The organism is Klenkia terrae (assembly GCF_037083865.1).
GTDB lineage: Bacteria > Actinomycetota > Actinomycetes > Mycobacteriales > Geodermatophilaceae > Klenkia > Klenkia terrae.
In genome coordinates this window covers 113288-169706 of the sequence record NZ_JBAPLV010000005.1, presented here as the reverse complement: position 1 = coordinate 169706, position 56419 = coordinate 113288, and the positions used below count along the sequence as shown (strand labels likewise).

58 protein-coding genes and 1 tRNA gene (2 of these 59 cut by a window edge) are annotated in these 56419 nt (G+C 75.1%); 39 read left to right on the top strand and 20 right to left on the bottom strand.

The window, feature by feature from the left end; translation table 11 throughout:
• Window positions 1-1105 carry the 5' portion of an arginine--tRNA ligase gene (gene argS, locus UXQ13_RS07285; RefSeq protein ID WP_336392094.1) on the bottom strand. It extends 569 nt beyond the left edge of the window, so 1105 of the gene's 1674 nt are visible here — the first part of the coding sequence; it begins with the start codon at window positions 1103-1105; the stop codon falls past the left edge of the window.
• A gap of 182 nt (window positions 1106-1287) precedes the next feature.
• Between argS and UXQ13_RS07280 the strand changes: the two genes are divergently transcribed.
• From UXQ13_RS07280 to UXQ13_RS07255, 6 genes are all read left to right on the top strand, one after another.
• Window positions 1288-2160: a DUF3105 domain-containing protein gene (locus UXQ13_RS07280; RefSeq protein WP_336392093.1), complete on the top strand. Its 873-nt coding sequence runs from the start codon at window positions 1288-1290 to the stop codon at window positions 2158-2160.
• A 58-nt stretch (window positions 2161-2218) separates the two neighbouring features.
• Complete coding sequence (locus UXQ13_RS07275) at window positions 2219-2872, top strand: DUF305 domain-containing protein (protein ID WP_336392092.1); 654 nt, start codon at window positions 2219-2221, stop codon at window positions 2870-2872.
• Window positions 2873-2914: 42 nt separating this feature from the next.
• Window positions 2915-2989: transfer RNA gene (locus tag UXQ13_RS07270), tRNA-Arg, on the top strand.
• 64 nt (window positions 2990-3053) lie between these two features.
• A complete protein-coding gene (locus tag UXQ13_RS07265) occupies window positions 3054-3569 on the top strand; it encodes an SRPBCC family protein (RefSeq protein ID WP_336392091.1) in 516 nt (171 codons plus the stop codon).
• Window positions 3566-4762, top strand: a complete 1197-nt coding sequence (locus UXQ13_RS07260; protein WP_336392090.1) for an MFS transporter — start codon at window positions 3566-3568, stop codon at window positions 4760-4762. Before UXQ13_RS07265 ends, UXQ13_RS07260 begins: the two co-directional genes overlap by 4 nt.
• A gap of 77 nt (window positions 4763-4839) precedes the next feature.
• Window positions 4840-5628, top strand: coding sequence for a lysophospholipid acyltransferase family protein (locus tag UXQ13_RS07255; RefSeq protein WP_336392089.1), 789 nt, complete (start codon window positions 4840-4842; stop codon window positions 5626-5628).
• Here UXQ13_RS07255 and UXQ13_RS07250 read toward each other — a convergent pair.
• The 3 genes from UXQ13_RS07250 to UXQ13_RS07240 all read right to left on the bottom strand — a co-directional run bounded on the left by UXQ13_RS07250 (window position 5600) and on the right by UXQ13_RS07240 (window position 8953).
• Window positions 5600-7231 carry an ABC-F family ATP-binding cassette domain-containing protein gene (locus UXQ13_RS07250; RefSeq protein WP_336392088.1) on the bottom strand — a complete coding sequence of 544 codons (1632 nt, stop codon included), beginning with the start codon at window positions 7229-7231 and terminating at the stop codon, window positions 5600-5602. The genes UXQ13_RS07255 and UXQ13_RS07250 overlap by 29 nt on opposite strands.
• A 159-nt stretch (window positions 7232-7390) precedes the next feature.
• Complete coding sequence (locus UXQ13_RS07245) at window positions 7391-8437, bottom strand: adenylate/guanylate cyclase domain-containing protein (RefSeq protein ID WP_336392087.1); 1047 nt, start codon at window positions 8435-8437, stop codon at window positions 7391-7393.
• A 57-nt stretch (window positions 8438-8494) separates the two neighbouring features.
• Window positions 8495-8953, bottom strand: a complete 459-nt coding sequence (locus UXQ13_RS07240) for a universal stress protein (protein WP_225234792.1) — start codon at window positions 8951-8953, stop codon at window positions 8495-8497.
• An 85-nt stretch (window positions 8954-9038) separates the two neighbouring features.
• Between UXQ13_RS07240 and UXQ13_RS07235 the strand changes: the two genes are divergently transcribed.
• The 9 genes from UXQ13_RS07235 (at window position 9039) to UXQ13_RS07195 (ending at window position 20584) form a co-directional block, all read left to right on the top strand.
• A complete protein-coding gene (locus UXQ13_RS07235; RefSeq protein ID WP_336392086.1) occupies window positions 9039-10052 on the top strand; it encodes an ABC transporter ATP-binding protein in 1014 nt (337 codons plus the stop codon).
• Window positions 10049-10798: an ABC transporter permease gene (locus UXQ13_RS07230; protein ID WP_225234790.1), complete on the top strand. Its 750-nt coding sequence runs from the start codon at window positions 10049-10051 to the stop codon at window positions 10796-10798. Before UXQ13_RS07235 ends, UXQ13_RS07230 begins: the two co-directional genes overlap by 4 nt.
• Before the next feature lie 63 nt (window positions 10799-10861).
• Entirely contained in the window at window positions 10862-11713 is an 852-nt protein-coding gene (locus UXQ13_RS07225) for an ankyrin repeat domain-containing protein (RefSeq protein ID WP_225234789.1), read from the top strand.
• A gap of 130 nt (window positions 11714-11843) precedes the next feature.
• Window positions 11844-15665, top strand: coding sequence for a multifunctional oxoglutarate decarboxylase/oxoglutarate dehydrogenase thiamine pyrophosphate-binding subunit/dihydrolipoyllysine-residue succinyltransferase subunit (locus tag UXQ13_RS07220; RefSeq protein WP_419146485.1), 3822 nt, complete (start codon window positions 11844-11846; stop codon window positions 15663-15665).
• 5 nt (window positions 15666-15670) lie between these two features.
• A complete protein-coding gene (locus UXQ13_RS07215; protein WP_225234787.1) occupies window positions 15671-15856 on the top strand; it encodes a DUF6104 family protein in 186 nt (61 codons plus the stop codon).
• Between the two features lie 22 nt (window positions 15857-15878).
• Window positions 15879-17054: a multidrug effflux MFS transporter gene (locus tag UXQ13_RS07210; RefSeq protein WP_336392084.1), complete on the top strand. Its 1176-nt coding sequence runs from the start codon at window positions 15879-15881 to the stop codon at window positions 17052-17054.
• Window positions 17055-17065: 11 nt separating this feature from the next.
• Complete coding sequence (locus tag UXQ13_RS07205) at window positions 17066-18397, top strand: MFS transporter (protein WP_336392083.1); 1332 nt, start codon at window positions 17066-17068, stop codon at window positions 18395-18397.
• A complete protein-coding gene (locus tag UXQ13_RS07200) occupies window positions 18394-19833 on the top strand; it encodes a pyridoxal phosphate-dependent decarboxylase family protein (protein ID WP_336392082.1) in 1440 nt (479 codons plus the stop codon). The genes UXQ13_RS07205 and UXQ13_RS07200 overlap by 4 nt, the downstream gene beginning before the upstream one ends.
• A gap of 46 nt (window positions 19834-19879) precedes the next feature.
• On the top strand, window positions 19880-20584 hold the full coding sequence (locus UXQ13_RS07195; protein ID WP_336392081.1) for a metal-dependent hydrolase: 705 nt from the start codon (window positions 19880-19882) through the stop codon (window positions 20582-20584).
• Window position 20585: 1 nt separating this feature from the next.
• On the opposite strand, the gene UXQ13_RS07190 is transcribed toward UXQ13_RS07195, so the two are convergent.
• Both UXQ13_RS07190 and UXQ13_RS07185 read right to left on the bottom strand, forming a co-directional pair.
• Window positions 20586-21761 carry an NAD(P)-dependent malic enzyme gene (locus UXQ13_RS07190; protein WP_336392080.1) on the bottom strand — a complete coding sequence of 392 codons (1176 nt, stop codon included), beginning with the start codon at window positions 21759-21761 and terminating at the stop codon, window positions 20586-20588.
• Between the two features lie 62 nt (window positions 21762-21823).
• The gene (locus UXQ13_RS07185) at window positions 21824-22156 is read right to left on the bottom strand and encodes a S26 family signal peptidase (protein ID WP_336392079.1); all 333 of its coding nucleotides are present in this window, start codon (window positions 22154-22156) and stop codon (window positions 21824-21826) included.
• A gap of 86 nt (window positions 22157-22242) precedes the next feature.
• Here UXQ13_RS07185 and sodN point away from each other — a divergent pair, with 86 nt between their 5' ends.
• The 6 genes from sodN (at window position 22243) to UXQ13_RS07155 (ending at window position 26755) form a co-directional block, all read left to right on the top strand.
• Complete coding sequence (sodN, locus tag UXQ13_RS07180; RefSeq protein ID WP_091242375.1) at window positions 22243-22647, top strand: superoxide dismutase, Ni; 405 nt, start codon at window positions 22243-22245, stop codon at window positions 22645-22647.
• A 77-nt stretch (window positions 22648-22724) separates the two neighbouring features.
• Window positions 22725-23957, top strand: a complete 1233-nt coding sequence (locus UXQ13_RS07175) for a PP2C family protein-serine/threonine phosphatase (protein ID WP_336392078.1) — start codon at window positions 22725-22727, stop codon at window positions 23955-23957.
• 41 nt (window positions 23958-23998) lie between these two features.
• Window positions 23999-24691 carry a phosphatidylserine decarboxylase gene (locus UXQ13_RS07170; RefSeq protein WP_225234779.1) on the top strand — a complete coding sequence of 231 codons (693 nt, stop codon included), beginning with the start codon at window positions 23999-24001 and terminating at the stop codon, window positions 24689-24691.
• The gene (pssA, locus tag UXQ13_RS07165) at window positions 24688-25494 is read left to right on the top strand and encodes a CDP-diacylglycerol--serine O-phosphatidyltransferase (protein WP_336392077.1); all 807 of its coding nucleotides are present in this window, start codon (window positions 24688-24690) and stop codon (window positions 25492-25494) included. The genes UXQ13_RS07170 and pssA overlap by 4 nt, the downstream gene beginning before the upstream one ends.
• Window positions 25491-25979, top strand: a complete 489-nt coding sequence (locus UXQ13_RS07160) for a GNAT family N-acetyltransferase (RefSeq protein ID WP_336392076.1) — start codon at window positions 25491-25493, stop codon at window positions 25977-25979. Before pssA ends, UXQ13_RS07160 begins: the two co-directional genes overlap by 4 nt.
• Window positions 25976-26755 carry an HAD-IIA family hydrolase gene (locus UXQ13_RS07155; protein WP_225234776.1) on the top strand — a complete coding sequence of 260 codons (780 nt, stop codon included), beginning with the start codon at window positions 25976-25978 and terminating at the stop codon, window positions 26753-26755. Before UXQ13_RS07160 ends, UXQ13_RS07155 begins: the two co-directional genes overlap by 4 nt.
• A 10-nt stretch (window positions 26756-26765) precedes the next feature.
• On the opposite strand, the gene UXQ13_RS07150 is transcribed toward UXQ13_RS07155, so the two are convergent.
• Window positions 26766-27245, bottom strand: a complete 480-nt coding sequence (locus UXQ13_RS07150; protein WP_336392075.1) for a hypothetical protein — start codon at window positions 27243-27245, stop codon at window positions 26766-26768.
• Window positions 27246-27294: 49 nt separating this feature from the next.
• Between UXQ13_RS07150 and UXQ13_RS07145 the strand changes: the two genes are divergently transcribed.
• Window positions 27295-28269 (top strand): diacylglycerol/lipid kinase family protein, encoded by a 975-nt coding sequence (locus UXQ13_RS07145; RefSeq protein ID WP_336392074.1) that lies wholly within the window; start codon window positions 27295-27297, stop codon window positions 28267-28269.
• Window positions 28270-28465: 196 nt separating this feature from the next.
• On the top strand, window positions 28466-28816 hold the full coding sequence (locus UXQ13_RS07140) for a WhiB family transcriptional regulator (protein ID WP_455428559.1): 351 nt from the start codon (window positions 28466-28468) through the stop codon (window positions 28814-28816).
• Window positions 28817-28924: 108 nt separating this feature from the next.
• Here the strand turns inward: UXQ13_RS07140 and UXQ13_RS07135 are convergent, their stop codons facing one another.
• The 3 genes from UXQ13_RS07135 to UXQ13_RS07125 are packed head-to-tail and all read right to left on the bottom strand — an operon-like array spanning window position 28925 to window position 31735.
• A complete protein-coding gene (locus UXQ13_RS07135; protein ID WP_336392073.1) occupies window positions 28925-30415 on the bottom strand; it encodes a sensor histidine kinase in 1491 nt (496 codons plus the stop codon).
• A 14-nt stretch (window positions 30416-30429) separates the two neighbouring features.
• Window positions 30430-30651 carry a biotin/lipoyl-binding carrier protein gene (locus UXQ13_RS07130; RefSeq protein ID WP_091242349.1) on the bottom strand — a complete coding sequence of 74 codons (222 nt, stop codon included), beginning with the start codon at window positions 30649-30651 and terminating at the stop codon, window positions 30430-30432.
• A 52-nt stretch (window positions 30652-30703) separates the two neighbouring features.
• Window positions 30704-31735, bottom strand: coding sequence for a biotin carboxylase N-terminal domain-containing protein (locus UXQ13_RS07125; RefSeq protein WP_336392072.1), 1032 nt, complete (start codon window positions 31733-31735; stop codon window positions 30704-30706).
• A 215-nt stretch (window positions 31736-31950) separates the two neighbouring features.
• Here UXQ13_RS07125 and UXQ13_RS23615 point away from each other — a divergent pair, with 215 nt between their 5' ends.
• Complete coding sequence (locus UXQ13_RS23615; protein ID WP_014742531.1) at window positions 31951-32025, top strand: 50S ribosomal protein bL37; 75 nt, start codon at window positions 31951-31953, stop codon at window positions 32023-32025.
• A 68-nt stretch (window positions 32026-32093) separates the two neighbouring features.
• Here UXQ13_RS23615 and rsrA read toward each other — a convergent pair whose 3' ends face one another.
• Window positions 32094-32402, bottom strand: coding sequence for a mycothiol system anti-sigma-R factor (gene rsrA, locus UXQ13_RS07120; RefSeq protein WP_225234771.1), 309 nt, complete (start codon window positions 32400-32402; stop codon window positions 32094-32096).
• Window positions 32399-33097: a sigma-70 family RNA polymerase sigma factor gene (locus tag UXQ13_RS07115; protein WP_336392071.1), complete on the bottom strand. Its 699-nt coding sequence runs from the start codon at window positions 33095-33097 to the stop codon at window positions 32399-32401. Before UXQ13_RS07115 ends, rsrA begins: the two co-directional genes overlap by 4 nt.
• Before the next feature lie 209 nt (window positions 33098-33306).
• Between UXQ13_RS07115 and ybaK the strand changes: the two genes are divergently transcribed.
• Window positions 33307-33783: a Cys-tRNA(Pro) deacylase gene (gene ybaK, locus UXQ13_RS07110; protein ID WP_336392070.1), complete on the top strand. Its 477-nt coding sequence runs from the start codon at window positions 33307-33309 to the stop codon at window positions 33781-33783.
• A gap of 19 nt (window positions 33784-33802) precedes the next feature.
• Here ybaK and UXQ13_RS07105 read toward each other — a convergent pair whose 3' ends face one another.
• Entirely contained in the window at window positions 33803-35341 is a 1539-nt protein-coding gene (locus UXQ13_RS07105; protein WP_336392069.1) for a fused MFS/spermidine synthase, read from the bottom strand.
• Window position 35342: 1 nt separating this feature from the next.
• Entirely contained in the window at window positions 35343-36089 is a 747-nt protein-coding gene (locus UXQ13_RS07100) for an SOS response-associated peptidase (protein WP_336392068.1), read from the bottom strand.
• A gap of 173 nt (window positions 36090-36262) precedes the next feature.
• On the opposite strand from UXQ13_RS07100, the gene UXQ13_RS07095 reads away from it, so the two are divergent.
• The 8 genes from UXQ13_RS07095 (at window position 36263) to UXQ13_RS07060 (ending at window position 47027) form a co-directional block, all read left to right on the top strand.
• Window positions 36263-37717, top strand: a complete 1455-nt coding sequence (locus UXQ13_RS07095) for an NAD-dependent succinate-semialdehyde dehydrogenase (RefSeq protein ID WP_225234767.1) — start codon at window positions 36263-36265, stop codon at window positions 37715-37717.
• A gap of 61 nt (window positions 37718-37778) precedes the next feature.
• Window positions 37779-39056 carry a 3-phosphoshikimate 1-carboxyvinyltransferase gene (gene aroA / locus UXQ13_RS07090; protein WP_225234766.1) on the top strand — a complete coding sequence of 426 codons (1278 nt, stop codon included), beginning with the start codon at window positions 37779-37781 and terminating at the stop codon, window positions 39054-39056.
• Between the two features lie 4 nt (window positions 39057-39060).
• Entirely contained in the window at window positions 39061-40077 is a 1017-nt protein-coding gene (gene rsgA, locus UXQ13_RS07085; protein WP_225234765.1) for a ribosome small subunit-dependent GTPase A, read from the top strand.
• A gap of 126 nt (window positions 40078-40203) precedes the next feature.
• Window positions 40204-41958: a putative bifunctional diguanylate cyclase/phosphodiesterase gene (locus tag UXQ13_RS07080; protein WP_336392067.1), complete on the top strand. Its 1755-nt coding sequence runs from the start codon at window positions 40204-40206 to the stop codon at window positions 41956-41958.
• Between the two features lie 87 nt (window positions 41959-42045).
• Window positions 42046-42747 carry a GntR family transcriptional regulator gene (locus UXQ13_RS07075; protein WP_336392066.1) on the top strand — a complete coding sequence of 234 codons (702 nt, stop codon included), beginning with the start codon at window positions 42046-42048 and terminating at the stop codon, window positions 42745-42747.
• A 94-nt stretch (window positions 42748-42841) separates the two neighbouring features.
• A complete protein-coding gene (gene atzF / locus UXQ13_RS07070; RefSeq protein ID WP_336392065.1) occupies window positions 42842-44632 on the top strand; it encodes an allophanate hydrolase in 1791 nt (596 codons plus the stop codon).
• The gene (locus UXQ13_RS07065) at window positions 44629-45330 is read left to right on the top strand and encodes a cysteine hydrolase family protein (RefSeq protein ID WP_336392064.1); all 702 of its coding nucleotides are present in this window, start codon (window positions 44629-44631) and stop codon (window positions 45328-45330) included. Before atzF ends, UXQ13_RS07065 begins: the two co-directional genes overlap by 4 nt.
• Window positions 45331-45344: 14 nt before the next feature.
• Window positions 45345-47027 carry a hypothetical protein gene (locus UXQ13_RS07060; RefSeq protein WP_336392063.1) on the top strand — a complete coding sequence of 561 codons (1683 nt, stop codon included), beginning with the start codon at window positions 45345-45347 and terminating at the stop codon, window positions 47025-47027.
• Window positions 47028-47033: 6 nt separating this feature from the next.
• Here UXQ13_RS07060 and UXQ13_RS07055 read toward each other — a convergent pair whose 3' ends face one another.
• A complete protein-coding gene (locus tag UXQ13_RS07055) occupies window positions 47034-47582 on the bottom strand; it encodes a DUF2087 domain-containing protein (protein WP_225234763.1) in 549 nt (182 codons plus the stop codon).
• A gap of 24 nt (window positions 47583-47606) precedes the next feature.
• On the opposite strand from UXQ13_RS07055, the gene hisN reads away from it, so the two are divergent.
• Window positions 47607-48401, top strand: a complete 795-nt coding sequence (gene hisN / locus UXQ13_RS07050) for a histidinol-phosphatase (protein ID WP_318250017.1) — start codon at window positions 47607-47609, stop codon at window positions 48399-48401.
• Here the strand turns inward: hisN and UXQ13_RS07045 are convergent, their stop codons facing one another.
• The 4 genes from UXQ13_RS07045 to UXQ13_RS07030 form a co-directional block, all read right to left on the bottom strand.
• Complete coding sequence (locus UXQ13_RS07045; RefSeq protein WP_225234762.1) at window positions 48402-48578, bottom strand: hypothetical protein; 177 nt, start codon at window positions 48576-48578, stop codon at window positions 48402-48404.
• Window positions 48579-48662: 84 nt separating this feature from the next.
• Complete coding sequence (locus UXQ13_RS07040) at window positions 48663-49172, bottom strand: XdhC family protein (protein WP_336392062.1); 510 nt, start codon at window positions 49170-49172, stop codon at window positions 48663-48665.
• The gene (locus UXQ13_RS07035) at window positions 49169-50170 is read right to left on the bottom strand and encodes an aldo/keto reductase (protein WP_336392061.1); all 1002 of its coding nucleotides are present in this window, start codon (window positions 50168-50170) and stop codon (window positions 49169-49171) included. The genes UXQ13_RS07040 and UXQ13_RS07035 overlap by 4 nt, the downstream gene beginning before the upstream one ends.
• 13 nt (window positions 50171-50183) lie before the next feature.
• A complete protein-coding gene (locus UXQ13_RS07030) occupies window positions 50184-50966 on the bottom strand; it encodes an aldo/keto reductase (RefSeq protein ID WP_336392060.1) in 783 nt (260 codons plus the stop codon).
• 100 nt (window positions 50967-51066) lie between these two features.
• Here UXQ13_RS07030 and UXQ13_RS07025 point away from each other — a divergent pair, with 100 nt between their 5' ends.
• From UXQ13_RS07025 to UXQ13_RS07010, 4 genes are all read left to right on the top strand, one after another.
• Window positions 51067-52482, top strand: a complete 1416-nt coding sequence (locus tag UXQ13_RS07025) for a cystathionine beta-synthase (protein ID WP_336392059.1) — start codon at window positions 51067-51069, stop codon at window positions 52480-52482.
• Window positions 52479-53642, top strand: a complete 1164-nt coding sequence (locus tag UXQ13_RS07020) for a cystathionine gamma-synthase (RefSeq protein WP_336392058.1) — start codon at window positions 52479-52481, stop codon at window positions 53640-53642. Before UXQ13_RS07025 ends, UXQ13_RS07020 begins: the two co-directional genes overlap by 4 nt.
• A 43-nt stretch (window positions 53643-53685) precedes the next feature.
• Complete coding sequence (locus tag UXQ13_RS07015; RefSeq protein ID WP_336392057.1) at window positions 53686-54543, top strand: glycosyltransferase family 2 protein; 858 nt, start codon at window positions 53686-53688, stop codon at window positions 54541-54543.
• Window positions 54544-54643: 100 nt separating this feature from the next.
• A complete protein-coding gene (locus UXQ13_RS07010; RefSeq protein WP_336392056.1) occupies window positions 54644-55450 on the top strand; it encodes an IclR family transcriptional regulator domain-containing protein in 807 nt (268 codons plus the stop codon).
• An 18-nt stretch (window positions 55451-55468) separates the two neighbouring features.
• Here UXQ13_RS07010 and UXQ13_RS07005 read toward each other — a convergent pair whose 3' ends face one another.
• Window positions 55469-55915, bottom strand: coding sequence for a MarR family winged helix-turn-helix transcriptional regulator (locus UXQ13_RS07005; protein ID WP_336392055.1), 447 nt, complete (start codon window positions 55913-55915; stop codon window positions 55469-55471).
• A 58-nt stretch (window positions 55916-55973) separates the two neighbouring features.
• On the opposite strand from UXQ13_RS07005, the gene UXQ13_RS07000 reads away from it, so the two are divergent.
• On the top strand, window positions 55974-56419 hold the 5' portion of the coding sequence (locus tag UXQ13_RS07000) for a VOC family protein (RefSeq protein WP_225234753.1). 49 nt of this gene lie beyond the right edge of the window; only the first 446 of its 495 coding nucleotides appear in the window; the start codon lies at window positions 55974-55976; its stop codon lies beyond the right edge, outside the window.

Sequence of the window (56419 nt, the reverse complement as noted above, 5' to 3'; positions counted from 1 at the left end):
CCTTGACCAGGTTGACCAGCTGGCCGAGCAGGATCTCCAGGTTCTGGTCGGGGTCGTCGCCGAGCGCGGCGACCAGCGCCTTGTACCGGCCGACGTAGCCGGCGTGGTCGGCGCCCAGCATGATCACCACCCGGTCGAACCCGCGGGAGCGCTTGTCCTGGTAGTAGGCGCAGTCGGCGGCGAAGTAGGTGTGGTCCCCGTCGCTCTTGACCAGCGGCCGGTCCTTGTCGTCGCCGAAGGTCGTGGTGCGCAGCCAGGTGGCGCCGTCGGCCTCGTAGACGTGGCCCCGCTCGCGCAGCGTGCCGATGGCCTTCTCCAGCGCCCCGCTGGCGTGCAGCGTGGCCTCGGAGAAGTAGGTGTCGAACACGACGCCGAAGTCGGCCAGGGAGGTCTTGATCTCGGCGAACATCAGCTCGACGCCGCGCACCCGGAACCGCTCCTGCTGCTGGTCCTCGGGCAGGTCCAGGACGCCGGGCTCCGCGGCCACGACCTGCGCACCGATGTCGGCGACGTAGTCACCGGCGTAGCCGTCCTCGGGCACCGGGCGGCCCGCCGCGGCGGCCATCAGGCTGCGGGCGAACCGGTCGATCTGGGACCCGGCGTCGTTGAAGTAGTACTCCCGGCTGACCTGAGCCCCGGTCGCGGTGAGCAGCCGGCCCAGCGCGTCGCCGACCGCCGCCCACCGGGTGGACCCCAGGGTCACCGGCCCGGTCGGGTTGGCCGACACGAACTCCAGGTTCACCTTCAACCCGGCGAACGCGTCGGTGCGGCCGTAGGCCTCCCCCGCCGTCACCGCGTCGACGGCGATCTGGCCCAGCGCGCCGGAGGTGAACGTCACGTTGAGGAACCCCGGACCGGCCACGTCGACCCGCTCGACACCGGGCTGCTCGCGCAGGTCGGCGGCCAGCAGCTCGGCCACCTCGCGGGGCGGCCGGCCGGCCTGCTTGGCCAGCTTGAGCGCCACGGTGGTGGCGTAGTCGCCGTGCTCGGGGTTGCGCGGGCGCTCGACCACGACGTCGTCGGGGACGGCGACCGCGAGGGTGCCGCGCTCGACGGCCGCGGCGACGACGGAGCGGACGAGGGAACTGAGCTGCTCGGGCGTCACCGGGTGATCGTAGAAGAGCGGAACCACCGACTTCGCCGCGCCGTTGACCAGCAGGCAGGACCGGTGTGCACCGTCACACGGGGCCGTCCGCACAGCTCCGCCATCTAGACTCCCCCGCCGGGACCGGCCCGCCGCCTCACGGTGCGCCGCGCGGTCCACCCCCGATCGAGACTGGAGAGGCCTTGCCCGAGGACCCGAAGCCCGACACGAACGCCGATCAGCCCGCTGGTGGCGCCTCGGCGGCCAAGCGCACGCCGGGCAAGGGCGCCGGTGGCCGGCAGGCCACCCCGGCCGGGAAGGGCCTGGGCGCCGCGGGCAAGGGCGCCGGCAACCGGCCCGGCGGCAAGGGCGGCCGGACCCGACCGCAGCAGGCCGTGGTCGCCAAGCCCAAGCCGTGGGGCCTGATCGCCGCCGCCGTCGCCGTCGTGGTCTTCGCCGGTGCCGTCATCGGCTACGCCGTCTACGCGGTGAACCGCAGCGAGGCCGACCGGATCACCGCGGCCGACCAGATCGACGGCGTGCAGGTCTTCGACTACGCCGCCGGCCAGCAGCACGTGACCACCCCGGTGGACTACACCGAGTCACCGCCGGTGGGCGGCCCGCACGACGGCGAGTGGGCCGACTGCACCGGCACCGTCTACGACCAGGACATCCGGCACGAGAACGCCGTCCACGGGATGGAGCACGGCGCGGTCTGGATCACCTACGACCCGGACGCGATCAACGACGACGACCTCACCACCTTGACCGACCTGGTCGAGGGCACCTCCGGCCTGTTGTTGTCCCCGTACGCCGGTCTGGGGTCGACGATCAGCCTGCAGTCGTGGAACCACCAGCTGGCCGTGGACTCCGCCACCGACCCGCGCGTCGAGCAGTACGTCGACTTCTTCGTCTTCGGGCAGGACGCCGAGGGCGAGGCCCTCTTCCCCGAGCCGGGGGCCAGCTGCGAGAACCCGGTGTTCATCTCCGACCCGCTGGTGGTCGGCGACGACAGCCGGTCGGCGGCGGCCAGCGTGCCGACCGACGCCGAGACCACCCCCACCGCTGCGGGCTGACCGCGGCGCCCCGGGCCCGTCCGCAGCGGGCCCGGGCACGAACCCTGAGGTGACCGAGATGATGTCCGACTCCGCGACCGGTGGTACCCGCAAGCTGCTCAGCACCGTCCTCGTCGCGGTCATCGCCGTAGGCCTGCTCGTCGCGGGGGGCGGCCTCGCGGTGGCCCTGGGCCTCGGTCGCACCGATCCGCCCGCGGCGGGCAGCGTGGACGTCGGCTTCGCCCAGGACATGAGCCGGCACCACCTGCAGGCGGTCGAGATGGCCAACCTCGCGGGCACCCGCAGCCAGGACCCCGAGGTCCGGCAGCTCGCGTTCGACATCTCCGCCACGCAGACCAACCAGACCGGTCGCATGCAGGGCTGGCTGACCCTCTGGGGCCAGCCGGTGACCAATCGGGACACCATGGCCTGGATGGGCTCCTCCGAGCACGACGCCATGTCCGCCGGCGGCCTCATGCCCGGGATGGCCACCGAGGACGAGCTCACCGAGCTGCGGGCCGCCACCGGCACGGCCTTCGACGTGCTGTTCCTGCAGCTGATGATCCGGCACCACCAGGGCGGCCTGGAGATGGCGCAGCAGGGCGAGGCGCGCGCCGCCGAGGCCGTCGTCCGCGGCCTCGCCCGGTCGATCGCGACGACCCAGAGCGCGGAGAGCACGACGATGGCCGCGATGCTCGTCGCCCGCGGGGGGTCCCCCCTCCCGGCCCCCTGAGCCGTGCGATAACGTTCCCGTCGCTTCCCCAGCACCACACGAGCCCCCGTAGCTCAGGGGATAGAGCACTGCCCTCCGGAGGCAGGGGCGCAGGTTCGAATCCTGCCGGGGGCACCAGCGCACGGGCCGGATCCGCCAGGGTCCGGCCCTTCGTGCGTCTCGACCACCGACGGGGGACGACGTGGCACGCCGGCGCACGGTCAGCGACTCGGTGCTGGTGGCGGCCCCGCCCTCGGCGGTCTACGCGCTGGTCAGCGACCCGACCCGGACCCCGGAGTACAGCCCGGAGAACCGGGGTGCGCGCACCGACCACACCGGCTCCCTGCCGGTCGGGGCGGTGTTCACCGGCAGCAACGAGCGCCGCGGGTTCCGCTGGATCACCGAGTGCGTGGTCACCGCGGCCGACCCCGACCAGCGCTTCGCCTTCCGGGTGCGGGCCATCGGCGGTGCCCGCCGGCGGGTGCGCGCCGGCATCGCCGGGTGGGAGCACCTGCTCGAGCCCGCCGTGCTGCCCGACGGCACCCCGGGCACCCGGGTGACCCAGACGTGGACCGACGAGCGCACGATGCCCGACCCGGTCGCCCGGCTGTTCGACGCCGTCGCCACCCGGGGGCCGTTCGCGGACTTCCAGCGACGCAACCTGGCCACCAGCCTGCAGCGGCTCAGGGCCGTCGTCGAGGCGGACGTCGAGGCGTGAGCGCGCCCGCGCAGCCCCGGCCCCGCGCCTGGGTCCCGGTGGCGCTGGCCATGTTCGCCATCGGGTGGGGCGCCAACCAGTTCGTCAGCCTGCTGGTCGCCTACCGGCGCGACGAGGGGCTGTCGTCGGTCGACGTCTCGGCGCTGGTCGGGGTCTACGCGCTGGGGCTCATCCCGGCCCTGCTGCTGCTCGGCCCGGTGTCCGACGCCCGCGGGCGCGGTCCGGTGCTGCGGGCGGCCGCCGTGGTCTCGGTGCTGGCCACCGCCGTCCTGCTGCTGGACCAGCTCTGGGCGCTGTACGCCGGGCGGTTGCTCGCCGGGGTGGCCAGCGGGGCCGCGTTCGCCGCCGGCAGCGCCTGGGTCCGCGAGCTGTCGGGCCCCGCGTGGGACCCCACCACCGTGCCCGGCACCGGCGCCCGCCGGGCCGCCACCGCGCTGTCGGCCGGCTTCGGGCTGGGCCCGTTGGTCGCCGGGCTGGTCGCCCAGTGGGCCCCGCACCCGCTCACCGTCGCCTACCTGCCGCACCTGCTCCTCGGCCTCGCCGTCCTCGTGCCGCTGTGGCGGTCACCGGAGACCGTGCCGCGCAGCGACACCCGGGTGCCGCTGCGCACGGCGGTGCGGATCGCCTCGGTGCGCCAGCCGCGGTTCCGGCGGTTGGTCACCCCGGTCGCCCCGTGGGTGTTCACCGCGGCGACGGTGTCCCTCGCCGTCCTGCCGGGTCTGCTGGCCGACGGCGGCGGGGTGGCCGCCGAGTACGCCGTGGCGGTCAACGCCGTGGTGGCCGGGCTGACCCTGGGCACCGGCGTCCTGGTGCAGCCGCTGGCCCGCCGGCTGGCCGCCGCCGACACCCGCCCGGCCGCCCGGCTGGGCACCGCCGCCGTCGTCGCCGGGCTGGTGGTCGCCGTGGCCTACGCCGCCGCGCCGACGCCCTGGCTGCTGGTGCCCACCGCGCTGCTGCTGGGGGCCGGCTACGGCTGCTGCCTGGTGGCCGGTCTGCTGGAGACCCAGCGGGTGGCCGCCCCGCACGAGCTGGCCGGCCTGACCGGGGTGTTCTACGCGCTGACCTACCTCGGGTTCGCCGCCCCGCTGGTGCTGGCCGCGCTCACCGCCGTGGCGCCCTACCCGGTCCTGCTCGGCGTGCTGGCCGGTCTGGCCGCGCTGACCCTGGCCTGGACGACGGTCGACCGCACCTGAGGACCTTCCGCGGGTCGACGTGTCGCGGTGGGACGGCGGACACCCGGCGGCCACCTGCGCACCCGACCGTGGTCGCCATGAGCACGCAGCCCTGCTCGACCGCCTGCCTCGCCGACGTCTCACCCACCGCCCCGGCCGGGGTCCGGCGCCGGCGCGCGGCCGCCCTGGCCGCGGCGCTCGCCCGGGCGGCCACCCGCCCGCCGGCCGGCGACGGCCGCCGGCACGCCGTCTGCACCGCCGCCCGCCTGCTCACCGCCGCCGGCGTGCGGGTGGTCGTGGTGCAGCCGGCCACGCCCTGGCCGACCGGCCCGCGCCTGGTCGTGGCCAACCGGGTCTCCTGGGTCGACGACCTCGCTCTGCGCACCGCGGTCGCCGCGCTGCCGGCCGACGACGGCACCATCTGGCCGGGCCTGGCCACCCTGCGCGGCGACCAGGTCGAGACCGAGCTGCTCCGCGGGCGCAGCGTGCTGGTCCGGCCCGAGGCCACCACCACCTGCGGCACCGAGATCGGCCGGTTCGTGCCTGCCCGGTTCGCCCCCGCCCTGGCCGCCGGCGTGCCGGTCTGCCCGGTCGCCGTCCGCGCCCGTCAGGCGGGCCGGCCCACCACCGCCACCGCCCAGCTGGACGGCGAGACCTGGTGGCGCAGCGCGGCCCGGGTCGTCGGCACGACCGAGCTGGTGCTCGAGGTCCACCTGCTGCCGGCCATCGCCCCGCGGCACGGCACCGCCGCCGAGGTCGCGGCGCTGGCGGAGTACGCGGTCGCCCAGGTGCTCGAGGTCGACCCGCCGCGGCCGGTCAGCCACCCACGCCGACCCCGCACGCACGACGGTGCCGGGCTCAGCCCTCGGTCACCCGTCCCCCGCTGACCGCCAGCCGGCGGGTGACCGCGACGGCGTCGAGCATCCGCCGGTCGTGCGTGACCAGCAGCAGCGTGCCGGTGTAGTCGGCCAGCGCCTGCTCCAGCTGCTCGATGGCCGGCAGGTCCAGGTGGTTGGTCGGCTCGTCGAGCACCAGCACGTTCACCCCGCGGGCCTGCAGGAGGGCCAGCGCCGCGCGGGTCCGCTCCCCCGGGCTCAGCGACCCCGCCGGCCGCAGCACGTGGTCGGCCCGCAGCCCGAACTTCGCCAGCAGCGTCCGCACCTCGGCGTCGGGCAGGTCGGGCACCTCGGCACCGAAGGCCGCCGACAGCGGCAGGTCACCCAGGAAGCTGCGCCGGGCCTGGTCCACCTCGCCCAGCCGCACCCCCGAACCCAGCGACGACGAGCCCTCGTCGAGCTCGACCCGGCCCAGCAGCGCCCCCAGCAGCGTGGACTTCCCCGCCCCGTTGCCCCCGGTGATCGCCAGCCGGTCGCCCCAGTCGACCTGCAGGTCCACCGGACCCAGCTGGAACCCGCCCCGCCGGACGACGGCACCCCGCAGCACGGCGACCACCGAGCCCGCCCGCGGCGCGGCGGCGATCTCCATCCGCAGCTCCCACTCCTTGCGGGGCTCCTCCACCACCTCCAGCCGCTCGATCCGCCGCTGGGTCTGCTTGGCCTTCGCCGCCTGCTTCTCCGACGACGCCCGCTGCGCGGCCTTGATGTGCTTGTCGCCGTCCTTGCTCTTCTTGATCGAGTCCCGGACGCCCTTGGCCATCCAGTTCTTCTGCATCCGGGCCCGAGCCTCCAGCCCGGACTTGGTGTCGGCGAACTCCTCGTACTCCTCGCGGGCGTGCCGGCGGTCCACCTCGCGCTCGGTCAGGTACGCCTCGTAGCCCCCGTCGTGCACCCGCACCAGCTGCTGGGCCAGGTCCAGCTCGACCACCCGGGTCACCGTGCGCGACAGGAACTCCCGGTCGTGGCTGACCACCACCACCCCGGTGCGCAGGCCCTGCACGAAAGACTCCAGCTGGTCCAGTCCGGCCAGGTCCAGGTCGTTGGTCGGCTCGTCCAGCAGCAGGACGTCGTAGCGGGACAGCAGCAGCGCGGCCAACCCCACCCGGGCCGCCTGCCCGCCCGACAGCCCGGTCATCAGCGCGTCCTGCGCCACCCCCGGCGCCACCGTCCCCAGCACCTCGCCGGCCCGCTCCTCCAGGTCCGCCCCGCCCAGGGCCAACCAGCGCTCCAGGGCGTCGGCGTACCCGTCGTCCGGCGTGCCCGCGGTCAGCGCCTCCAGGGCGTCGTCCATCTCCTGCTGCGCCGGCGCGACACCGGTCCGCCGGGCCAGCGCCCCGAGCACCGTCTCGCCGTCCCGGCGCTCGTGCTCCTGCGGCAGGTAACCCACCGTGGCCGACGGCGGGGACAGGCTGATCCCGCCGTCCTCCGCCGGCAGCAGCCCGGCCAGCGTGCGCAGCAGCGTCGACTTCCCCGCCCCGTTCACCCCCACCAGCCCCACCACGTCCCCGGGGGCCACCACCAGGTCGAGGTCGGCGAACAGGACCTTGGCGCCGTGCCCGGCGGCCAGGCCACGGGCGACGAGGGTGGCGGACACGGTGCAATTACATCGCGGCCCTCTGGGCCGCACCGCGGCCAGGTGCCGTTCCCCGGTGGGGTGGAGCCCACCCGCCCCTCCTCGGGGAGGCCTCCGGCCCCCCACTCGTCGGGGACTCGAGGGGGCACGTCGTGGAGGCGTCCGCGGGTCGTGGCTGGGTCAGGTGGTCCGGGGGTCGTGCGGGTGGTCCGGGTCTGGGGAACCGAGCACCTCGTCGGTGTAGTCGTCGAGGAAGTCCTCGAAGGGGCCGGTGTCCTCGCCGGGGACCGGGGTGCCGGGGCGGCGGCGGACCAGCCAGGGCTGCAGGTGGTCGTAGCCGCGGACCGAGACCCGGCGCAGCGGGCGCACCCGGTAGGCCCGCACGCCGCGCAGCAGCCGGGCCAGGTCCTGGTCGACGAGCAGGGTGGACGGCCGGGCCAGCGACGTCAGGCGGCTGGCCAGGTTGACCACCGGGGAGTAGACGTCGCCCAACCGGGTCAGCACCGGGCCGAACGCCGCACCCACCCGCAGCGGCGGCCGGTCCGCCGCGGCCCACTCCTCGGGCAGCCGCAGCCCGATCTCCACCGCGTCCACCGCCGTGGTGCAGGTGAACAGCACGCCGTCGCCCACCGTCTTCACCACCCGGCCGTGGTGCCGGGCCACCAGGTCCGCCGTCAGCCCCTCGAAGTCCTCGACCATCGCACCGAGCTCGCGGCCACCCATGCCGCGGCTGCGGGAGGTGTAGCCGACCAGGTCGGCGAACCCGACGGCCAGCTCGCGCCGGTCGGTCGCGTCGTCCGGGCCGGCGGCCAGCAACCGCTCGGCGTTGGCCGACAGGTGCCGACGCCACACGTAGTCCTGCACGTCGCGCATGAGCGGCAGCAGCATCTCCGCCGCCCGCACCGCGTCCACCGGCTCGCCCGGGTGCTCACGCAGCAGCGCGGCCAGCATGTCGGTCTGCCAGTCGGCCAGCCGGGACAGCGACTGCCCCATCGCCCGGGCGATCGACGCCTCGGTGTCCAGGTCGACGAAGCCGGAGTCGATCAGCGCACCCAGCGCCCGCAGCGCCTCGACGTCGGCGTCGGTGAAGACCTCGTCGTCGTCGCCCACGTCGGCGAAGCCCAGGGCCCGCCACAGCCGCTGCGTGCGCGCCGGGTCGACCCCGGACCGCTGCGCGACCTCCAGCCGGGTCCAGCGGCGCGGGCCGCCCAGCAGCAGCCGGTCCATCGCCTCGCGGGCGTCCGGGACGCCGGCGTCGTCCGCGGGCAGGGCTCGACCCTCCGGTCAGTCCGTGGTGTGGACGACGAGCACGTCGACCGCCGAGCGGCGGGTGGCGTCGGCCGGGACCGACCCGAGCAGCCGCCCCTTGATCCCGGCCAGCCCGCGGTTGCCCACCACCAGCAGGTCGGCGGACTCCCGCTTGACCACGTCGAGCAGCGCCTCCACCGGCGACCCGACCACCGCGACGGTGCGGACGTCGCCGGCCCCGGCCGCCGACGCCCGCTCGTGCGCCGTGCGCACCGTCTCCTCGGCGGGCGAGGAGCCCATCACCTGGTAGGCCTCGTCCTTGAGCACGTCCGCGGCGCCGCGGACGTCCCGGTCGTCGGGATCGGTCGGCAGGTAGGCGCAGGCGATCACCAGGGTGGCCCCGCAGGCCCCTGCGAGGGCGCCGGCCCGGGTCACCGCGCGCAGCGAGGACTCCGAGCCGTCGGTGCCGACGACGACGGTCCGATAGGCAGTCACGGAGCGGAACCTAGCGGACCGGACGACGGCCCGCGCGCCAGGTGTGTCCAGTGGTCACAGACGAATCCGTCCGGCCCGGGTGCGGTTGGATGGCAGCACGCCACGGGGGACCACCGAGGAGGCTTCCATCACGAGCAGCCCGCCAGCGGTCGGCAGCACCGTCGACGGACCGGTCGACGGTCGCGTCGAGGTCCGCGACCTGACCAAGACCTTCGGCTCGGTCACCGCCGTGGACTCCCTGAGCTTCACCGTGGAGCCCGGCCAGGTGACCGGTTTCCTGGGCCCGAACGGGGCCGGCAAGACCACCACCCTGCGGATGGCCCTGGGCCTGATCACCCCCGACCGCGGGACGACGACGATCGGCGGCACGCCCTACGCCGCGCTCCCCCAGCCGACCCGCCAGGTCGGCGCCGTGCTGGAGACGGCCTTCCACCCCGGCCGCACCGGCCGCGACCACCTGCGGGTCTACTGCCGCGCCGCCGGTCTGCCGACCTCGCGGGCCGACGAGGTGCTGGCCCAGGTGGGCCTGGCCCCGGCCGGCAAGCGCAAGGCCGGCAACTACTCCCTGGGCATGCGCCAGCGGCTGGGCCTGGCCACGGCCCTGCTGGGCGACCCGCAGGTTCTGGTGCTCGACGAGCCGGCCAACGGGCTGGACCCCGAGGGCATCCAGTGGCTGCGCGGGTTCCTCCGGCACCTGGCCCACGACCAGGGCCGCACCGTGCTGATCTCCTCCCACCTGCTGGCCGAGGTGGAGCAGACCGCCGACCGGGTGGTCATCGTGGGGGCGGGCAAGCTGGTCCGCGAGGGCACGCTGGACGAGCTGCGCGGCGAGTCCGCGGGCACCGTCCTGGTCCGCACCCCCGCCGCCGAGCAGCTGACCGCCGCGCTCGCCGGCACCGGCGCCGTGGTCGAGGCGACCGGCCCGGGGGCGCTCACCGTCACCGGGCTGACCACCGACGAGGTCGGTGCACGGGCATTCACCGCCGGGGTCGAGCTGCACGAGCTGCGGTCGCACACCTCCGGCCTGGAAGAGGTCTACTTCCGGCTCACCGCCGGGGCCGAGCAGTACGCCGCCACGACCCCGGGGAGCGTCGCGTGAACCTCGTCCGCGCCGAGTGGACCAAGCTCCTCAGCACCAGGGTCGGCCTCTGGCTGCTGGTCGTCGCCTGCCTCATGGCCGGCGGCTTCACCGCCCTGTTCACCGGGCTGGCCGGCGCCGAGAACGGCCTGCCCCCGGTCGGCACCACCGAGTTCGCCGACGTCGTCGCGGGCATCCCCGCGCAGGTCGCGGTGATCGCCCTGGTCCTGGGCGTCATCGGGATGACCCAGGAGTACCGGCACCGCACCGCCACCCCGACCTTCCTGGTCAGCCCGCAGCGGGGGCGGGTGGTGGTGGCCAAGCTGCTGGCCTACGCCGTCGCCGGGCTGGTGGTCGCCGTCGCCGTCGTCGCGGTGACCGTCCTGGTCGCCACGGTCTACGGCAGCGCGCGGGGGGGCGCGCCGGACTGGAGCGGGGACGCCCCCGGCGTGCTGCTGCGCTCCGGGCTCGCGCTGGTCGTCTACGCCGTCATCGGGGTCGGGGTGGGCGCCCTGGTGCGCAACCAGGTGGGCGCCGTCGTGGGCGCGCTGGTCTACCTGTTCGTGGTCGAGCCGATCATCGCCAGCGTCCCCGCCACGGCCGACGCCTACGCCTACCTGCCCGGCGGCGCGCTCGCCGCGCTGACCTCCGGCGACGGACCGGGCGACCTGCTGGGGACCTGGCAGGGCGGGCTGCTCCTGCTCGGTTACGGTCTGGTCGCCGCCGTGCTGGGGACCGTCCTGGCCGTCCGCCGCGACGTGGTCTGACCCCTCCCGACGACCCGCCGCGACGACCTGCAGACCCACCGACGAGCGAACGAGGTCCACGCGATGACCGATCGGACACCCTCCGGCCCGAGCACCGGCGAGCTGCGCGCCCTGCGGATGACCGGGCAGCGCCTGGCGGGGCTGGTCGAAGCCGGGGACGCCGCCGCCGTGCGCGCCGCGGTCGAGGCCCAGCCGCGCCTGCTGGGCAGCACCGTCGAGCGCGCCGACCAGGACGGCTGGACGCCGCTGCACGTCGCGGTCGCCGCCGGCCAGGGCGAGGTCGTGGAGCTGCTGCTGGCCGCCGGGGCCGACCTGGAGGCCACCACCGGGCACGGCCGCACCCCGCTGCACGTCGCGCTGGAGTTCGCCCCCGGCCTGGTCGACCAGCTGCTGGCCCGCGGTGCCGAGCCCGACGGCGCGGCCGCGGCCTACCTCGGGGACACCGCGCGGCTGACCGCCCGGCTGGACGCCGGGGAGTCCGCCGTCCACGACGACGCCGACACCTCGCTGCTCGGGTTCGCCGCCCTGGGCGGATCGGTCGAGGCGGTCCGCCTGCTGCTGGACCGCGGCGCCGACCCCGACGACGGCTCGCTGCGGGCGGCCGCCGGCGCCGGGCAGGTCGAGATCGTCTCCCTGCTGCTGGACGCCGGTGCCGTGGTCGACCGCCGGGACGCCGACACCGGGCACACCGCGCTGCACGCCGCGGTCGCCGCCGGGCCCGACGGCGGGCGGCTCGAGGTCGTCCGGGTGCTCCTGGCCGCCGGGGCGGACGTGGAGACCACCACCTCCGACGGCGCCAGCGCCCTGGACATCGCCCGGGTGGCCGCGGCCCGCGACCGCGCCGGCGGCGACGGCTCCCCCACCGGGCAGGACGCCCTGGTCGACCTCCTCGAGGGCGGCGGCACCGCCGGCTGACCCCTCGGCCGGCCCGAGGTGAGCCGCACCACGTCACACGCGTCACCTGGGCACGGCCCACCGCACCCCCGGCCGGTAGCATCGGCAACCGGTCCAACGACGTCCACAGACGAAGAAGGCACTCGACCCCGTGTCAAGCGTGAACTCATCCCAGCCCTCCCCCACCGCGTCCACCGCGGCCGGCGGATTCGGAACCAACGAGTGGCTGGTCGAGGAGATGTACCAGCAGTACCTCGCCGACCCCGGGAGCGTCGACCAGGCCTGGCACGACTTCTTCGACGACTACGCCCCCACCGGCCAGGCCGCCGAGCAGTCCGACGCCCCGGCCGAGCCCGCGGCGCAGCAGCCCGAGCAGCAGCCGGCCGCGAAGCCCGCCCAGGCCGACGCGGAGGCCTCGGCCACCCGGCACAGCACCACCGGCACGCCGGCCGCCGCCCCGGCACCGGCTCCCCGGGCCACCCCGGTCGAGCCGAAGGCCACCGCCCCGGTGGTCGCCCAGGCCGCCGAGAAGGCCGCCGACCAGCGCCCCGCCGCGCCGTCCACGCCGAAGCCGGCCGCCAGGCCCGCGCCGAAGGCCGCTGCCGCCGACGCCACGTCCGGCCCGAAGCAGACCGTGCTGCGCGGTGCCGCCGCCAGCGTCGTGAAGAACATGAACGCCTCGCTGACGGTGCCCACGGCCACCAGCGTGCGGGCGGTGCCGGCCAAGATGCTGGTCGACAACCGCATCGTGATCAACAACCACCTGGCCCGCTCCCGCGGGGGCAAGGTGTCCTTCACCCACCTGATCGGCTACGCGCTGGTCCGGGCGCTGGACGACTTCCCGGAGATGAACGCGGCGTTCGCCGAGATCGACGGCAAGCCGAACCTGGTCCAGCCCGAGCACGTCAACTTCGGCCTGGCCATCGACCTGCCCAAGCCCGACGGCACCCGCTCGCTCGTGGTCGCCAACATCAAGGGCGCCGAGGAGATGGACTTCGCCGCCTTCTGGGGCGCCTACGAGGACGTCATCCGCCGGGCCCGCGGCGGCAAGCTGACGATGGACGACTTCACCGGGACGACGGTCAGCCTGACCAACCCCGGCACCGTCGGCACCAACCACTCCGTGCCCCGCCTGACCACCGGCCAGGGCACGATCGTCGGCGTCGGCGCGATGGACTACCCGGCCGAGTTCCAGGGGATGAGCCCCGAGACGCTCACCGACCTGGCGGTCGCCAAGACCATCACGCTCACCTCGACCTACGACCACCGGATCATCCAGGGCGCCCAGTCCGGGGACTTCCTGCGCCGGCTGCACGGGCTGCTGCTGGGCGAGGACGGGTTCTACGACGGCATCTTCGCCTCGCTGCGGATCCCCTACGAGCCGGTCCGCTGGGTCCCCGACGTCACCGTCCGCCACGAGGGCCAGATCGACAAGGGCGCCCGGGTCGTCGAGCTGATCGAGGCCTACCGGCGCAACGGCCACCTGATGGCCGACACCGACCCGCTCGAGTTCAAGGTCCGCACCCACCCCGACCTGGACATCACCCAGCACGGCCTCACGCTGTGGGACCTCGACCGGCAGTTCCCGGTCGGCGGCTTCGCCGGCGAGAAGGTCATGCCGCTGCGCGACGTCCTGGGCGTGCTCCGCAACTCCTACTGCCGCACGGTCGGCGTCGAGTACATGCACATCACCGACCCCGAGGAGCGCGAGTGGCTCCAGATGCGCATCGAGGTCAAGCACGACGCCCCGAACCGGGACAAGCAGAAGCACGTCCTGGGCCGGCTCAACGCCGCCGAGGCCTTCGAGACCTTCCTGCAGACCAAGTACGTCGGGCAGAAGCGGTTCTCCCTCGAGGGCGGTGAGTCCGTCATCCCGCTGCTGGACGAGGTGCTGCTGGCCTCCACCGAGTACGAGCTCGACGAGGTCGCCATCGGCATGCCGCACCGCGGCCGGCTGAACGTGCTGGCCAACGTGCTGCACAAGCCCTACTCGAAGATCTTCGGGGAGTTCGAGGGCAACATCGACCCGGGCACCGTGCAGGGCTCCGGCGACGTGAAGTACCACCTCGGCGCCACCGGCCACTTCCAGCACCCCTCGCGGGACGCCGGGATCACCGTGTCGCTGACGTCGAACCCCAGCCACCTCGAGGCGGTCAACCCCGTCCTCGAGGGCATCGTGCGGGCCAAGCAGGACATGATCGACAAGGGCGAGCACGGCTTCACCGTCCTGCCGGTGCTGCTGCACGGCGACAGCGCGTTCGCGGGCCAGGGCGTGGTCGCCGAGACCCTCAACCTGTCCCAGCTGCGCGGCTACCGCACCGGCGGCACCGTGCACGTGGTGGTGAACAACCAGGTCGGGTTCACCACGAGCCCGGCCGCGGCCCGCTCCAGCCTCTACTCCACCGACGTCGCGCGGATGATCGGGGCACCGGTCTTCCACGTCAACGGCGACGACCCGGAGGCCTGCGTGCGGGTGGCCCGGCTGGCCGTGGACTACCGCCAGGCCTTCCGCAAGGACGTCGTGGTCGACCTGGTCTGCTACCGCCGCCGGGGCCACAACGAGGGCGACGACCCCTCGATGACCCAGCCGCTGATGTACGACATCATCGACCGCAAGCGCTCGGTCCGGAAGCTGTACACCGAGGCGCTGGTCGGTCGCGGCGACATCACCCTGGCCGAGGCCGAGGAGGCGCTCAAGGACTACCGCGGGCAGCTGGAGCGCGCGTTCTCCGAGACCCACGACGCGCAGGACTCCTCCAAGCAGGTCCGCCCGGTGGACCAGCGGCCCTCGGAGTCGGCCAAGACCGCCATCACCCCCGAGGTGCTCAAGGCCATCGGCGACGTGCACGTCTCGCTGCCGGAGGACTTCACCGTCCACCCGAAGCTGCAGAAGATGCTCGAGCGCCGGGCCGCGATGGTCAGCGAGGGCGGCGTCGACTGGGCGATGGGCGAGCTGCTGGCCTTCGGCTCGCTGCTCATGCAGGGCGTCCCGGTCCGGCTGGCCGGCCAGGACTCCCGCCGCGGCACCTTCGTGCAGCGCCACTCGGTCCTGATCGACCGGGAGGACGCCAAGGAGTACACGCCGATCGCGAACCTGTCGGAGGACCAGGCGAAGTTCTTCGTCTACGACTCGCTGCTCAGCGAGTACGCCGCGCTCGGCTTCGAGTACGGCTACTCGGTGGCCCGCAAGGACGCCCTGGTGCTGTGGGAGGCGCAGTTCGGCGACTTCGTCGACGGCGCGCAGCTGATCATCGACGAGTTCATCTCCTCCGGCGAGGCCAAGTGGGGCCAGCGCTCCGGCGTCGTGCTGCTGCTGCCGCACGGCCTGGAGGGCCAGGGTCCCGACCACTCCAGCGGTCGGCCCGAGCGCTTCCTGCAGATGTGCGCCGAGAACAACATGACCGTCGCCAACTGCTCGACCCCGGCGAACTACTTCCACCTGCTCCGCCGCCAGGCGCTGTCGGACACCCACCGCCCGCTGGTGGTCTTCACCCCCAAGTCGCTGCTGCGCGCCAAGGCCGCGGTCAGCGCGGTGCAGGACTTCACCGAGGAGCGGTTCCGCCCCGTCCTGGCCGACCCCGGTGTCGGCGGGGACCCGCTGGACGGCGGCGCCGTGCGCCGCGTGCTGCTGTGCAGCGGCAAGGTCTCCTACGACCTGCTGGCCGCCCGCGAGGCCCAGGGCATCGACGACGTCGCCGTGCTCCGGGTCGAGCAGCTGTACCCGCTGCCGGCCGGTGAGCTGGTGGAGGCCCTGGACCGCTACCCGAACGCCAGCGAGGTGTTCTGGGTCCAGGAGGAGCCGGCCAACATGGGTGCCTGGCAGTTCATGGCGGTCAACCTGCCCGCCGAGCTGCCGGCCGGGAAGACGCTGTCGGCGGTCAGCCGCAAGGCCTCGGCCAGCCCCGCGGTGGGGTCGGCCAAGATCCACGAGGCCGAGCAGAAGGACCTGGTCACCCGCGCCTTCGCGCAGTAGTCGGCATGTACTTCACCGACCGCGGCATCGAGGAGCTGGTCACCCGCCGGGGCGAGGAGGAGGTCTCCCTCGCCTGGCTGGGTGACCAGCTGCAGGCCTTCGTCGACCAGCACCCCGACTTCGAGGTGCCGGTCGAGCGGCTGGCCACCTGGCTGGCGCGCGGCGGCACGGACGACCCCGACGAGGACTGACCAGCGCCTCACCCGCAGCACGATGGTGCTGCTGGGGGCCCTGTCGGCGTTCGGTCCGCTGTCGATGGACCTCTACCTGCCGGCGCTGCCCTCGCTGGAGGCGGAGTTCGGGGCCGGGCAGGGCGCGGTCCAGCTCACCCTGACGTCGGTCGCGGTCGGCCTGGCGGTCGGACAGCTGGTGGCCGGCCCGCTGTCGGACCGGTTCGGCCGCAAGGTGCCGGTGCTGGTCGGCGTCGGCGCGTACGCCCTGGCCTCGGTGCTGTGCGCGCTGGCGCCCTCGGTGTGGCTGCTGGTGGGCATCCGGCTGCTGCAGGGACTGGCCGGGGCGGCCGGCATCGTGCTGGCCCGGGCCGTCGTCCGGGACCGGACCGAGGGCACCGAGGCGGCCCGGGCCTTCGCCCTGCTGGCCTCCATCGGCGGTGCCGCACCCGTGCTCGCCCCGGTGCTGGGCGGTCAGCTGCTGCGGGTCACCGACTGGCGCGGGGTCTTCGGCGTGCTGGCGCTCATCGGGCTGGTGCTGCTGGTCGCCGCGCGCTGGCTGCCCGAGACCCTGCCGGCGGAGCGCCGGGTCCGCGGTGGCGCCCGCGCGACGGTCCGAGCCACCCGCGAGCTGGTCGGCCGCCGAGCGTTCCGCACCGCCGTGCTCGCCCAGGGCCTGGGGTTCGCGGCGCTGTTCACCTACATCTCCACGTCCTCGTTCGTGCTGCAGACCGGCTACGGGCTCACCCCGGTGCAGTTCAGCCTGGTGTTCGCGGTCAACGGCGCCGGCATCGTCGCGGCCGGCCAGCTGTCCCGGGTCCTGGTCGCCCGGCTCGGCCCGCGCACCCTGCTGGTCGGCGGCCTGGCCGCCCAGGTCGCCGGCGGCGTCGGGCTGGTGGTCACCGCCCTGGCCGACGGCGGCCTGCCGGTGCTGCTCCCGGTGCTCTTCGTCGTGGTCGCCGCCACCGGGCTGGTGTTGCCCAACGCCACGGCGCTGGCCATGGCCGACGCGGCTGGGGCCGCCGGCACCGCCTCGGCGCTGGTCGGGGTGGGCCAGTTCGCCGTCGCCGGGGCGATCGCCCCGCTGGCCGGGCTCGGCGCCGCCGGTGCGCTGCTGCCCATGGCCGCGGTCATGGCCGGGGCATCGGTCCTCGGGCTGGTGGCCGGCCTCCGCGTGCCGCGCGCCGCAGGGACCCCGCCACGACCGCTGCCGGACTAGCGTCCAGCCGCGTGACCGGCCTCCCCCTCACGTCTGCGCCGTCGCTGGGCCGCGGCACCCACCTGGGCTACGCGCTCGGCTCGGTCGGCACCGCCGCCTTCGGCACGGTGCCGGGTCTGCTGCTGCTGTACTACCTCACCGACGTCCTCAGCGTGGGTGCGGGCGTCGCCGGGCTGGTGGTGTTCGCCCCCAAGGCGTGGGACGTCCTGCTCAACCCGTGGGTCGGCGCCCGCTCGGACTCGACGACGCACCGCTGGGGTCCCCGCCGGCCGTGGATGCTGGCCGGCGGGCTCGCCCTGCCGCCGTTGTTCGTGCTGGTGTTCGCCGGCCCCGGGGGCCCGACCTGGCTGGCCGCCACCTGGGTCGCCGTGGCGTTCCTGCTCGCGGCCACCGCGTACGGGCTGTTCCAGGTGCCCTACGTCGCCCAGCCCGCCGAGATCACGCTGGACCCCGGTGAGCGGTCCACCCTGGTCTCCTGGCGGGTGGCCGCGCTGGCCCTGGGGATCCTGCTCGCCGGGGCCGGCGCCCCCGCCGTGGTCGACCTGGCCGGCGGCGGCCGGGCCGGGTACCTGGCCATGGCCGGGTTCGTGGCGGTGCTGCTCGCCGTCGGGATGCTGGGCGCCGTCGTGGGCACCCGGTCGGCCCGCACGCTCACCCGGGTGCACAGCGAGGGCCGGCTGCGCGACACGCTCCGGGTGGCCGCCCGGGTCCGGCCGTTCCGGCTGCTGCTGGCCGCCTTCGTCGTCCAGGCACTGGGGATCGGCGTGATGCTGGCCGGCGTGCCGTACTACGCGCGGCAGGTGCTGGGCGACCCGGCCGCCGGCACGCTGCTGTTCGCCGCGCTCATCGGGCCGGCGATCGTGGTCATGCCGCTGTGGCTGCGGCTGGGCCGCCGGGTGGGCAAGCGCACCGGGCTGCTGGCCGCCGGCACGGTCTTCGCCGTCGGCGCGGCCGGGCTGTCCCTCGGTGCACCCGGCCGGACCGCGCTGGTGCTGGGCCTCGTCGTGGTCGTCGGCATCGGCTACGCCGGCCTGCAGATGTTCCCGCTGGCGATGCTGCCCGACGTGGTCGCCGCCGACGAGGCCGCCTCGGGCCGCCGCCGGGCCGGGGTGTTCACCGGCGTCTGGACGGCGGCAGAGACCCTCGGGCTGGCCGTCGGGCCCGGCCTGCTCGGCGGGCTGCTCGCGCTGGCCGGCTACCGCTCGTCGGTCGGGGACGCCGTCGTCACCCAGACCGCGGCCGCCGACACCACCGTGCTGCTCGGCTTCAGCCTGCTGCCGGCCGCCCTCGTGCTCGCCTCGCTGCCGCTGATCGCCCGCTACCGCTTGGAGCCCGCCCCGTGACCCCCCGCACCCCCCGAGACGTCCTCGCCGAGCTCACCGCGCTGACCGCCGAGGACGTGCCCACCCACGGCGGCGCCACGATGGCCTACGTCTACGACTCGGGGCTGGCCGAGGTCGACGGCCTGGCCGCGGCCGCGCAGGCGGCGTTCCAGTGGACGAACGCCCTGGACCCCACCGCGTTCCCGAGCGTCGCCCGGGTCGAGGACGACCTGGTGGCCGCCGGGCTCGGGCTGCTGGGCGGCGGGCCGGCCGCGGTCGGCACGGTGACCTCCGGCGGCACCGAGAGCTGCCTGCTCGCCGTCCTCGCCGCCCGGACCCGCTGGCGGGCCACCCACCCCGGCGACGACCGCCGTCCGCAGCTGCTGCTGCCGGTCACGGCCCACGCAGCCTTCCGCAAGGCCGCGCACCTGTTCGACCTGGCGGTCGTGGACGTCGGGGTCGACCAGGTCACCTGCCGGGTGCGGCCCGGGGACGTCGAGCAGCTGCTGTCCACCCGCACCGCGCTGGTGGTGGTCTCCGCGCCGTCCTACCCGCACGGCGTGCTGGACCCGGTGGCCGAGGTGGCGGCGCTGGCCCGGGCGGCGGGGGTGCCCTGCCACGTCGACGCCTGCATCGGCGGCTGGCTGCTGCCCTTCCTCGACCCCGCGCCCTTCGACCTGTCGGTGCCCGGCGTGACCAGCCTGTCGGTGGACCTGCACAAGTACGGCTACGCACCCAAGGGCGTCTCCCTGCTGCTCACCGGCGACCCGGAGTTCCGGGTCGGCCACGGGTACGCCACGGCCGGCTGGCCCGGCTACCCGGTGGTCAACCCGACGCTGGCCGGCACCCGCCCGGCCGGGCCGATGGCCGCGGCCTGGGCCGTGCACCGCTGGCTGGGCACCGAGGGCTACCGACGGCTGGCCCGCGCTGCCCGGACGGCGACCGAGCAGCTGGTGGCCGGGCTGGCCGCCGTCCCCGGCGTGCGGGTGGTCGGGGAACCGGCCACGACGCTGGTCGCGCTGGCCGGCGAGGACGGGCTGGACGTGCTGCACCTGGCCGACGAGATGACCGCCCGTGGTTGGCTGCTGCAGCCCCAGCCGCCCTTCGACCAGCCCGACGGCACCCGGCTGCCGGCCACGCTGCACCTGACCGTCACCGCCGCGACCGCCGACCGGGTGCCCGCCCTGCTCGCCGACCTGGCCGACGCCGCGCGGGCCGCGGTGCAGCTGCCGCCCCCGGTGCCCGACCCCGGCCTGGTCGCGGCCGCCGAGGGGCTGGACCCGGCCGCCCTCACCGTCGCCGAGGTGGACGGGCTGCTGGCCTTCGCCGGGCTGGACGGCGGTCCGCTGCCGGCCCGGATGGCACCGGTGCACGCGCTGGTCGCGGCGCTCCCCCGCCCGGTGGCCGAGCGGCTGCTCACCGGCGTCCTGGACCGGGTCTACCGCCCCACCCGCTGAGCGCGCCCTCCCGGCCTCGGCGGGGTCCGGGCGTCACCATGGGTGGGTGCTCGGTCACTCCCACGCCCTGTCCGGGCTCGCCGTCGGCGCCGCGACGCTGCCCGTCGCACCGTTGACGGGCACCGTCGCCCAGCTCGGCTGGGTCGCCGCGGTCGGCGGGATGGCGATGCTGCCCGACCTCGACCAGCGCGGCTCGACCATCTCCCGCATGTGGGGACCGCTGACCGAGGTGCCCTCGGGGCTGGTCGGCAAGGTCACCGGCGGGCACCGGCACGGCACCCACGACGCCCTCCTCGCCCCGCTGGCCGCCGGTGGACTGGCGCTGGCCGCCGCGCAGGCGACGTGGGCCTCCCTGCTGCTGCTCGCGCTCGCCATCGGCCTCGCGCTGCGTGCCCTGCACGTCGTCGTGCCGGGGCGGTTCGAGGAGACCGTGGTCGGCAACCTGGTGCTGTCCTGGGGCGGGGCCTGGCTGCTGCTGGCGCACAGCCCCTCGCCGACCTGGCTGCCGTGGGCGGTGGCCCTGGGCGTGCTGGTGCACATCGCCGGGGACTTCCTGACCTGCGGCGGCGTCCCGGTCCCGCTGGTCTGGCTGGCGCGGCCGCGCGCGACGGTGGCGTTCTCCCCGATGCGGACCGGGGGCTTCACCGAGAAGGTGGTGCTCGTCCCGGCGTTCGTCGTCGCGACGCTGGTGCTGCTGTGGCTGAACCTGCCGGCGGCGGCGGTCCTCGAGGGACTCACCGCCGCCGGGTAGGTCAGCCGCGGACGACGCCCTCGGCGCGGGCCGCGGCGGCGACCGCGGCGGCCACGGCCTCGGCCACCCGCCGGTCCAGCGGCGAGGGCACGATGTAGTCCGCCCGGACGTCGTCGCCGACCACGTCGGCGATGGCGGTCGCGGCCGCCAGCTTCATGCCCTCGGTGATGCCGGTGGCGCCGGCGTCGATCGCCCCGCGGAAGACACCGGGGAACGCCAGCACGTTGTTGATCTGGTTGGCCAGGTCGCTGCGCCCGGTGGCCACCACCGCGGCGTACCGGGCGGCCATCTCCGGGTCCACCTCGGGCGTGGGGTTGGCCAGGGAGAACACGATGCAGCCCGGCGCCATCGCCGCGATCGCCGACTCCGGCACCGACCCGCCCGACAGCCCCAGGTAGACGTCGGCGCCGACGAGGGCCTCGACCATCGTGCCGGTGCGCCCGGTGGGGTTGGTGTGCTCGACCAGCCACTGCTTGGTCTCGGTGAGGCCCTCGCGGCCGGCGTGCAGCAGGCCTCGGGAGTCCGCGACGGCGATCTCGCCGATGCCGGCCTCGAGCAGGATCTTGGTGCACGCCACCCCCGCGGCGCCCGCCCCGGAGACCACGACCCGCAGGTCCGACAGCGGTCGGCCGACCACCTTCGCCGCGTTGCGCAGCGCAGCCAGGACGACGATCGCCGTCCCGTGCTGGTCGTCGTGCATGACCGGGATGGACAGCCGCTCCTTCAGCCGGGCCTCGACCTCGAAGCAGCGCGGCGCGCTGATGTCCTCCAGGTTGATCCCGCCGAAGGACGGCGCGATCGCCAGCACGGTGTCCACGATCGCGTCGACGTCGGTGGTCGACAGCACGATCGGCACGGAGTCCAGGTCGGCGAACTCGCGGAACAGGCAGGCCTTGCCCTCCATGACCGGCAGCGCGGCGGCCGGGCCGATGTCGCCCAGGCCGAGCACCGCGGTGCCGTCGGACACCACGGCCACCACCCGCGGGGCCCAGGTGAAGCGACGGGCGAGCTCGGGCTCCGCGGCGATGGCGCTGGACACCCGGGCCACACCCGGGGTGTAGGTCAGGGCGAGGTCCTCGATCGACGTGATCGCACCCTTGGTGCGCACCGAGAGCTTGCCGCCCTCGTGCACCGCGAAGGCGGGGTCGTCGGCGAACCGGTCGGTCGAGCCGGGCATGACACTCTCCGTTGAGCTCATGGGACCGGGAGCGTAGAGCAGCGACCCAGGTCACAGCCGGTTCACCGACGCGCAGCGGGCAACCGCCCCGGCCGCGGGCCGACCCGGGCCAGCACCCGGCCCACCACGACCGCCGGCCCGAACGCCCGGCTGTCGTCGGTCACCAGCTCGTTGTCGCCCTCGACCCACCACCCGCCGGGCACCTCGCGGACGCACCGCTTGACCACCAGCAGGCCGGGCCGGGAGGGGAACCGCGCGAGCACCACCTGCCCGGGCCGGGCGGTGGTCGCCCGGGCGGCCAGCAGCCGGTCCCCGTGCCGCACGGTCGGCGACATCGAGGGTCCGGTCACCCGCACCAGGGCCCACCGGGTGGCCAGTGGCGGGACGTCGGTCACCACCGGCCTCCGCTCGACGTGTCCGCGATGATCTGCGCGAGTAGGGTCCCAGACGACCCATCCCACGAGCTACGGAGGAACACCCCATGCGGCTGTTCAGCCTGTTCTCCGCCGTGGAGGCCACCGCGCACTGCGACCTCCCCTGCGGCGTGTACGACCCAGCCCAGGCACGCATCGAGGCCGAGTCGGTCAAGGCCCTGCAGGAGAAGTACCAGGGCAGCGACGACGAGGTGTTCAAGACGCGCGCGCTCATCATCAAGGAGCAGCGGGCCGACCTGGTCAAGCACCACCTGTGGGTGCTGTGGACCGACTACTTCAAGCCCCCGCACTTCGAGAAGTACCCGCAGCTGCACGAGCTGTTCAACAAGGCCACCAAGCAGGCCGGTGCCTCCGGTGCCAAGCAGTCCGTGGACCCCGCCGAGGGCCAGAAGCTGCTGGACTACATCGCCGAGATCGACACGATCTTCTGGGAGACCAAGGCCGCGGCCTGATCCCTGCACGACCGATGCCGGGTCGCCCCACGGGGCGGCCCGGCATCGCCCTTCTCTCCCCCGGACCAGGTGGCCCAGTGAGCTCACGTCTTGACCTGCGCGCCCTGCTGGAGCGGGTCGAGGCCGCGGCCCCGGTGGACGCCGTCATGGTGGTGGCGGCCGAGCTGTCCGCCGCGCTGGGCGCCCGGGCCGTCTCCTTCCTCATCGCCGACTTCTCCGGGCACGCCCTGGTCCGGCTGGGCACGGTCACGCCCGCCGGCACCGCGACCCGCAGGTCGGGCACGGACAGCGCCGACACCGTCCCCCTGGAGGGCAGCGACTACGGCGAGGTGCTGCGCACCCAGCGGGCCGCGGTCGTCGACCTCGACACCGGCAGCCGCGTGCTGGTCCCGGTCACCGACCGCGGCGACGCGCTCGGCGTGCTCGAGCTGGTGCTGCCCGTCGAGCCCGACACCCAGGTGCTCGCCGACGTCGCGGCCGCCGGTCATGCGCTGGCCTACGTGCTGATCGCCAACCGGCGGCACACCGACCTCTTCGAGTGGGGCCAGCGGACGACGCCGTTCTCCCTGGCCGCGGAGATCCAGCGCCGGCTGCTGCCCGCCTCCTTCACCTGCGAGGCCGGGCAGTTCACCGTGTCGGGCTGGCTGGAACCGGCCGCGACCGTGGGCGGCGACACCTTCGACTGGTCGCTGGACCGGCACCAGCTGCGGGTGTCGATCACCGACGCCGTGGGCCACGACGTCGCGGCGTCCCTGCTGGCGACCCTGCTGGTGGGCAGCCTGCGCAACGAGCGCCGGGCGGGTTCGGACCTCCGCACCCAGGCCCGGGTCGCCAGCGAGTCGGTCGAGCGGCACCTGCCGCCGGGGCAGTTCGTCACCGGCCAGGTGCTGGAGGTGGACCTGGCGACGGGCATCGCCCGGATCGTGAACGCCGGGCACCCCCTTCCGCTGCGGCTGCGCGACGGCGTCGTGGAGGAGGTCGAGCTGCTGGTCGACCTCCCCTTCGGGGTCGAGCCCGATCGGGGGTACCGCGTGCAGGAGGTCCAGCTGCTGCCCGGGGACCGCCTCGTCCTCCTCACCGACGGCATGCTCGAGCGCGAGGCCGAGGCCGTCGACATCGGCACCGTGCTGTCCGGCACCGCGGCGATGCACCCCCGGCAGCTGGTGCACGCCCTGGGCGCCGCCGTGGTCGCGTCCTCGGACACCGAGCTCGGCGACGACGCCACCGTGGTCTGCCTGGACTGGTACGGCGGCGAGTCACGCCTCCGGGAGAGCGACAACGGCGCCAGCGCCGGTCACGCCTCCCGGTGAAGCGGACCGCCGGGCCGCGGTCCCGGTAGCCTCGGACCTCGATGCGCATCGACCGGGCCGGCTGGCCCTTCATCACCGTCCCGCTCGCCCCGGCGGTCGCCCTGGGGGTGCTGGGTCGGGTGACCGGTGCGCGCGGCGCGCGGCTGGCGGCCTGGCCACTGGTCGGCCTGTCCGCCTACATGGCGCTGTTCTTCCGGGACCCGCAGCGCAGCTGCGACACCGCCCCCGTCGGCGGCGACGACGTGGTCTCCCCCGCCGACGGCATGGTGATGGTCGCCGGCCCCGCGCAGGAGGGCGTCGCCCCCGAGCCGGCCCCCGAGGGCGGCTGGCAGCAGGTCAGCATCTTCCTGTCGGTGGTCGACGTGCACGTGAACCGGTCGCCCTACCGCGGCACGGTCACCAGCAGCAGCTACACCCCCGGCAGCTTCCTGGCCGCCTACCGGGCCGAGAGCGCGCACCGCAACGAGCGCAGCGAGATCTGGCTGGCCGACGGGGACCGCACCGTGGTCTTCCGGCAGCTCGTCGGCGTGCTCGCCCGCCGCATCGTCACCCGCACCGGCCCGGGCGCGCAGCTGGCCACCGGCGAGCGGATGGGCCTGATGAAGTTCGGCTCGCGGATGGACGTCTTCCTGCCCGCCGACGCCGTGCTGGCGGTCACCAAGGGCCAGCGGGTCCGGGGCGGCGAGACGGTCATCGCCCGCTGGGGCACCTCGAGCGACGGCGGGAGACCGTGACCCGCGAGGGCACGCGGCGGACGCAGACGGTCGAGTTCGTCCGCAGCTCCTCCCGCCGGGGCCGCAGCCGGGCCCGCTCGTGGCTGCCCAGCCTGTTCACGCTGGGCAACATGCTGTGCGGGTTCGCCGCGATCCTGGTGGCCTTCCGCGGCCAGTACGGCCTGGCCTGCGTGCTGATCGGCGCCTCGGTGGTCCTGGACATCGCCGACGGCGCGGTGGCCCGGATCGTCGGCGCCGTCTCCCCCTTCGGCCTGCAGTTCGACTCCCTCGCCGACCTGGTGTCCTTCGGCCTGGCGCCGTCGTTGCTGACCTTCGCGCTGTTCTCCGCCGGCCGTGACGGCTTCGACCCGCTGGGGTGGATCGCCTGCTTCGTGTGGGTGGCCTGCGCGGCGATCCGGCTCGCCCGGTTCAACACCACCGTCGACCCGACGGCCGACAAGCGGTTCTTCGTCGGCCTGCCGAGCCCCGGCGCGGCCGGGGTGGTGATGGCCAGCGTGTTCGCCTTCTCCGACGTCCTGGAGGGCCGCGACCGGCTGTGGGTGCTGCTGGTCGTCCTGGTCCCCGGGCTGCTGATGATCTCCACGATCCGCTGGCGGTCGTTCCGGTCGCTGGTCAGCCCGAAGAGCCGGCGCCCCTACGGTCTGGTCACCGCCGCCGTGCTGATCGCCGTCGGCCTGGCCACGGTACCGGTGCTGACCTTCTGCGTGGTGGCCTACGGCTACCTCCTCTCCCCCCTGCTGGTGCCGGTGGTGTCCCCGCTGGGGCGGCTGGTGCCGGCCCGGGTCAAGGAGCTGCTGTCGTGACGGTGCGACCGGTCGGGCCGGGCGACGTCGACGCCGTCGTCGCCCTGGTCCGCGAGCTCGCCGAGTACGAGCGCAGCCTGGACGAGGCGCGGATGACCTCGGCCCAGCTGCACACCGCCCTGTTCGGCGACTCCCCCGCGCTGTTCGGCCACGTCGCGGTGGACGACGAGGGCACCGTCGTCGGGTTCGCGCTGTGGTTCCTGAGCTTCTCCACCTGGCGCGGCACGCACGGGGTGCACCTGGAGGACCTCTACGTCTCCCCCGCCCAGCGCGGCACCGGCCTGGGCCGCGAGCTGCTGCGCACGCTGGCCGCCCTGTGCGTGGACCGCGGCTACGCCCGGCTGGAGTGGTCGGTGCTGGACTGGAACACCCCCGCCGTGGAGTTCTACCGCGCCGCCGGCGCCCGCCCGCAGGAGGGCTGGTCGGTCTTCCGGCTGACCGACACCGCACTGACCGAGTTCGCCCGGGAGAGGACGACGACGTGAGCGAGCGCAGGCCGAGCGAGTGCTGGCTGACCGACATGGACGGCGTCCTGGTGCACGAGGGCCTGGCCCTGCCCGGTGCCGCGGACTTCCTGCAGCGGCTGGTCGACCGGGAGCGGCGCTTCCTGGTGCTCACCAACAACTCGATCTTCACCCCGCGCGACCTCGCCGCCCGGCTGCAGCGCTCGGGCCTGCACGTGCCCGAGGGAGCCATCTGGACCTCGGCGCTGGCCACGGCGGACTTCCTGGCTGCCCAGCTGCCCGGCGGCTCGGCCTACGTCGTCGGCGAGGCCGGGCTGACCACCGCGCTGCACGAGGCCGGCTACACCATCACCGACACCGAGCCGGACTACGTGGTGCTCGGCGAGACCCGCACGTACAGCTTCGAGGCGATCACCCGGGCCATCCGCCTGGTGGAGGCCGGGGCGCGCTTCATCGCCACCAACCCCGACGTCACCGGCCCCTCGCCCGAGGGCTCGCTGCCGGCCACCGGGTCGGTCGCCGCGCTGATCACCAAGGCCACCGGTGCCGAGCCCTACTTCGTCGGCAAGCCCAACCCGATGATGTTCCGCTCGGCCCTGAACCGGATCGACGGACACTCGGAGTCCACCACGATGATCGGCGACCGGATGGACACCGACATCGTCGCGGGCATCGAGGCCGGCCTGGAGACGGTGCTCGTGCTGACCGGCTCCACCCGGGCCGAGGACGTGTCCCGATTCCCCTTCCGGCCCAGCCGGGTCGTCGACTCCATCGCCGACGTCATCGACCTGGTCTGAGGACGGACCCTCAGCGGTCGGAGTACGCCAGCCGGGCCTCGGGGGTGGCCAGGAACCAGCACACCCCGGCCACGCAGGCGAGCACCGGCAGGCCCAGCAGCGGGCGGTCGGCCTCGAACGCGGTCACGTAGCCCAGCGCGCCCAGCAGCACCTGCAGCACGACCACCGGCCCGCGCGCCCAGCCGGCCACCCGGCGCAGCCCGCCGGCGCCCGCGGCCAGCGCCCCGGCACCCAGCAGCACGTAGACCACCTCGGCCAGCGCCCGGCCGACGCTGTCGGGGTCGCCGGTCAGCGTCAGCCAGAGCACGACGCCGGCCACCACGAGCGTCGCGGCGGCCTCCAGGCCCACCAGCAGCGCCGCCAGGCGCACCGCGCGGGGTGCGGCGTCCGCGGGCGCCCGGGCCGGCCGGGGGGCGGACTCGCGGGCGGTGCCGCCCAGCAGCCGCTCGGTCCACCGCCGGCCACCGGGGTCCTGCCCACCTGCTGCCACGGCCCGAGGCTACGCGGGGCGCCCCGCCCCGCTGGCTACTGTCGGGGTCATGCGCGCGCTCCTGGTGACCAACCCGGCGGCGACGACCACCACCGCGAAGGTCCGCGACGTCCTGGTCCGGGCGCTGTCCAGCGACCTCAAGGTCGACGTCGCCGAGACCACCCACCGGGGCCACGCCCACGAGCTGGGGGCGCAGGCCACCGCGGACGGCGTGGACGTCGTGGTCACCCTCGGGGGCGACGGCACCGTCAACGAGACGGTCAACGGCATGCTCGCCGACGGCCCCGGCGCGCACGTGCCCACCCTCGCCGTCGTCCCGGGCGGGTCGACCAACGTCGTCGCCCGGGCGCTGGGCCGCTCCCGGGACCCGGTGGAGGCCACCGCGGAGATCCTGGAGTCGCTGCGGGCCGGGCGGACCCGCCGGATCTCGCTGGGGACGGCGAGCGCGCAGGTCGCCACCGAGACCGACATCGCGTGGGGACCGGGGTGGACCGCGCCGCGGTGGTTCGTCTTCTCCGCCGGCCTCGGGTTCGACGCCGACGTGATCCGCCGGGTCGAGGAGCAGCGGGCCCGCGGCCGGCGCTCCACCGGCAGCCTGTACGTGCGCGCCGGCACCCGGGCCTTCCTGCTGGGGCCCGACCGCCGCCGCCCATCGATGACGCTGCGGGTCCCGGGCCAGCCGCCGGTGGCCGACCTGTTCCTCTGCCTGGTCGCCAACGTCAACCCGTGGACCTACCTCGGCGCCCGCCCGATCGCGCCGAGCCCCGAGGCCGACTTCGACACCGGGCTGGCGGCGTTCGCGATGGGCCGGGTCGGTGCGGTGTCGATGCTGGGCACGCTGCGCACCGCGATGTCGGACCGCCCGCACGCCGCGGGCCGGCGGGTGCACCGGCGGCACGACCTGGCCGAGCTGGAGGTGACGTCGAGCCGCCCGCAGGAGTGGCAGCTCGACGGTGACCACCTCGGCCCGGCGACGGCCCTGCGGGTGCGCGGCGTCCCCGACGCCCTGGACGTCGTCGTCTGATCCGCACGGCAGCCCACGGTCAGGCTGCTGACAGCTGCGCGGGGTACCCGGTGGCCCGCCGGGGTGGCGGACCTGGTAGTGGCGTGGTGAGGTTGCTCATACGGAGGGATGGCGAGCGGCTGAACTGCTTGACAGCTCCCCGTCGCGTGAAACGATCGACCACGAACGCAACCCGCTGGTAACACCAGCGTGCGATGTGCCGCCGACGGCGATCCAGCCGTCGTCGGCCGACCAGGACCGGCTCACGCCGGCACCGGGGTCCGGGCACACCGTAGACGACACCGAGGAGCACACCGACATGGACTGGCGCCACCGCGCCCTCTGCCGGGACGAGGACCCCGAGCTCTTCTTCCCGATCGGGACGACGGGCCCTGCGGTCACCCAGATCGAGCAGGCCAAGGCTGTGTGCCACCGCTGTCCGGTGGTGCAGTCCTGCCTCGAGTGGGCACTCACCTCCGGCCAGGACTCCGGCGTCTGGGGTGGGCTCTCCGAGGACGAGCGCCGCGCCCTCAAGCGCCGCACCCAGCGCGCCCGCGTCCGCACCTGACCCGACGCGCCCCCGCACCGACCCCGGAGCCGGTCACCACGACGTGGTGACCGGCTCCGTGTGCGTCCGGGGGAAGTACGTCCTCGGCACGCGCGGCTGCAGGGTGCGTCAGCGGCGGGCGCGGCCGGCACCGGGCAGCTCGAGGACCACGAGGGTGCCCGGGCCCTCCGGCGGCGCGCTGATCGCCAGCCGGCCGTGCAGCTCGCTGGTGACCAACGTCGACACGATCTGCAGGCCGAGCCCCCGGCTGGCCGTGGCGTCGAACCCCGGGGGCAGGCCGCGCCCGTCGTCGGCGATCCGGACCACCAGGTCGTGGCCGTCGCGCTCGGCGACCAGCTCGATGCTGCCGGCGGGGCCGTCGACGAAGGCGTGCTCGACCGCGTTGTGCAGCAGCTCGGTCACCGCCAGCACCAGCGGGGTCGCGTTGACCGCGGGCAGCTCGCCGAACCGGCCGGTCCGCCGGATCACCGCCGAGGGACCCACCGACGCCACGTCGCCCAGCATGGGCAGCACCTGGTCGAGCACCTCGTCGACGTCGACGACGTCCTCCCGGCTGCCGGCCAGGGTCTCGTGGACCACCGCGATCGACGCCACCCGGCGGACCGCCTCCAGCAGTGCGTCGCGCGCCGCGGGCTCGGCCACCCGGCGGGCCTGCAGGCGCAGCAGCGCCGCGACGGTCTGCAGGTTGTTCTTCACCCGGTGGTGGATCTCCCGGATGGTCGCGTCCTTGGTCATCAGCGCCCGGTCGCGGCGCCGGACGTCGGTGACGTCGCGGACCAGCACCAGCGCGCCGTGCTCGCCGCCGGGCGCCTGCAGGGGCAGCGCGCGCACCAGCATCGTGGCGGCCTGGCCCTCGACGTCCAGCGGGTCGGGGAACCGGCCGGCCACGGCGGCGGCGATGTGCGCGGCGACCACCTCGCCCACCACCCGGTCGGTCGCCGTCCGGCGGGTCAGCTCGGCCAGGTCGGCCCCGACGACGTCCCCGGTCAGGCCCATCCGCCGGTAGGCCGACAGCGCGTTGGGGCTGGCGTAGACCGCCCGGCCCGCGCCGTCCAGCCGGACCAGGCCGTCGCCCACCCGCGGGCTCATCTCGGCGTCCTCGAGCATGCGGGGCGGGAAGGTGCCCGCGGAGACCATCTGGCCGAGCTCGGCCGCGATGTCCAGGTAGGTCAGCTCCAGCTCCGACGGCGGCCGGGTGGCCGAGATCCGGGTGTCCCGGGCGAGCACCGCGACCACCGCGCCCTCGTGCCGCACGGGCAGCACCTCCCGGCGGCGCGGTGCCGACCCCGACCCGTCGGGCTCCTCGACCACCGACCGGCCGCCCTGGTGCACCTCGACGAAGGAGCCCGCGGCCTCGCCCTGGACCTCGATGCCGACGAGGTCCTCGGGCTGGGTGGTCGGCGCGGTCAGCGGGCGGACCTGGGCCACGCACCACCACGCGCCGCCGGCCAGCGGCACCCAGAGGGTGAGGTCGGCGAAGGACAGGTCGGCGAGCAGCTGCCAGTCGGCCACCAGCCGGCGGGCGTGGTCGGCCTGGGAGGGGCTGACCGCCGGTGCGCGGGAGAGCCGGTCGGACAGGCTGCTGCGCGGCGGCGTCACCTGCGGCCCCGGGCTCAGGCGGTGACGGTGGCGATGAGGTCGCCCTCCTGGAGGACCTCGCCCTCCACCACGTGCAGCTCGGTGACGGTGCCCGCCCGCTCGGTCAGCACCGGGATCTCCATCTTCATGGACTCCAGGATCACCAGCGTGTCACCGGCCGCGACCTCGGCGCCGGGGGCGACCAGCACCTTCCAGACGCTGGAGACCATCTCGGCGTGGATCTCCTCGACCGCCACCGGCGGACCTCCTCGTGCAGCGTGCGGATGTCGGCACCATCCAACCACCCGGTCAGTCCGCCGCCAGGTGGTGCAGGACCTGGCACACCGCCGCCCCGTCGTGCGGCACGCCGGTCTCGGGCAGCCCGGTGAGGACGTCGGCCACCCGGCCCGCCGCGGTCCGGGTGTCCGGTCCGCCGGCGCTCACCGTGGCCAGCAGGGCGTCGTACCAGCCGTCCACCCGGTCGCCGGGGGCGTAGCCGCCCACCGCCACCACCTCGGCGTCGACCGGGCCGGGCAGGTCGGGCAGCCGGCCGGTGACCCGCCCGGCCACCCCGGGCGGCAACGTGGCCCGCAGCTGGGCGACCACGGCCGGCCGCGGCGGGGTGCTGGTACCGGCCCGCAGCCGACCGGTCGCGCAGCGCAGCGCGAGGTCGACGGCGTCCACGCCGTGCGCCCGCTCCAGGACTGCGAGGTCCAGGGAGAAGCCCGCGGACACCTCGGCCAGCGCGCCGTCGGGGTCGATGCCCACCGTGACCAGGCCCCGCCAGCCCACCTCGGCCAGCCGCCGGGCCGCGCGCGGCAGGTCGGGGGCACCGGCGGCCGGCCAGCCCACCGGCGTCCAGGACACCCGGGCGGTGCCGGCGTCCCGGTCGCGGCGGACGGGGGTCACGTACCGCAGGCCCTCGGCGGTGACGACGGCCAGGAAGCCCTGCTCGCTGGCCGGCTCGGCGCCGTCCCCGCCCAGCCGCTCGAGGACGGCGGCGGACGGGCCGACCCAGGTCAGCCCGGCGGCGACCACGGCCGACGCCAGCTCGACGTTGCCGGCCAGCGCCGGCGGGACGGGCAGCACCGCGTCCACCCCGCTGCGGCGGGCGGCCTCCACCAGCCGCGGGACCGACAGGTAGGACTCCGCCGCCGGCGCGGGCCCCAGCCACACCGCGTCGTCGGCCAGCCGCACGTGCCGGGCGTCGCGCTCGCTGGCCGAGTGCACGGCCACCGTCTTGACCCCGAGCGCCTCCGCGGCCCGGATGACGGCGCACGCCATCGGCCCCCGCCCCGCCACCAGGACGCTCCCGATGCCCGTCCCGCCGGTGTCCGCCACAGCGCGCCCCCTCGTCCTGCGTCGACCTGCCCGCCGGGGGACGGATCCCCCGTGCTCCCCCGGTCCATGCCCCGACCTGGGTCCCGCACACCCTGGACCACTGCTCGTCGGTGCGCCGTCCGGCGCGCGGGCCGGCAGCCCGACCAGGGCTCGTGAGACCCTGGACGGCCGGAGCCCGAGGACCTCGGGACCCCCGCGAGGAGAGGAGGGCAGCGATGTCCAAGCGTGGACGCAAGCGGCGCGCCCGCAAGAAGAGCGGCGCCAACCACGGCAAGCGGCCCAACGCCTAGGTGCGGTCGCAGAGAGGGCCCGGACGACGACGTCGTCCGGGCCCTCTGTCGTGCGGGATGCGCTGGTGCTACCGCTCCGTGGTGCGGTCGACCGTGACCTGCTCGACGGTGACCGTGGTGCCGTTCTCCTCGAACGACACCTGGGTCAGCTGCATCTTGATCCGGTCCTTGAGCCCCATCGGCGTGGGGTCACCGCCGCAGCGGTTGCGCACCAGGGCCTTGAACTCCTGCTCGATGCCGAACTCGCGCAGGCACGGCGAGCAGTCCTCGAGGTGCTCGGCGATGACCGCGCGCCGGGCGTCGCCGGTCTCGTGGTCCAGGAACTCGAAGACGTGGGTGAGCACGTCGTCGCAGCTGGTGATCTCGCTGTCGCTCACGATGCCGATCCCTCCTCGAACGCCCCCGCCCGGGCGAACCCGCGCTCGCGGGCGTAGCCGGCCAGCAGCTTCTGCAGCCCGCGTCGTCCGCGGTGCAGCCGGGACATCACCGTGCCGATGGGCGTGCCCATGATCTCGGCGATCTCCTTGTAGGCGAACCCCTCGACGTCGGCCAGGTAGACGGCCAGCCGGAAGTCCTCCGGCAGCTGCTGGAGGGCGTCCTTGATGTCGGTGTCGGGGAGGTGGTCCAGCGCCTCCATCTCCGCCGACCGCAGACCGCTGGAGCTGTGCTCCTCGGCGGCGAACAGCTGCCAGTCCTGCACCTGGTCGGTGGGGTACTGCTGCGGCTGCCGCTGCTTCTTGCGGTAGTTGTTGATGTAGGTGTTGGTCAGGATCCGGTACAGCCAGGCCTTGAGGTTCGTGCCCTCGGCGAACTGGTGGAACGCGGAGTAGGCCTTCACGAAGGCCTCCTGCACCAGGTCTTCGGCGTCGGCCGGGTTCCGGGTCATCCGCAGGGCCGCCGGGTACAGCTGGTCCAGGAAGGGCAGGGCGTCGCGCTCGAAGCGGGCGTCGCGCTGGGTCCGGGTCTCGGTCTGCTCGCTGCGGCTGCCGTCGGCCCGCGCCTCGGGGGTCTCGGCCACCACCGGCACCGCGGGCACCGCCGCGGTCGTGTCTTCCGTGCTCTCGTCGGGCACCGGCCGTCCTCTCTGCGGCGCCCGCAGACGGGACACCACGTCGGACGATCCTAGCCGGGCGGCCACCGGTCGGCCGGGCGGTCGACGGGTGACGACGACGTCCGGGGACGTCGCGGGCCGTCGGGCCCGGGTCGGTGCGGAGGAGCTGGTCACGCCCTCTACAAGACCCCCGCCCGCTGCGGCATTCCCCCTCCCTAGGGTGTCCGGTCATGGCGGCGACCCCTGCGGTGCGGGTGCTGGTCCAGGCCCGGGTGGCCCACGTCCTGCACACCTACGACCCCGACGACCACCCCGACGGCGTCGGTTTCGGGGAGGCGGCGGTCGCGGCGCTGGGGTCGGACCCGGCGCAGGTCTTCAAGACCCTGGTGGCCCGGGTGGACGGCGCGCTGACCGTGGCGGTGGTCCCGGTCGCGGGCCAGCTGGACCTCAAGGCGCTGGCCGCCGCGGTGGGCGGCCGGAAGGCGGCGATGGCCGACCCGGCCGACGCCGAGCGCAGCAGCGGCTACGTCCGCGGGGGCATCAGCCCGCTGGGCCAGCGCAGGGCGCTGCCCACCGTCGTGGACTCCTCCGCGCTCGGGTTCGCCACCGTGCTGGTCAGCGGCGGCCGGCGGGGGCTGCAGGTCGAGCTGTCCCCCGCCGACCTGGTGGCGCTGACCCGGGCGACCACCGCCGACGTCGGCCGCTGAGCCGGTCGGCCGTGGGCCGTCAGCCGTAGGGCGTCAGCAGCTGGTCGACCGGCGCGAAGTCGTCGCTGAGCACCGGGGCGTCGCCGACGAAGGCGGCCAGGTCGGCGCCGGTGACCACCTGCCAGGGCAGCGCCCGGCCGGCCAGCGCCGCCGCGATCGCCTCGGTGTCCAGCGGGCTCCGCGAGGCCACCGCGACCACGTTGCCGCCGTCCTGCCCGGCCACGACCGGTGCCCGGGCGAGCAAGGCGACGTGCGGGAAGACCTCGGCCATCGTGGCCAGCTCGGCCCGCAGGAAGGACAGCGGGCCGTGGTCGATGAGGTTCACCGCGTAGACGCCGTCGTCGGCCAGGGCGGTGTCGACCAGCTGCAGGGCCTCGACGGTGGTCAGCTGCCAGGGCACGGCGAGCCCGCCGAAGGCGTCGCCGACGACCAGGTCCCGGGTGCCGGGCGACTCCTGGGTCAGCCCGGTCCGGGCGTCGCCGACGTCGACCCGCAGCTGCGCCGAGGTCTCCAGGCCCAGCTCGTCCCGGTCGACGGCCAGCACGCCGGCGTCGACCTCCAGGACCCGGCTGGTGGTGCCGGGCCGGACCTCGGCCAGGTAGCGGGGCAGAGTCAGCCCTCCCCCGCCGATGTGCAGCGCGGACAGCGCCTCACCCGGCCGGCCCAGGGTGTCGGTGACCGACGCGACCGCGCGGACGTAGCCGAACTCCAGGTGGGTGGGGTCGTCGAGGTCGACGTAGGAGTGCCGCAGGGTGTCCAGGACGAGGGTCCGGCCGCCGTCGCGGTAGGGGTCGGCCACCACCCGGGCGCAGTGGTACGTCGTCTCGACCTGGCACGGCTGCGGGGCCACCACGGCCAGCCCGGTGCCGGCCAGCGTGGCCACCAGCAGCGCGCCGGGCAGCCGGGCGGCGACGGCGCTGCGCCGCAGCACCACCCACAGGCCCACCCCGGTCGCCACCACCACCAGGCCGGTGCCGACCAGGATCACGCTGGTCGGCAGGACCGCCACCAGGACGAACCCGGTGCCGAAGGTGGCCGCGATGCCGCCCAGCGTGCCGATGCCCGACAGCCGCCCGACCACCGTGCCGGTCTCGCGCAGGCTGCCCAGCTGCAGGGCGACCACCATCGGCGGCACCGCCGACAGCAGCGCGGCCGGGAGCACGACGGCGACCGCGGCCAGCAGCAGCACGTTCCCGGCCGCGGCCCCGGACAGCAGCGCGCCGGCGAACCGGACCACCGGCACGACCGCGACCACGAGAGCTCCGCCGGCGACCAGCAGCGGGGCCAGCAGCCCGCGGGGGTCCCGCCGGTCGGCGACCGCTCCCCCGGCCCAGGCCCCCACCGCGATGGCGGCGAGGGCGAACCCGATCACCGCGGTGTTGGTCTGCAGGGTGATGCCCACGTAGGGCGCGATCAGCCGCAGCCCGGCGATCTCGAGCACGAGCACCGCGCCCGACGCCAGGAACGTGACGGCAGCCGCGACCCAGCCCGGCAGCGCGCGGGAGCCGGGCACGACGACGTCCGCGCCGGGGTCCCCGGCGCCGGCTGCGGCGGTCACCTCAGAACAGCGCCGGCTGGTCGGCGGGCTCGGCCACCGACTCCTGGCGGGCGGTGAGCTGCTCGCCGCCGTTGGCCACGTTGCCCACGGCGGGGCCCACCGGGCGGATCTCCAGGCCCTCGACCACCTCGGGCGGGGTCGGTGCGGCCAGGGTCTCGACGTCCTCCCGGTCCAGGTCCAGCCAGTCGGCCCAGCGGTCGCGCGGCAGCACCAGCGGCATCCGGTCGTGGATGTCGGCCAGCGCCCCGACGGCCGGGGCGGTGACCACGGTGCAGCTGTAGAGCCGGTCGTCCCCCCGGCCCCAGACCTCCCAGAGCCCGGCGAGGGCCAGCTCCGAGCCGTCCTGCGGGGTCACGTACCAGGGCTGCTTGCCCGGCGCGTGCGGCTTCGGGGACCACTCGTACCAGCCGTCGGCGGGCACCAGGCAGCGCCGCGAGCGGGCGGCCTTGCTGAACGCCGGCTTGCTGGTCAGCGACTCGACCCGGGCGTTGAGCATCCGGTTGCCCACCGAGACGTCCTTGGCCCAGGAGGGCACCAGGCCCCAGCGGACCACCCGGAGCTCACGGTGGCTGGCCCCGGTGGGCGCGCCTTCCGCGTCCCTCTCGCGGGCCTGCCGGACGACGTAGACGTCCTTGGTCGGCGCGACGTTGTAGTCCGCGGCCAGCGGCGGCTGGCCCGGGGCCGGGACCGCCTCGAACTCCGCCGCCAGGTCCTCCGGACGGCGGCTGGATGCATAGCGCCCGCACACGGTGGCCTCCCCTGCTCCGCACTGCTCCGACGACTCGACCCGACTGTAGGGCCGGGGTCCGACACCGACGACCTGCCGCTGTGGACAGCGGGATCCGGTGGACGACGTCGGAGTGCCGTCGGCCCGGGCGGGTAGGACAGACCCGACCCACCAGCGACGAGAGGCACGACGACGTGACGAGCACGCAGGACAGCGCGAAGACCGACAGCGGCACCACCGACCGGGCCTACGCCACGGTCAACCCCTTCACCGGCGAGACCGAGCGCGAGTTCGACTCCCTGCCCAGCGACCAGGTGACCGCCGTGGTCGACCGGGCGCACACCGCGTACCTGGACTGGCGCGGGCGCTCGGTGGCCGAGCGGGCCGCGGTGGTCGGCCGGGCCGCGGACCTGATGCTCGAGCGCACCGACGCGTTCGCCGCCCTGATCACCAAGGAGATGGGCAAGCGCATCCAGGAGGCCGCCGGGGAGGTGCAGCTGGCCGCCAGCATCCTGCGCTACTACGCCGACAAGGCCGAGCAGTTCCTGGCCCCGCGCACCATCGAGGTGATGAAGGGCGAGGCCGTCGTCGTCAACGAGCCGACCGGCGTGCTGTTCGCCATCGAGCCGTGGAACTACCCGCTGTACCAGGTGGTCCGGGTGGCCGGCCCGAACCTGACGCTGGGCAACACCATCGTCCTCAAGCACGCCGAGCTCAACCCGCAGTGCGCCCTGGCCCTGGAGGAGCTCTTCCGCGACGCCGGGGCACCCGAGGGCGTGTACACCAACGTCTTCCTCAAGATCTCCGACACCGAGCAGGTGATCAGCCACCCGGCCGTGCAGGGCGTGACCCTGACCGGCAGCGAGAAGGCCGGCTCCTCGGTCGCCTCGCTGGCCGGCAAGCACCTGAAGAAGTCGGTCCTGGAGCTCGGCGGCAGCGACCCGTTCGTCGTCCTGGACAGCCCCGACCTGGCCCGCACGGTCAAGGCCGCCACGATGGGCCGGATGGCCAACACCGGCCAGGCCTGCATCGCCGCCAAGCGGATCATCGTGGTCGAGGACGTGTACGACGACTTCGTGGCCGGCATGCAGCAGGCCTTCGGCTCGTTCACCCCCGGCGACCCCGCGGACCCGGCCACCACGCTGGGCCCGCTGTCGACCGAGAAGGCCGCGCAGGACCTGCACGCCCAGATCCAGGACGCGGTGGACAAGGGCGCCACCGTGCTGGCCGGCGGTGGCCGCCCCGACCGCCCCGGTGCGTTCGTCGAGGCCACGCTGCTGGCCGACGTCACCCCGGACATGCGGGCCTACTCCGAGGAGCTCTTCGGCCCGGCCGCGGTGCTCTACAAGGTCGCCGACGCCGACGAGGCCGTGCGGCTGGCCAACGACAGCAGCTACGGGCTGTCCGCGGTGGTCTACAGCGGTGACGCCGACAAGGCCCGCGAGGTGGCCGACCGGCTGGAGTCCGGGATGGTCTGGATCAACCAGCCGTCCGGGTCCTCGCCCGAGCTGCCCTTCGGCGGCGTGAAGCGCTCGGGCTACGGCCGTGAGCTCTCCGAGCTGGGCATGTTCGAGTTCGCCAACCGGCGTCTGGTGCGCACGATGCCCGCGGCCAAGGCCAGCGCGCCCGCGGCCCCGGTCGTCGGGTGACCCCCGGGCAGGGGACGGCGGCCGGGCGCCACCGGTGCGGGTGCAGGGCAGGATGACCGGCATGGACAGCTGGTCGACGCCCCTCGCCCCCCCGACGGTCGACGTCGTCGTCTCCCTGCCCGGCTCCAAGTCGATCACCGCCCGGGCCCTGGTCCTGGCCGCGGTCGCCGACGGCCCGTCGCGGCTGGTCCGGCCGCTGAGGGCCCGCGACACCGACCTGATGGCGGCGGGGCTGCGCGCCCTGGGCGTCGGGGTGACCGAGGACGGCGACGACTGGCTGGTCGTCCCGGGCCCGCTGCGCGGCCCGGCGACGGTCGACGCCGGGCTGGCCGGGACCGTGCTGCGCTTCCTGCCGCCGGTCGCGGCGCTGGCCGACGGGCCGGTCACCCTGGACGGCGACGAGCGGCTGCGCGAGCGCCCCAACGCCGGGCTGATCGAGGGCCTGCGCGGCTGCGGGGTCACCGTCGACGACGGCGGTCGTGGCCGGGCGCCGTTCACCGTGCACGGCACCGGGGCGGTGCGCGGCGGCACGGTCACCGTCGACGCCAGCGAGTCCAGCCAGGTGGTGTCGGGCCTGCTGCTGGCCGCGGCCCGGTTCACCGACGGCCTGGACCTGCGGCTGGCCGGCGGCGTGCCGTCCATGCCGCACGTGCAGATGACCGTGGAGACCCTGGCCGAGCACGGGGTGCTGGTGCAGCGCACCGACACCGGCTGGCGGGTGCACCCGGGGCCGGTGGCCGCGGTGGACCGGGTGGTCGAGCCCGACCTGTCCAACGCCGCCCCGTTCCTGGCCGCCGCGCTGGTCACCGGTGGGCGGGTCACCGTCCGCGACTGGCCGCTGCGCACCACCCAGCCCGGCGCCCAGCTCGAGCAGCTGCTGGTCGTCATGGGCGCGGACGTGCAGCGCACGGCCGACGGCCTGCAGGTCACCGGCGGGGAGACCGTGCGGCCGCTGGTCGCCGACCTGGGCGAGGTCGGCGAGCTGACGCCGGTGCTGGCCGCGCTGTGCGCGCTGGCCGACGGCCCGTCCCGGCTGACCGGCATCGCGCACCTGCGCGGGCACGAGACCGACCGGCTGCAGGCGCTCGACGAGGTGCTGACCGCGGTCGGCGCCACGGTCACCCAGCTGCCCGACGGCCTGGAGATCACCCCCGGTCCGCTCCGCGCGGCCGAGCTGGACTCCTACGCCGACCACCGGATGGTCATGGCCGCCGCGGTGCTCGGCCTGGCCGTCGAGGGCGTGGTCGTCCGGGACCCCGGCGCGGTCGCCAAGACGCTGCCCGACTTCACCGACCGGTGGGCGCAGCTGCTGGCCCCCGGCGTCGGTGCGATGGGCTGAGCAGGTGTCCGGTCGCACGTTCGACAGCCGCTCCGACGAGGACGACGTCCGGGTCCGCCCGGGCCGGCGGGGCTCCCGGCCCCGCACTCGCACCAGGCCCAGCCACGACGACGCCGTCCCCGGGCTGGTGGTCGGGGTCGACCGCGGCCGGATGACCGTACGGGTCGAGGACCCGGGCGGCGGCCACGTCGAGGTCACCGCCATGCGGGCCCGGGAGCTGGGCAAGCACGGCGTGGTCACCGGCGACCGGGTCCGCCTGGTCGGGGACACCAGCGGCCGCACCGACACCCTCGCCCGGATCGTGGTCATCGAGCCGCGGGCCACCACGCTGCGCCGCACGGCCGACGACACCGACCCCACCGAGCGGGTCGTCGTGGCCAACGCCGAGCAGCTGGTGGTCGTCACCGCGATCACCGACCCCGAGCCGCACGTCGGCTTCCTGGACCGCTGTCTGGTGGCTGCCTTCTCCGGCGGGCTGACCCCGCTGCTGTGCCTGACCAAGGCCGACCTGGGCAGCCCCGACGAGCTGCTGGCCAGGTACGCCGGGCTGGAGGTCGAGGCGATCGCGGTCAGCCGGGACACCGACCTCGACGAGCTCCAGCCCCGGCTGGACGGCCGGATCTCGGTGTTCGTCGGCCAGTCCGGGGTCGGCAAGTCCACCCTGGTCAACCGGCTGGTGCCCGACGCCTACCGGGCCACCGGCGGGGTGAGCAAGGTCGGCAAGGGCCGGCACACGTCGTCCTCGGCGGTGCTGCTCGACCTGCCCGGCGGCGGGATGGTCATCGACACCCCGGGCATCCGCAGCTTCGGGCTGGCCGACACCGACCCGGCCGACGTGCTGGCCGCCTTCGACGACCTGGCCGCGGTGGCCCGGGACTGCCCGCCGCTGTGCGCGCACACCGCCGAGGACCCCGACTGCGCGCTGGACGACTGGGCCGCCGAGGGCCCGCCGGCCCGCGGCGAGCGGCTGGCCAGCTTCCGGCGGCTGGTCGCGGCGGTCACCCAGACGCCGAACTGGTGACCCCCGCCCACCGGGAGATCACCCCGGCGGGCGAGAAAACGACCGTTGCCGTTCCGTAGGCCTCAACCGCACGGTGACCGTGCCGATGACCACGGCGTGCCGAGTCTCCTGCCGAGCCCACCCGAGGTGGCCACCCCCCGCGTGATGGCCGCCGTCACCGGGTCGCTGTACTGCGCCGGCGGGTCCGTCGTCCTCGCCGCCGGGCTGGACGGGCTGCCGGTCACCCCGGCCGTGGTCGGCCTGCTGGCCATCGGGGTGCTGTCGGTGCTCACCGGGCTGGCCTGCCTGCGCTGGGGCCGCCTGCTGGGCCGGGGCGTCTACCACCTCCTGGTCGCCGCCGGCACCGTCCTCATCGCCGCCGCCTCGCTGCTGGCCGAGCACCCCGCCACGGCCACCGCGCTGGCCGGGCTGATGGTCTTCGTGGCGCTGGACTCGTTCTTCTACTTCGCCGGCCTGGGGGCCGTGCTGCAGCTGCTGGGTGCCATGGCCGGGGGCACGGCGGTGCTGCTGGTCCGCCCGGACGTGCCCGACGCCGTCCCGGTCGCGCTGTGCCTGGTGTGCGTGGCGGTCGCCGTGGTCGTGGGGGCACTCGTGCGCCGCGCCTCCAGCGCCAGCCAGGACCCGCTGACCGGCCTGGCCAACCGGCGCGGGTTCGACGACGCGGTCGATCGGCTGCTGCCGCTGTGCGCCCGCACCGGCACCCCGCTGTCGGCCGCCCTGCTCGACATCGACCACTTCAAAGCGATCAACGACACCCACGGGCACGCCGTCGGGGACGACCTGCTGCGCCTGGTGGCCGACCGCTGGTCACCGGCCCTGCCCGCGGGCGCGGTGCTGGCCCGGCACGGCGGCGACGAGTTCTCCCTGCTGCTGCCCGACTCCGCCGGGCCGGTGGCGCTGGCCGTGGTGGAGCAGCTGCGCAACGCCGTGCCCGAGGTCGGGCTGTCCTGCGGGGTGACCCAGCTGCAGCCCGGGGAGACCGCGTCGCAGCTGATGCGCCGGGCCGACCGGGCGCTGTACCAGGCCAAGGCGGCCGGGCGGGCGCGCAGCGTGCTCGACGACTCCGGCCCCGACCCGCTGGCCACCGAGCTCGCGGCCGCGCTGGCCGGGGACCCGGTCGCCGCCGGTCTGCAGGTCCACTACCAGGGCATCGTCACCCTCGCCGACGGCGCGGTCGTCGGCGTGGAGGCGCTGGCCCGCTGGGCGCACCCCACCCTCGGCCCGCTCTCGCCGGCCCGGTTCATCCCGCTGGCCGAGCAGACCGGGCTCATCGGGGCGCTGGGCGCCCACGTGCTGCGCACGGCCTGCGCGGACCTGGCCGACCTGCACGCGCGCACCGGCCGCCGGCTGCTGCTCACCGTGAACGTCTCGGGCCACCAGCTGTGCGACCCCGACTTCCCCGACCTGGTCGGCGCCGCGCTGGCCGGCACCGGGTGGCCGGCCGGGTCCACGGTGATCGAGGTGACGGAGAACCTGTTCGAGGCGGAGTCCCCCGCCGCGGTGGCGGCCCTGGACACCCTGCGCGAGCAGGGTCTGTCGGTGGCCATCGACGACTTCGGGACCGGCTACTCGTCGCTGGCCCGGCTGGACACGCTGCCGGCGGACTTCCTCAAGCTGGACCACTCGTTCGTCTCGGCGCTGACCACGTCGTCGAAGCGGGCCCGGCTGATGCGCAGCATCATGGCGCTGTCGGACGCCCTGGGGCTGCAGCTCATCGCCGAGGGCGTGGAGACCCCGGCCCAGGCCGACCTGCTCCGCTCGCTGGGCTGCCTCTACGCGCAGGGCTACCACTTCAGCCGACCGGTCCCGATCGCCGAGGTCGAGGCCCTGCTCGACGGTGCCGCGGACCCGGTCCCGGCCGTGCCCCCGGTGCGCCGGTAGACCCCTCGGCCGGCACTCCTAGACTCCCGGCGACGACTCACGGCGGCGACTCCCGGCGACGCACGGCGAGGACAGGAGCGACCACCGGTGGTGACCGACGGCGTGGCCGACCCCTCGGGCCCACCGGCGCAGAGCGGTCCACCGACCGGGACGATCGACCCGCCCAGCCTCGTCGAGCTCACCACCCGGCGGCTGCGGGAGCAGATCCTGGCCGGTGCGCTGCAGCCGGGCGAGCGGATCATCGAGGAGCAGATCACCCGCCGGTACGGCATCAGCCGCGCACCGGTCCGGGAGGCGTTGCGGCTGCTGGCGGAGCAGGGGCTGGTGGAGCACGAGCCACGGCGGGGCGTGCGGGTGCGCGAGTGGTCCCCGGACGACATCCGCCAGCTGTTCGAGGTCCGGCACGTCCTGGAGCGGCACGCGGTGGCCAGCGCGCTCCCCCTCCCCACCGGCGGGGACCCGCTCGCGGCCGTTCGCGACCGGCTGGCCCAGATGCGCCGGGCCGCCGACGACGGGGACGAGCTGTCCCGGGACGACGCCCACCGCGCCTTCCACGCCGCGGTCGTGGAGCTGGCCGGCAACCGGCAGCTGGAGCTCGCGCTCGCCCCCGTGCTGCTCAAGCTGCAGCTGCCCATGGCGGTCAACCTGCGGCGCGAGTCCGAGCGGCGCGATCCCGGCCAGGGCCTGCTCCGCCACCAGGCGTTGCTCGCCGCGCTGGAGACGGAGGACGTCGGGGTGGTGCTCCGGGCGCTGGACGCGCACGGCGAGCTGGCCTACCTGGACCTCTGACCCGCCCGGCACCCGGGCGCTGTGCGACCGGCGCCACACAGCCGTAACCGAGGACACCGCACGCCGGCAACACGAATTGTCGACAATCGACTACGTGACCGTCCCGGGACCGACACCGCAGCCGACCATCACGGCGCTGGGCGCGGCGTTCCGTGCCGGCACCCTCACCCCGCACCGCCTGCTGGCCGACCTCGCCGACCGCATCGAGGAGCGGGGGGCCGACGGCGTCTGGATCAGCACGGTCCCGCGCGCGGGGCTCCTGGCCCGGGCCGCCGAGCTGGAGGCGGACCCCGCAGCAGCCGCCCTGCCGCTGTACGGCATCCCGTTCGCGGTGAAGGACAGCCTGGACGTCGCCCAGCTGCCCACCACCTGCGCGTGCCCGGACTTCGCCTACCACCCGACGACGTCGGCCACCGTCGTCCGTCGGCTCGAGGCGGCCGGGGCCGTCGTGGTCGGCAAGACCAACCTCGACCAGTTCGCCACCGGCCTGAACGGGACCCGCTCGCCCTACGGCATCCCGCGCAGCGTCTACGGCGCCGACCTGGTCTCCGGCGGGTCGAGCTCGGGATCGGCCGTGGCGGTCGCGGCCGGCCTGGTCCCCTTCGCGGTGGCGACGGACACCGCCGGGTCCGGCCGGGTGCCGGCGGCCCTGAACGGGATCCCCGGGTTCAAGCCCTCCCGGGGGCTGATCAGCACCACCGGCCTCGTCCCGGCCTGCCGGTCGCTGGACTGCGTCACGCTGATGGCGTCCACGGTGGAGGACCTCCGGCTGGTCCTCGACGTCGCGGCCGAGGTCGACGACGAGGACCCGTGGAGCCGCCCCCGGGTCGCCCGGCGGGCACCCCGGCCCCGGATCGGGCTGCCCCCGGACGCGGAGCTGGTGTTCTCCGACGAACCGCTGAGGACGGCCCACCGGGCCGCCACCGCCGCGCTGGACCTCGTCGGCCCCACCCGGGCCGTGCCGCTGGCCCCGTTCCTGGCAGCCGGGGACCTGCTCTACGCCGGCCCGTGGGTGGCCGAGCGCCTGGTGGAGTTCGAGGACTTCCTGGACCGTCGACCGGACTCCGTGCACCCCGTGGTCGCCGACATCCTGCGCAGCGGCCGCCGGCACACCGCGGTGGACACCTTCCGCGCCCAGCAGCGGCTGCAGGAGCTGCGCGCCGAGGTCGGCCGGCTGTGGCGGGAGGTGGACGTCGTCGTCCTGCCGACCGTGCCGGGCACGTTCACCGTGCCCGAGGTGCTCGACGACCCGGTCGCCACCAACACCGTGCTGGGCACCTACACGCACTGCGGCAACCTGCTGGACCTGTGCGCGGTCGTGGTGCCGGCGGGGACCACGACCGACGGCCGGCCGTGCAGCCTCATGGTGCTGGGCCCGGCACTGGCCGACGACGTGGTGCTCGACGTCGGGGCCAGGCTGGCCGCGCTGCTCGGCCCCCCGCAACCGGTCCCGTCCTCGGTCCCGTCCTCGCCGCTCGTCGTGGTCGGCCACCACCTGGCGGGCCAGCCGCGCAACCACGAGCTCACCGACCGCGGAGCCCGGCTGGTCGAGACCACCTGCACGGACGCCGGGCACCGGCTGCTCCGGATCGACGGGTCGCCCCCGGTGCCGGCCCTGCTCCCGTCGGCGACCGGGGGCGGCCGCATCGAGGTGGAGGTCTGGGACGTGCCCGACGACCAGCTCGCCGGGTTCCTGGACCTCCTCCCCCCGGTGCTGGTGCTCGGCCGCGTCGCGCTCGCCGACGGCCGCACCGTGCCCGGGCTGGTCTGCGCCCCCCAGGTCGCCACCGGCGACAGCGGCCACCGGACCACCGACATCACCGCGACCGGCGGGTGGCGCCGCCACCTCGACCAGATCCCTGGCGCCCTCGAGGAGACCCCGTGAGGACGACGCTCACCGTCCCGGCCGACCCGGCACCCGTGGTGCTCGACACCGGCTCGACCGCCCTGCTGGTCATCGACATGCAGCGGGACTTCCTGCTGCCCGGCGGGTTCGGCGAGAGCCTGGGCAACGACGTCGGCCGACTGCAGCAGGTCGTCCCGCCGCTGCGCCGGGTGCTCGCCGCCTGCCGGGAGGCGGGCCTGCTCGTGGTGCACACCCGCGAGGGGCACCTGCCCGACCTCTCGGACTGCCCGCCCGCGAAGCTCGGCCGCGGCGCACCGAGCAGCCGGATCGGGGATCCCGGCCGCTACGGCCGCATCCTCGTCCGCGGCGAGTACGGCCACGACATCGTCGACGAGCTCGCCCCGCTGCCCGGTGAGCCGGTGGTCGACAAGCCCGGCAAGGGCGCGTTCTACGCCACCGACCTCGAGGACCGGTTGCGCGCCACGGGCGTGCGGACGCTGCTGGTCACCGGGGTCACCACCGAGGTCTGCGTGCACACCACCGTGCGGGAGGCCAACGACCGCGGCTACGAGTGCGTCGTCCTCGGGGACTGCGTGGGTTCCTACGACCCCGAGTTCCAGCGGGTCGGCCTCGCCATGGTCAGCGCGCAGGGCGGCCTCTTCGGCTGGGTGTCGGACTCGGCGGCCCTGCTCGGCGCCCTCGCTCCCCTGACCACCACCACCGCACCGACCCCCTGAGACCGGAGACCGAGATGAGCGCTGGCAGCGACGCACCCCCGCAGGCCCTCCGCTGGTGGACCCGGGGGGACACCAACGCCGCCTTCGGGCTGGGCTTCAACATCCTGGTCAACGTCCTGACCCTGACCGGGCTCATGATCGGCGTCGTGGGCGTGCCGGCCGACGACGTGCTGGGGACGGTCCTGCCCGCGCTGGGCGTCGCGCTGGTCCTGGGCAACGGCTACTACACGTTCCTCGCCCGCCGGCTGGCCCGGCGCGACGGGCGCACCGACGTCACCGCGCTGCCCTACGGGCCCAGCGTCCCGCACATGTTCATCGTCGTCTTCGTGATCATGCTGCCGGTCTACCTCACCAGCGGGGACGCGGTGCGCGCCTGGGAGGCCGGGTTGGCCTGGGCGTTCGTCATCGGTGTCATCGTGCTGATCGGCGCCTTCGTCGGACCGCTGATCCGCCGGTTCACCCCCAGGGCAGCCCTGCTGGGCACGCTGGCCGGGATCTCGCTGACCTTCATCTCCATGCGCCCCGCGGCGCAGATGTGGGATGCGGCCTGGATCGGCCTACCGGTCCTGGCGGTGATCCTCATCGGCTTCCTCACCGGCATCCGGCTGCCCGGCAACATCCCGATCGGACTGGCGGCCCTGCTGCTGGGCACCGCCATCGGCTGGATCGGTGGGTACATGTCGGTGCCCGACGTGGGCGCGGCGGTGAGCGACATCGCCGTGGGCCTGCCCGACCTCCGGCTGGACATGCTGGCCTCGGGGCTGCGCGACCTGGCACCGCTGCTGGCCACGGCCATCCCGCTGGGCGTCTACAACTTCACCGAGGCGATGAGCAACGTGGAGTCCGCCGCCGCGGCCGGGGACGCCTACGACCTGCGCAGCGTGCTGCTGGCCGACGGGGCCGGGGCCGTGATCGGCTCGGCGCTGGGCTCGCCGTTCCCGCCGGCGGTCTACATCGGCCACCCCGGCTGGAAGGACGCGGGCGGGCGGATCGGGTACTCGCTGGCCAGCGGCGTGGTCGTCGCGGCCCTGTGCTTCCTGGGCCTGTTCGGTCTGCTGTCGGCGCTGCTGCCGCTGCCGGCCATCGTGCCGATCCTGCTCTACATCGGGCTGCTGATCGGTGCCCAGGCCTTCCAGGCGGTTCCGCGGATCCACGCGGCGGCGGTGGTCATCGCCGTCCTGCCCAACCTCGCGTCGTGGGCGGCCGGGCTCATCGACAACTCGCTGGCCGCGGCCGGCACCACCGCCGACCAGGTCGGGCAGGAGGCACTGGGCAACGCCGGGGTGGTCTACGACGGGTTGAACACCCTCGGGCAGGGCGCCGTGCTCGCCGGTCTGGTGCTGGGCGCGGTGGTGACCTTCGTGATCGACCGGCGGTTCCTGGCCGCCGGGATCGCGGCCGCGACCGGGGCGGCGCTGTCCTTCGTCGGCCTGGTCCACGCCCCCGAGGTGGCCTGGGCGGCCAACCCGCAGGTCGCGCTGGGCTACCTGCTGATGGGCGCGGTCTGCGTGGCCGCCGGTGCGCTGCGCGGTCACCCGTCGCCCGCGGACGCGGGAGCCCCTGCAGAGACACCCGCCGACACCCCTGCCGCGGCGGGCGTGGCACAGGTCGACGACCCCGGGCACGCCCCGGGCCCGCCGGCCGCCGACGTCGAGCCCGTGCTCGACCGGCCGGCCGGGGGCACGGAGCGCGGCTGAGGATCCTCAGACCTCGACGGTGCCCCCGCTGCGCCAGTAGACCCCGGCGTCCCGGGACAGGAGCCCCTCGTCGACCAGGTACCGGCGCAGGGCCGCGGTGTCCGGGTGCCAGACCGCCAGCAGCGCGTTGACCTCGCGCTCGGGGTAGCGCACGCCGGGCTCGAAGACCCGCACCAGGTGGTCCAGGACGACCAGCCGCTTGCCGCGGTGCGCCGGGATCGACGTCAGCCGGCCCTCGCGCACGAAGGACTGCAGGACCGCGTCGGCCGCCGGGTCCGGCGACAGCGGCTCCGGGGGCGGCCGGTGCTCCCCCGCCGCCCGGGCCGCCGCGGCGAACACCTCGGTGCGCAGCTGCAGGGCCGCGCCGTCCCGGCGGACCAACCCGCCCCGGCCGAGCCGGCGGGCGGCCAGCGCCACCTCCGTCGGCGTGCGGCCGGTGGCCGCGGCCACCCCGTCGATGTCGGCGGCGCCCAGCGCGAGCGCGGCGACCACGGCCAGGCGCACCTCGTCGGCCAGCAGGCCGGCCAGCTTGGCGGCGTCCGGATCGGTACCCACGGTGCGCGACGCTACGGTCACCCGGTGACGAGCGCTCGCGGGTGGACCGAGGACATGCAACTGGCGCACGTGCTGGCCGACCAGGCCGACTCGATCAGCATGGACCGGTTCAAGGCGCAGGACCTGGTGGTGGACACCAAGCCGGACCTGACGCCGGTCACCGACGCCGACCGCGCGGTGGAGCAGCAGCTGCGCAGCTCGCTGGCCCGCACCCGCACCCGGGACGCCGTCCAGGGCGAGGAGTTCGGCACCACCGGGCACGGCTCGCGGCGGTGGGTCATCGACCCGATCGACGGCACGAAGAACTTCGTCCGCGGCGTCCCCGTCTGGGCGACGCTCATCGCGCTGCTGGACGGCGAGACCCCGGTCGTCGGGATGGTCAGCGCCCCGGCGCTGGGCCGGCGCTGGTGGGCCGCCGCCGGGGTGGGCGCCTACACCGGCCGCCGGCTGGAGTCGGCGACCCGCTGCCACGTGTCGGGGGTGACCGAGCTGGCCGACGCCTCGCTGTCGTACTCGTCGCTGTCGGGCTGGGAGGAGCGCGACCGGCTCGACGGCTTCCTCGACCTGACCCGGTCGGTCTGGCGGACCCGGGCCTACGGCGACTTCTGGAGCTACACGATGGTGGCCGAGGGAGCCGTCGACGTCGCCTGCGAGCCCGAGGTGTCGCTGTGGGACCTGGCCGCGCTGGACATCATCGTGCGGGAGGCCGGCGGCCGGTTCACCGACCTCGACGGCACCCCCGGCCCGGCCGGCGGGAGTGCGGTGGCCAGCAACGGCCACCTGCACCCCGCCGTCCTGGCGGCGCTGCCCACCCGCTGATCAGCGGGCGGTGCCACCGCCCTTGCCGCCCTGCAGCTTGCTGCGGACCTGGTCGATCTTGGCCCGGTTCTTCGGGTCCTTGGCGAACTGCTGGGCCTTGTCGGTGGCCGTGCGGATGGCGCGCTGGCCCTGGGGGCTCTTGGCGAACTGGGTGAGCTTGCTGATCAGCGATGCCACGAGGGGTCACCTTCCGTGTGCGGGACCTGCGAGCGGGTCCTCCCAGGATCCTCAACGGTGGCAGGTCGCCCGGCGTTCCGCAGGTCAGCGGTCCAGGAAGCCCCCGGCCCGGCCGTTGCGGTCGGCGAGCAGCCCGGCCAGCGTGGACACGGCGATCTCTGCCGGGGCCCGCGAGCCGATGTCCAGCCCGATCGGCCGGTGCACCCGGGCGACCTCGGCCGGCGGCACGCCGAGCGCGGCCAGCGCGGCCACGTGCGGGCCCTCGTGCCGGGGGTTGCCCATCAGCCCGATCCACCGGGTCGAGGTCGCGAGGGCATCGCGCAGCACCTCGCCCAGCTCGTCGCGGTGGTGGTCGCAGACGACGACGTCGGCGTGCGGCTCGGCGGGCACCGCGGTCAGCCGGGTCGTGCCCGCGGGCAGCCCGTCGACGTCGCGGTCCCCGGGCTCGACCAGCACGGGCGCGTAGCCGCACTCCGCGCCCAGCCGCAGCAGGGCCGCGGCGACCGGCGAGGCGAACACGGCCACCAGCACCCGGTCGGTCACCGGGTCCGCCGCGTCGCCGTGCGCGACCCCGCAGTTCGGGTCGGCGGTCACCGGGCCGGGCTGTCGCCGTAGGCGTAGCCGGCGTCGGCGTACCGGCCGCCCTCGGCCGCCCCGGGCGGGGCGATCTGCTCCAGCCGGGCCAGGTCGTCGGCGGTCAGCTCGACCGCGTCGGCCCCGGCGTTCTCCTCCAGGTAGCTGCGCCGCTTGGTGCCCGGGATCGGGACGACGTCCTCGCCCTGCGCCGACACCCAGGCCAGCGCCAGCTGCCCGGCGGTGACGCCCTTCTCCGTCGCCAGCGCCCGGACGGCGTCGACCAGCCGCAGGTTGGCGTCGAACGCCTCGCCCTGGAACCGCGGCATGCCCTTCCGGAAGTCGTCGTCGCCGAAGTCGGCGGGGCTGGTGATCGCCCCGGTGAGGAATCCACGGCCCAGCGGGGAGAACGGCACGATGCCGATCCCGTGCTCGCGGGCGACCGCGAGGACGCCGCTGCTCTCCAGGTCGCGGGTCCACAGCGACCACTCGCTCTGCAGCGCGGTGATCGGGTGCACCGCGGCGGCCCGGCGGACCGAGTCGGCGGAGGCCTCCGACAGCCCGAGGTGCCGGACCTTGCCGGCCTGGACGAGCTCGGCCATCGCCCCGACGGTGTCCTCGATCGGGACCTGCCGGTCCACCCGGTGCTGGTAGTAGAGGTCGATGGTATCCACGCCCAGGCGGCGCAGGCTGGCCTCGCAGCGGGCCCGCACGTTCTCCGGTCGGCCGTCGATGGCCATCACGCCGTCGGGCTGGCGGGAGATGGAGAACTTGGTGGCCAGCTGGACGTCGTCCCGGCGGGTGCGCAGGCGCTCGGCGAGCAGCTCCTCGTTGTGCCCGTCGCCGTAGACGTCGGAGGTGTCCCAGAAGGTGATGCCCAGCTCGAGGGCCCGGTCCAGGGTCGCGAGGGACTCGTCGCGGTCCGCCGTCCCGTAGGACTGGCTCATCCCCATGCAGCCCAGGCCCTGCGCGGAAACGTCGAGGTCGCCGAGCCGGCGCCGGCTGATCGGTGTGGTCATGGGTCGATCCTGCTCACGACCGGGCCAGGCCGTCCACCCGACCGCGCTCGATCCCGGTCAGCGCGAAGCCGAGCACGTCGGCGTTGGCCGCGATCCGCTCCGGGGTGACCGACTTGGGGATGACGACGACGCCGTGGTCCAGGTGCCAGCGCAGCACGACCTGGGCGGTGGTCACCCCGTGCGCCCCGGCGATCTCCACCAGCACCGGGTCGTCGAGGTCGGTGCTCTTGAACGGGCTGTAGCCCTCGAGCACGACCCCGCGTTTCCGCTGGCCCTCGAGCACGTCGGCGTCGAAGAGCGAGGGCGCCCAGCGCACCTGGTTCACCGCCGGCATCACCCCCGTCGCCTCGGCCAGCTCGTCGAGCTGGGCCAGGGAGAAGTTGGACACGCCGACGTCCCGGGCCAGACCGGCGTCCCGCGCGGCGACGAACTCCCGCCACAGCGCGACGTCGTCGCCCCCGGTGGACCAGTGCACCAGCCACAGGTCGACCTGCTCGACACCGAGGGCGGACAGCGACGCCTCCAGCGTCGACCGGGCGGCCGAGGCCCGCTCCGGGGGCAGCTTGGTGGTCACGAAGACCTCCTCGCGGGGGACGTCGGAGTCCGCAAGCGCCCGGCCGACCTCGGCCTCGTTGCGGTACATCGTGGCGGTGTCCAGGTGCCGGTACCCGGCGTCCAGGGCGGCCCGGACGGCGTCCGTGCACGCGGTCCCGGTGATCTGCCAGGTGCCGAACCCCAGCAGCGGCATGGCTCCGCCGCCGGGCAGTGCGGCCGTGGGCTGCTGCGTCGCTGTCATGCCCGGTGCCCTGCCCGGGGACGGCGGCACCGACACGTGGGATCGTCGGCACGGACCGGGGACCCCGGCCGCCCCGCACACCCACGCTGGAGGACCTCCCGTGCAGTACGCCGAGTCCGTCGTCGACCTCATCGGGAACACCCCGCTGGTGCGCCTGACCAAGGTCACCGAGCACCTGGGTCCTGACGCCCCGCTGGTGCTGGCCAAGGTCGAGTACGTCAACCCGGGCGGGTCGGTCAAGGACCGCATCGCCGTGCGGATGATCGACGCCGCGGAGGCGTCGGGGGCCCTGCAGCCCGGCGGCACGATCGTGGAGCCCACCAGCGGCAACACCGGTGTCGGGCTGGCCATCGTGGCCCAGCAGCGCGGCTACAAGTGCATCTTCATCTGCCCGGACAAGGTCAGCGCGGACAAGGTCAACACGCTGCGGGCCTATGGCGCCCAGGTCGTGGTCTGCCCGACCGCGGTGGACCCGTCGGACCCGCGGTCCTACTACTCGGTCTCCGACCGGCTCGCCCGGGAGACCCCCGGCGGCTGGAAGCCCGACCAGTACTCCAACCCGAACAACCCGCGCAGCCACTACGAGACCACCGGCCCGGAGATCTGGGCGCAGACCGACGGCCGGGTCACCCACTTCGTCACCGGTGCCGGCACCGGCGGCACCATCTCCGGCGTCGGGCGCTACCTCAAGGAGGCCTCCGGCGGGGCGGTGCAGGTCATCGGCGCCGACCCGGAGGGCTCGGTCTACTCCGGCGGCACCGGGCGGCCCTACCTGGTCGAGGGCGTCGGCGAGGACTTCTGGCCCTCGACCTACGACCAGACCGTGGCCGACGAGATCGTCGCGGTCAGCGACGGCGACTCCTTCGCGATGACCCGGCGGCTGGCCCGCGAGGAGGGCCTGCTGGTCGGCGGCTCCTGCGGCATGGCCGTGGTCGCCGCGCTGCGGGTGGCGGAGAAGCTGACCAAGGACGACGTCCTGGTGGTGCTGCTGCCCGACGGCGGCCGCGGCTACCTGAAGAAGATCTTCGACGACGAGTGGATGGCCGACTACGGCTTCGTCGAGGCCGCCGACGGCGAGACGGTGGGCGAGCTGCTGCGGGCCAAGTCCGGCGACGGCGACGCGCTGCCGGCCCTGGTGCACACCCACCCCACCGAGACCGTCCGCGAGGCCATCGACATCCTGCGCGAGTACGGCGTCTCCCAGATGCCGGTCGTGCGGGCCGAGCCGCCGGTCACCGCCGGCGAGGTGGTCGGCTCGGTCGAGGAGAAGGCACTGCTGGACGCGCTGTTCTCCGGTGCCGCCGCGCTGTCGGACACCCTGGAGAAGCACATGAGCGCGCCGCTGCCGATCATCGGCTCCGGCGATCCGGTGTCCGCCGCGGTCGCCGCCCTCGGCGGGGCCGACGCGCTGCTGGTGCACGAGGACGGCAAGCCCGCCGGCGTGGTCACCCGGCAGGACGTGCTCGGCCACCTCGCCGGCATCCCCGCCGCCGTGCCTCCTACGGTGACGGCATGACCGACCCGCACTCCCCCGCGTCGACGCACGGCTTCAGCACCCGGGCGATCCACGCCGGCCAGGAGCCCGACCCGACCACCGGCGCCGTCGTCGTCCCGCTGCACCTGACCAGCACCTACAAGCAGGACGGTGTCGGCGGGCTGCGCCAGGGCTACGAGTACAGCCGCAGCGCCAACCCGACCCGCACCGCGCTGCAGGACGCGCTGGCGTCCCTGGAGCAGGGCGCCACCGGCCTGGCGTTCGCCTCCGGGCTGGCCGCCGAGGACGCCCTGCTGCGCACCGTGCTGAACCCCGGCGACCACCTGGTCATCCCGATCGACGCCTACGGCGGCACGTTCCGGCTGATCAGCAAGGTGCTGCAGCGCTGGGGCGTCGACCACACCCCGGTCGACCTCGGTGACCTGGACGCCGTCCGGGCCGCGTTCCGGCCGACCACGAAGCTGGTCTGGTGCGAGACGCCGACCAACCCGCTGCTGGGCATCGCCGACATCGCCGCGCTGGCCCAGCTGGCGCACGAGCACGGCGCGCTGCTCGCGGTGGACAACACCTTCGCCTCGCCCTACCTGCAGCAGCCGCTGACCCTGGGCGCCGACGTGGTCGTGCACTCCACGACGAAGTACCTGGGCGGGCACTCCGACGTCGTCGGCGGGGCGCTGGTCGCCGGCACCGCCGAGCTCGGTGAGCAGCTGGCCTTCCACCAGAACGCGATGGGCGCGGTCGCCGGGCCCTTCGACGCCTGGCTGGTCATGCGCGGCATCAAGACCCTCGGCGTGCGGATGGACCGGCACCAGGCGAACGCCGGGGAGGTGGCCGAGTTCCTGACCTCCCACGCGGCGGTCTCCTCGGTGCTGTACCCCGGGCTGCCGGACCACCCCGGCCACGAGATCGCGGCGAAGCAGATGTCGGGCTTCGGCGGGATGCTGTCGTTCCGGCTGCGCGGCGGCGAGGAGGCGGCGCTGGCCGTCTGCGAGCGCGCCCAGGTGTTCACCCTGGCCGAGTCCCTGGGCGGCGTGGAGTCCCTCGTCGAGCACCCGCACCGGATGACGCACGCCTCGGTCGCCGGCTCCGCGCTGGAGGTGCCCGCCGACCTGGTCCGGCTGTCCGTCGGCATCGAGGACGCCACCGACCTGTTGGCGGACCTGGAGCAGATGCTCGCCTGAGATCCCTGCATGGCCGGCCGGCGGAGGTGGGCACCGGGGTCCGGTGAGCACCCTCGCCGACCGCGTGTCCGTCGTCGTCGCCACCCGGGACCGCCGGGCATCGCTGCTGCGTACGCTGCGCGCCCTGCCCGCCGGTCCCGAGGTGGTCGTGGTGGACAACGGCTCCCGGGACGGCTCGGCCGCCGCGGCCCGCCGGCTGGGCGCCACGGTGCTGGCCCTGCCGCGCAACGCCGGCGCGGCCGCCCGCACCGACGGCGTCCGCCGGGCCGGGACCCCCTACGTCGCCTTCGCCGACGACGACTCGTGGTGGGCGCCCGGCGCGCTGGAGCGGACCGTCGAGCTGCTGGAGGCCCACCCCCGGCTCGGCGTCGTCGTCGCCCGGGTGCTGCTGGCCGACGGCCGGGAGGACGCCGTCAGCCAGAAGCTCGCCCGCGCCCCGGTCGGCCGCTCCCCCGGTGCACCGGGCCCGGACGCGCTCAGCTTCCCGGCCTTCGCCGCCGTCCTCCGGCGCGAGGCCTACCTGGCCACCGGCGGCTTCTCCCGGCTGCTGTTCTTCGGCGGCGAGGAGCACCTGCTCGCCCTGGACCTCGCCGCCGCCGGGTGGCAGCTGAGCCACTGCGCCGACGTCGTCGCCCGGCACGACCCGGCCGCGGGGGACGTGGCACCGGGCCGCTGGGCCCGGCAGACCCGCAACGACCTGCTGGTCACCTGGCTCCGGCTCCCCGTTGCGACCGCGCTGCGGCACACCGCGGCGCTGGGCGCCCGGGCGGTCCGGGAACCCGCCGCGGCCCGCGCCCTCGCCGGTGCGCTGCGGCTGCTGCCGGCCGCGCTGGCCCGCCGGCGGCCCGTGTCGCGGGACCTGGCCGACCGGTTCGCCACCGCCCAGCGACCGCTGGGGTGACCCCCGGGAGGACGGTGACCTGGCCAGACGCGTCCGGCGTCCCGTACCGTTCGCCAGGCGAAGCCGCACCCTCGTGCCCCGCCGTCCGCAGAGGAGACCGATGAGCCTGACCGCTGCACCCCGGCTGGTCGACCCGCGGACCGGCGAGGGCACGGAGTACGTGCGCGCCCTGGACCGCGGGTTGGCCGTCATCCGCGCCTTCGACCGCGAGCACCCGCGCCGCACGCTGGCCGAGGTCGCCCGCGCCGTCGGGCTGGCCCCGGCCACCGCGCGCCGGCTGCTGCACACCCTGCAGTCCCTGGACTACGTCGTCACCGACGGGCAGACCTGGTCGCTGCGGCCCCGGGTGCTCGAGCTGGGCCAGGCCTACCTGGCGACCACCACGGTGTGGGACGTCGTCCGGGAGCGGCTGACCCGGCTGGCCGCCGACGTCGAGGAGACCGCGTCGGCCGGCGTGCTCGAGGGCTCCGACGTGCTCTACACGGTGCGCGTGCCCTACCGCCGGATCATGAGCATGAACGTGGAGGTGGGTACCCGGATCCCGGCGTACGCCTCCTCGATGGGCCGGGTGCTGCTGGCCGGGCTGCCCACCGCCGAGCTGGACGACGTGCTGGCCGGGGTCGAGCTGGCCCCGATCACCCCGCAGACGCTCACCTCGGTCGACCAGCTGCGGGCGGTGGTCGACGACGTCCGGGAGTCCGGCGTCTGCGTGCTGGAGCAGGAGCTGGAGGCCGGTGTGCAGTGCGTCGCCGCCCCCGTGCACGACCGGGACGGCGGCGTCCTCGCGGCGGTCACCGTCTCCTCGCACACCACCCGGGTCACCCCCGAGGAGCTGCGCGGACGGCTGCTGCCGGCCGTGCTGCAGGCCGCCGCGGACATCACCGAGGACCTCCGCCACCGCGGCTGAGGCCCGGACCTCGACAGCTCAGTCGGGCAGCCGGTCCAGCACGCGGTCGGTCAGCGCGGTCAGCACCTGCAGCTGCGCCGGCGTCAGGTCGGCGAAGAAGAGCTCCCGCACGGTGTCCACGTGCGCGGGCGCCGCGGCCTCGATCGCGGCCCGGCCGGCCGGGGTCAGCACGACGTCGGAGCCGCGGGCGTCGCCGGCGGCGCCGGTGCGCTCGACCAGGCCGCGGACGCCCATCCGGGTCAGGTGGTGGGACAGCCGGCTCTTCTCCCAGCCCAGCGCCGCGCACAGCTCGCGCGAGCGCACCCGCCCGCCGTCGGTCTCCGACAGCTTCACCAGCACGTCGAAGTCGGCCAGCGACAGGTCGCTGTCCGCCTGCAGCTGGCGGTTCAGCGCCGCGGGCAGCCGGGTGGTCAGCAGCAGCCACCGCCGCCAGAGGTGCTGCTGCTCGTCGTCCAACCAGGTCACGGCCACAGCCTAGACCGCTGTCGTTGACACGTCATCCAACCGGGCGCACGCTGTCCCCATGACCGTCGACCTCCCCGCCATCGAGGCCACCCGCGCCCGGATCCGCGACCAGCACCTGCGGCCGGCCGGCGAGCGCCCCGCCTCCACCGCCCGCGGCCTGCACCACACCGCGCTGATCAGCAGCGACGTCGAGCGCACGATCGCCTTCTACCAGGGCGTGCTCGGCTTCCCGCTCACCGAGCTGATCGACAACCGCGACTACCCGGGCAGCTCGCACTTCTTCTTCGACATCGGCAACTCGAACCTGCTGGCGTTCTTCGACTTCCCGGGCCTGGACGTCGGTCCCTACGCCGAGGTGCTCGGCGGGCTGCACCACGTGGCGATCAGCGTGGAGCCCAGCCGCTGGGAGGCCCTGGTGGCCAAGCTGACCGAGGCCGGCGTGGACCACGCGGTGCACAGCGGCGTCTCGGTCTACTTCCGCGACCCCGACGGTGCCCGCATCGA

Excerpts from the sequence above, each read along its gene's own strand:
- UXQ13_RS07010 (WP_336392056.1), top strand. The coding sequence starts at position 54,644 with ATGAGCCTGACCGCTGCACCCCGGCTGGTCGACCCGCGGACCGGCGAG.
- UXQ13_RS07255 (WP_336392089.1), top strand. The coding sequence starts at position 4,840 with ATGAGCACGCAGCCCTGCTCGACCGCCTGCCTCGCCGACGTCTCACCC.
- UXQ13_RS07210 (WP_336392084.1), top strand. The coding sequence starts at position 15,879 with ATGGTGCTGCTGGGGGCCCTGTCGGCGTTCGGTCCGCTGTCGATGGAC.
- UXQ13_RS07030 (WP_336392060.1), bottom strand. The coding sequence starts at position 50,966 with ATGACAGCGACGCAGCAGCCCACGGCCGCACTGCCCGGCGGCGGAGCC.
- UXQ13_RS07145 (WP_336392074.1), top strand. The coding sequence starts at position 27,295 with ATGCGCGCGCTCCTGGTGACCAACCCGGCGGCGACGACCACCACCGCG.
- UXQ13_RS07035 (WP_336392061.1), bottom strand. The coding sequence starts at position 50,170 with ATGACCACACCGATCAGCCGGCGCCGGCTCGGCGACCTCGACGTTTCC.
- UXQ13_RS07225 (WP_225234789.1), top strand. The coding sequence starts at position 10,862 with ATGACCGATCGGACACCCTCCGGCCCGAGCACCGGCGAGCTGCGCGCC.
- UXQ13_RS07275 (WP_336392092.1), top strand. The coding sequence starts at position 2,219 with ATGATGTCCGACTCCGCGACCGGTGGTACCCGCAAGCTGCTCAGCACC.
- aroA (WP_225234766.1), top strand. The coding sequence starts at position 37,779 with ATGGACAGCTGGTCGACGCCCCTCGCCCCCCCGACGGTCGACGTCGTC.
- UXQ13_RS07060 (WP_336392063.1), top strand. The coding sequence starts at position 45,345 with ATGAGCGCTGGCAGCGACGCACCCCCGCAGGCCCTCCGCTGGTGGACC.
- sodN (WP_091242375.1), top strand. The coding sequence starts at position 22,243 with ATGCGGCTGTTCAGCCTGTTCTCCGCCGTGGAGGCCACCGCGCACTGC.
- UXQ13_RS07215 (WP_225234787.1), top strand. The coding sequence starts at position 15,671 with ATGTACTTCACCGACCGCGGCATCGAGGAGCTGGTCACCCGCCGGGGC.
- UXQ13_RS07170 (WP_225234779.1), top strand. The coding sequence starts at position 23,999 with ATGCGCATCGACCGGGCCGGCTGGCCCTTCATCACCGTCCCGCTCGCC.
- UXQ13_RS07190 (WP_336392080.1), bottom strand. The coding sequence starts at position 21,761 with ATGCCCGGCTCGACCGACCGGTTCGCCGACGACCCCGCCTTCGCGGTG.
- UXQ13_RS07020 (WP_336392058.1), top strand. The coding sequence starts at position 52,479 with ATGACCGACCCGCACTCCCCCGCGTCGACGCACGGCTTCAGCACCCGG.
- UXQ13_RS07245 (WP_336392087.1), bottom strand. The coding sequence starts at position 8,437 with ATGGACCGGCTGCTGCTGGGCGGCCCGCGCCGCTGGACCCGGCTGGAG.
- ybaK (WP_336392070.1), top strand. The coding sequence starts at position 33,307 with ATGGCGGCGACCCCTGCGGTGCGGGTGCTGGTCCAGGCCCGGGTGGCC.